General features: G+C 44.6%; 68 protein-coding genes, 1 rRNA gene and 2 other annotated features. All 69 genes read left to right on the forward strand.

Annotated elements, in window-relative coordinates; genetic code table 11:
- Positions 1-6: 6 nt before the first annotated feature.
- A 5S ribosomal RNA gene (gene rrf / locus BHE18_RS02440) occupies positions 7-123 on the forward strand.
- A gap of 575 nt (positions 124-698) precedes the next feature.
- Positions 699-1,160: a CtsR family transcriptional regulator gene (locus BHE18_RS02450; protein ID WP_071617092.1), complete on the forward strand. Its 462-nt coding sequence runs from the start codon at positions 699-701 to the stop codon at positions 1,158-1,160.
- Between the two features lie 18 nt (positions 1,161-1,178).
- Complete coding sequence (locus BHE18_RS02455) at positions 1,179-1,727, forward strand: UvrB/UvrC motif-containing protein (protein WP_071617093.1); 549 nt, start codon at positions 1,179-1,181, stop codon at positions 1,725-1,727.
- The gene (locus BHE18_RS02460) at positions 1,724-2,806 is read left to right on the forward strand and encodes a protein arginine kinase (RefSeq protein ID WP_071617094.1); all 1,083 of its coding nucleotides are present in this window, start codon (positions 1,724-1,726) and stop codon (positions 2,804-2,806) included. The genes BHE18_RS02455 and BHE18_RS02460 overlap by 4 nt, the downstream gene beginning before the upstream one ends.
- Position 2,807: 1 nt before the next feature.
- The gene (gene clpC / locus BHE18_RS02465) at positions 2,808-5,249 is read left to right on the forward strand and encodes an ATP-dependent protease ATP-binding subunit ClpC (protein ID WP_071617095.1); all 2,442 of its coding nucleotides are present in this window, start codon (positions 2,808-2,810) and stop codon (positions 5,247-5,249) included.
- A gap of 247 nt (positions 5,250-5,496) precedes the next feature.
- A complete protein-coding gene (gene radA, locus BHE18_RS02470; RefSeq protein WP_071617096.1) occupies positions 5,497-6,873 on the forward strand; it encodes a DNA repair protein RadA in 1,377 nt (458 codons plus the stop codon).
- 6 nt (positions 6,874-6,879) lie between these two features.
- On the forward strand, positions 6,880-7,950 hold the full coding sequence (gene disA / locus BHE18_RS02475) for a DNA integrity scanning diadenylate cyclase DisA (protein ID WP_071617097.1): 1,071 nt from the start codon (positions 6,880-6,882) through the stop codon (positions 7,948-7,950).
- Positions 7,951-8,164: 214 nt separating this feature from the next.
- Positions 8,165-9,256, forward strand: coding sequence for a PIN/TRAM domain-containing protein (locus BHE18_RS02480; RefSeq protein ID WP_071617098.1), 1,092 nt, complete (start codon positions 8,165-8,167; stop codon positions 9,254-9,256).
- A 432-nt stretch (positions 9,257-9,688) separates the two neighbouring features.
- The gene (gene ispD / locus BHE18_RS02485; RefSeq protein WP_071617099.1) at positions 9,689-10,393 is read left to right on the forward strand and encodes a 2-C-methyl-D-erythritol 4-phosphate cytidylyltransferase; all 705 of its coding nucleotides are present in this window, start codon (positions 9,689-9,691) and stop codon (positions 10,391-10,393) included.
- Positions 10,386-10,868: a 2-C-methyl-D-erythritol 2,4-cyclodiphosphate synthase gene (gene ispF / locus BHE18_RS02490; protein ID WP_071617100.1), complete on the forward strand. Its 483-nt coding sequence runs from the start codon at positions 10,386-10,388 to the stop codon at positions 10,866-10,868. Before ispD ends, ispF begins: the two co-directional genes overlap by 8 nt.
- 326 nt (positions 10,869-11,194) lie before the next feature.
- On the forward strand, positions 11,195-12,652 hold the full coding sequence (gene gltX / locus BHE18_RS02495) for a glutamate--tRNA ligase (protein WP_071617101.1): 1,458 nt from the start codon (positions 11,195-11,197) through the stop codon (positions 12,650-12,652).
- A gap of 45 nt (positions 12,653-12,697) precedes the next feature.
- Positions 12,698-12,914: a binding site (T-box leader), on the forward strand.
- 191 nt (positions 12,915-13,105) lie between these two features.
- Complete coding sequence (gene cysE, locus BHE18_RS02500; RefSeq protein ID WP_032085252.1) at positions 13,106-13,756, forward strand: serine O-acetyltransferase; 651 nt, start codon at positions 13,106-13,108, stop codon at positions 13,754-13,756.
- Complete coding sequence (gene cysS, locus BHE18_RS02505) at positions 13,753-15,156, forward strand: cysteine--tRNA ligase (protein ID WP_071617102.1); 1,404 nt, start codon at positions 13,753-13,755, stop codon at positions 15,154-15,156. Before cysE ends, cysS begins: the two co-directional genes overlap by 4 nt.
- Positions 15,156-15,569: a Mini-ribonuclease 3 gene (locus BHE18_RS02510; RefSeq protein ID WP_071617103.1), complete on the forward strand. Its 414-nt coding sequence runs from the start codon at positions 15,156-15,158 to the stop codon at positions 15,567-15,569. Before cysS ends, BHE18_RS02510 begins: the two co-directional genes overlap by 1 nt.
- Positions 15,570-15,572: 3 nt before the next feature.
- Positions 15,573-16,316, forward strand: a complete 744-nt coding sequence (gene rlmB, locus BHE18_RS02515; RefSeq protein ID WP_071617104.1) for a 23S rRNA (guanosine(2251)-2'-O)-methyltransferase RlmB — start codon at positions 15,573-15,575, stop codon at positions 16,314-16,316.
- A gap of 6 nt (positions 16,317-16,322) precedes the next feature.
- Positions 16,323-16,832 (forward strand): NYN domain-containing protein, encoded by a 510-nt coding sequence (locus BHE18_RS02520; RefSeq protein ID WP_071617105.1) that lies wholly within the window; start codon positions 16,323-16,325, stop codon positions 16,830-16,832.
- A gap of 62 nt (positions 16,833-16,894) precedes the next feature.
- Positions 16,895-17,554, forward strand: a complete 660-nt coding sequence (gene sigH / locus BHE18_RS02525; RefSeq protein WP_071617106.1) for an RNA polymerase sporulation sigma factor SigH — start codon at positions 16,895-16,897, stop codon at positions 17,552-17,554.
- A 73-nt stretch (positions 17,555-17,627) separates the two neighbouring features.
- Positions 17,628-17,774 carry a 50S ribosomal protein L33 gene (gene rpmG / locus BHE18_RS02530; protein ID WP_071617107.1) on the forward strand — a complete coding sequence of 49 codons (147 nt, stop codon included), beginning with the start codon at positions 17,628-17,630 and terminating at the stop codon, positions 17,772-17,774.
- A gap of 48 nt (positions 17,775-17,822) precedes the next feature.
- Positions 17,823-18,002, forward strand: a complete 180-nt coding sequence (gene secE, locus BHE18_RS02535; RefSeq protein ID WP_032085256.1) for a preprotein translocase subunit SecE — start codon at positions 17,823-17,825, stop codon at positions 18,000-18,002.
- A 329-nt stretch (positions 18,003-18,331) separates the two neighbouring features.
- Positions 18,332-18,865 carry a transcription termination/antitermination protein NusG gene (gene nusG, locus BHE18_RS02540; RefSeq protein WP_071617108.1) on the forward strand — a complete coding sequence of 178 codons (534 nt, stop codon included), beginning with the start codon at positions 18,332-18,334 and terminating at the stop codon, positions 18,863-18,865.
- Positions 18,866-19,041: 176 nt separating this feature from the next.
- Positions 19,042-19,467 (forward strand): 50S ribosomal protein L11, encoded by a 426-nt coding sequence (gene rplK / locus BHE18_RS02545; protein ID WP_032085258.1) that lies wholly within the window; start codon positions 19,042-19,044, stop codon positions 19,465-19,467.
- Between the two features lie 129 nt (positions 19,468-19,596).
- On the forward strand, positions 19,597-20,298 hold the full coding sequence (gene rplA / locus BHE18_RS02550) for a 50S ribosomal protein L1 (RefSeq protein ID WP_071617109.1): 702 nt from the start codon (positions 19,597-19,599) through the stop codon (positions 20,296-20,298).
- A gap of 51 nt (positions 20,299-20,349) precedes the next feature.
- Positions 20,350-20,493 (forward strand) — a sequence feature (ribosomal protein L10 leader region).
- Between the two features lie 42 nt (positions 20,494-20,535).
- On the forward strand, positions 20,536-21,036 hold the full coding sequence (gene rplJ, locus BHE18_RS02555) for a 50S ribosomal protein L10 (RefSeq protein WP_032085260.1): 501 nt from the start codon (positions 20,536-20,538) through the stop codon (positions 21,034-21,036).
- Positions 21,037-21,094: 58 nt separating this feature from the next.
- Positions 21,095-21,454 carry a 50S ribosomal protein L7/L12 gene (rplL, locus tag BHE18_RS02560; protein WP_071617110.1) on the forward strand — a complete coding sequence of 120 codons (360 nt, stop codon included), beginning with the start codon at positions 21,095-21,097 and terminating at the stop codon, positions 21,452-21,454.
- Positions 21,455-21,547: 93 nt separating this feature from the next.
- Complete coding sequence (locus BHE18_RS02565; protein WP_071617111.1) at positions 21,548-22,156, forward strand: class I SAM-dependent methyltransferase; 609 nt, start codon at positions 21,548-21,550, stop codon at positions 22,154-22,156.
- A gap of 229 nt (positions 22,157-22,385) precedes the next feature.
- Complete coding sequence (rpoB, locus tag BHE18_RS02570; RefSeq protein WP_071617112.1) at positions 22,386-25,943, forward strand: DNA-directed RNA polymerase subunit beta; 3,558 nt, start codon at positions 22,386-22,388, stop codon at positions 25,941-25,943.
- Positions 25,944-25,994: 51 nt separating this feature from the next.
- Positions 25,995-29,594: a DNA-directed RNA polymerase subunit beta' gene (gene rpoC / locus BHE18_RS02575; RefSeq protein WP_071617113.1), complete on the forward strand. Its 3,600-nt coding sequence runs from the start codon at positions 25,995-25,997 to the stop codon at positions 29,592-29,594.
- A gap of 149 nt (positions 29,595-29,743) precedes the next feature.
- Positions 29,744-29,992: a 50S ribosomal protein L7ae-like protein gene (locus BHE18_RS02580; protein ID WP_071617114.1), complete on the forward strand. Its 249-nt coding sequence runs from the start codon at positions 29,744-29,746 to the stop codon at positions 29,990-29,992.
- Between the two features lie 98 nt (positions 29,993-30,090).
- Entirely contained in the window at positions 30,091-30,513 is a 423-nt protein-coding gene (gene rpsL, locus BHE18_RS02585; protein ID WP_032085266.1) for a 30S ribosomal protein S12, read from the forward strand.
- 44 nt (positions 30,514-30,557) lie between these two features.
- Entirely contained in the window at positions 30,558-31,028 is a 471-nt protein-coding gene (gene rpsG, locus BHE18_RS02590) for a 30S ribosomal protein S7 (protein WP_071617115.1), read from the forward strand.
- A 54-nt stretch (positions 31,029-31,082) separates the two neighbouring features.
- Complete coding sequence (fusA, locus tag BHE18_RS02595) at positions 31,083-33,161, forward strand: elongation factor G (protein WP_071617116.1); 2,079 nt, start codon at positions 31,083-31,085, stop codon at positions 33,159-33,161.
- Between the two features lie 129 nt (positions 33,162-33,290).
- Positions 33,291-34,481 carry an elongation factor Tu gene (gene tuf, locus BHE18_RS02600; protein WP_071617117.1) on the forward strand — a complete coding sequence of 397 codons (1,191 nt, stop codon included), beginning with the start codon at positions 33,291-33,293 and terminating at the stop codon, positions 34,479-34,481.
- A gap of 739 nt (positions 34,482-35,220) precedes the next feature.
- Complete coding sequence (rpsJ, locus tag BHE18_RS02605) at positions 35,221-35,529, forward strand: 30S ribosomal protein S10 (protein ID WP_034676072.1); 309 nt, start codon at positions 35,221-35,223, stop codon at positions 35,527-35,529.
- A 35-nt stretch (positions 35,530-35,564) separates the two neighbouring features.
- Positions 35,565-36,197, forward strand: coding sequence for a 50S ribosomal protein L3 (rplC, locus tag BHE18_RS02610; protein ID WP_071617118.1), 633 nt, complete (start codon positions 35,565-35,567; stop codon positions 36,195-36,197).
- A gap of 30 nt (positions 36,198-36,227) precedes the next feature.
- Positions 36,228-36,851, forward strand: coding sequence for a 50S ribosomal protein L4 (gene rplD / locus BHE18_RS02615; protein ID WP_071617119.1), 624 nt, complete (start codon positions 36,228-36,230; stop codon positions 36,849-36,851).
- The gene (rplW, locus tag BHE18_RS02620) at positions 36,851-37,135 is read left to right on the forward strand and encodes a 50S ribosomal protein L23 (protein ID WP_058300085.1); all 285 of its coding nucleotides are present in this window, start codon (positions 36,851-36,853) and stop codon (positions 37,133-37,135) included. Before rplD ends, rplW begins: the two co-directional genes overlap by 1 nt.
- Before the next feature lie 30 nt (positions 37,136-37,165).
- The gene (rplB, locus tag BHE18_RS02625) at positions 37,166-37,996 is read left to right on the forward strand and encodes a 50S ribosomal protein L2 (protein ID WP_071617120.1); all 831 of its coding nucleotides are present in this window, start codon (positions 37,166-37,168) and stop codon (positions 37,994-37,996) included.
- 60 nt (positions 37,997-38,056) lie between these two features.
- On the forward strand, positions 38,057-38,335 hold the full coding sequence (gene rpsS, locus BHE18_RS02630) for a 30S ribosomal protein S19 (RefSeq protein WP_032085274.1): 279 nt from the start codon (positions 38,057-38,059) through the stop codon (positions 38,333-38,335).
- Positions 38,336-38,354: 19 nt separating this feature from the next.
- Positions 38,355-38,696 (forward strand): 50S ribosomal protein L22, encoded by a 342-nt coding sequence (gene rplV, locus BHE18_RS02635; RefSeq protein WP_032085275.1) that lies wholly within the window; start codon positions 38,355-38,357, stop codon positions 38,694-38,696.
- A gap of 3 nt (positions 38,697-38,699) precedes the next feature.
- On the forward strand, positions 38,700-39,356 hold the full coding sequence (gene rpsC / locus BHE18_RS02640) for a 30S ribosomal protein S3 (protein ID WP_032085276.1): 657 nt from the start codon (positions 38,700-38,702) through the stop codon (positions 39,354-39,356).
- A gap of 2 nt (positions 39,357-39,358) precedes the next feature.
- Entirely contained in the window at positions 39,359-39,793 is a 435-nt protein-coding gene (gene rplP / locus BHE18_RS02645) for a 50S ribosomal protein L16 (protein ID WP_071617121.1), read from the forward strand.
- Positions 39,783-39,986 (forward strand): 50S ribosomal protein L29, encoded by a 204-nt coding sequence (gene rpmC, locus BHE18_RS02650; protein WP_032085278.1) that lies wholly within the window; start codon positions 39,783-39,785, stop codon positions 39,984-39,986. The genes rplP and rpmC overlap by 11 nt, the downstream gene beginning before the upstream one ends.
- Before the next feature lie 20 nt (positions 39,987-40,006).
- Positions 40,007-40,270: a 30S ribosomal protein S17 gene (rpsQ, locus tag BHE18_RS02655; RefSeq protein WP_032085279.1), complete on the forward strand. Its 264-nt coding sequence runs from the start codon at positions 40,007-40,009 to the stop codon at positions 40,268-40,270.
- A gap of 45 nt (positions 40,271-40,315) precedes the next feature.
- Entirely contained in the window at positions 40,316-40,684 is a 369-nt protein-coding gene (gene rplN / locus BHE18_RS02660) for a 50S ribosomal protein L14 (protein WP_032085280.1), read from the forward strand.
- A gap of 36 nt (positions 40,685-40,720) precedes the next feature.
- A complete protein-coding gene (gene rplX / locus BHE18_RS02665; protein ID WP_032085281.1) occupies positions 40,721-41,032 on the forward strand; it encodes a 50S ribosomal protein L24 in 312 nt (103 codons plus the stop codon).
- A 26-nt stretch (positions 41,033-41,058) separates the two neighbouring features.
- Positions 41,059-41,598 carry a 50S ribosomal protein L5 gene (gene rplE, locus BHE18_RS02670; RefSeq protein WP_071617122.1) on the forward strand — a complete coding sequence of 180 codons (540 nt, stop codon included), beginning with the start codon at positions 41,059-41,061 and terminating at the stop codon, positions 41,596-41,598.
- A gap of 24 nt (positions 41,599-41,622) precedes the next feature.
- Positions 41,623-41,808 carry a type Z 30S ribosomal protein S14 gene (locus BHE18_RS02675; RefSeq protein WP_010191505.1) on the forward strand — a complete coding sequence of 62 codons (186 nt, stop codon included), beginning with the start codon at positions 41,623-41,625 and terminating at the stop codon, positions 41,806-41,808.
- A gap of 30 nt (positions 41,809-41,838) precedes the next feature.
- On the forward strand, positions 41,839-42,237 hold the full coding sequence (gene rpsH, locus BHE18_RS02680; protein ID WP_071617123.1) for a 30S ribosomal protein S8: 399 nt from the start codon (positions 41,839-41,841) through the stop codon (positions 42,235-42,237).
- 30 nt (positions 42,238-42,267) lie between these two features.
- Positions 42,268-42,807: a 50S ribosomal protein L6 gene (gene rplF / locus BHE18_RS02685; protein ID WP_071617124.1), complete on the forward strand. Its 540-nt coding sequence runs from the start codon at positions 42,268-42,270 to the stop codon at positions 42,805-42,807.
- Positions 42,808-42,840: 33 nt separating this feature from the next.
- Positions 42,841-43,203: a 50S ribosomal protein L18 gene (gene rplR / locus BHE18_RS02690; RefSeq protein WP_071617125.1), complete on the forward strand. Its 363-nt coding sequence runs from the start codon at positions 42,841-42,843 to the stop codon at positions 43,201-43,203.
- Positions 43,204-43,225: 22 nt separating this feature from the next.
- A complete protein-coding gene (gene rpsE, locus BHE18_RS02695) occupies positions 43,226-43,726 on the forward strand; it encodes a 30S ribosomal protein S5 (RefSeq protein WP_071617126.1) in 501 nt (166 codons plus the stop codon).
- A 13-nt stretch (positions 43,727-43,739) separates the two neighbouring features.
- A complete protein-coding gene (rpmD, locus tag BHE18_RS02700) occupies positions 43,740-43,922 on the forward strand; it encodes a 50S ribosomal protein L30 (protein ID WP_032085287.1) in 183 nt (60 codons plus the stop codon).
- A 32-nt stretch (positions 43,923-43,954) separates the two neighbouring features.
- Complete coding sequence (gene rplO, locus BHE18_RS02705) at positions 43,955-44,395, forward strand: 50S ribosomal protein L15 (RefSeq protein WP_032085288.1); 441 nt, start codon at positions 43,955-43,957, stop codon at positions 44,393-44,395.
- Positions 44,395-45,687 carry a preprotein translocase subunit SecY gene (gene secY, locus BHE18_RS02710; protein ID WP_071617127.1) on the forward strand — a complete coding sequence of 431 codons (1,293 nt, stop codon included), beginning with the start codon at positions 44,395-44,397 and terminating at the stop codon, positions 45,685-45,687. Before rplO ends, secY begins: the two co-directional genes overlap by 1 nt.
- A gap of 61 nt (positions 45,688-45,748) precedes the next feature.
- On the forward strand, positions 45,749-46,402 hold the full coding sequence (locus BHE18_RS02715) for an adenylate kinase (protein ID WP_071617128.1): 654 nt from the start codon (positions 45,749-45,751) through the stop codon (positions 46,400-46,402).
- Complete coding sequence (gene map / locus BHE18_RS02720) at positions 46,399-47,145, forward strand: type I methionyl aminopeptidase (protein WP_032085291.1); 747 nt, start codon at positions 46,399-46,401, stop codon at positions 47,143-47,145. The genes BHE18_RS02715 and map overlap by 4 nt, the downstream gene beginning before the upstream one ends.
- A 15-nt stretch (positions 47,146-47,160) precedes the next feature.
- Entirely contained in the window at positions 47,161-47,484 is a 324-nt protein-coding gene (locus BHE18_RS02725) for a KOW domain-containing RNA-binding protein (RefSeq protein ID WP_071617129.1), read from the forward strand.
- Complete coding sequence (gene infA / locus BHE18_RS02730; protein WP_003217190.1) at positions 47,477-47,695, forward strand: translation initiation factor IF-1; 219 nt, start codon at positions 47,477-47,479, stop codon at positions 47,693-47,695. Before BHE18_RS02725 ends, infA begins: the two co-directional genes overlap by 8 nt.
- Positions 47,696-47,733: 38 nt before the next feature.
- Positions 47,734-47,847, forward strand: a complete 114-nt coding sequence (gene rpmJ / locus BHE18_RS02735; RefSeq protein ID WP_003156543.1) for a 50S ribosomal protein L36 — start codon at positions 47,734-47,736, stop codon at positions 47,845-47,847.
- A 24-nt stretch (positions 47,848-47,871) separates the two neighbouring features.
- Complete coding sequence (gene rpsM / locus BHE18_RS02740; protein WP_032085293.1) at positions 47,872-48,237, forward strand: 30S ribosomal protein S13; 366 nt, start codon at positions 47,872-47,874, stop codon at positions 48,235-48,237.
- A gap of 25 nt (positions 48,238-48,262) precedes the next feature.
- Positions 48,263-48,652 carry a 30S ribosomal protein S11 gene (gene rpsK, locus BHE18_RS02745; protein ID WP_032085294.1) on the forward strand — a complete coding sequence of 130 codons (390 nt, stop codon included), beginning with the start codon at positions 48,263-48,265 and terminating at the stop codon, positions 48,650-48,652.
- Positions 48,653-48,824: 172 nt separating this feature from the next.
- The gene (locus BHE18_RS02750) at positions 48,825-49,769 is read left to right on the forward strand and encodes a DNA-directed RNA polymerase subunit alpha (RefSeq protein ID WP_048007631.1); all 945 of its coding nucleotides are present in this window, start codon (positions 48,825-48,827) and stop codon (positions 49,767-49,769) included.
- 45 nt (positions 49,770-49,814) lie between these two features.
- Positions 49,815-50,177: a 50S ribosomal protein L17 gene (rplQ, locus tag BHE18_RS02755; protein WP_071617130.1), complete on the forward strand. Its 363-nt coding sequence runs from the start codon at positions 49,815-49,817 to the stop codon at positions 50,175-50,177.
- 536 nt (positions 50,178-50,713) lie between these two features.
- On the forward strand, positions 50,714-51,550 hold the full coding sequence (locus tag BHE18_RS02765) for an energy-coupling factor ABC transporter ATP-binding protein (protein WP_071617132.1): 837 nt from the start codon (positions 50,714-50,716) through the stop codon (positions 51,548-51,550).
- Positions 51,526-52,395: an energy-coupling factor ABC transporter ATP-binding protein gene (locus BHE18_RS02770; protein WP_071617133.1), complete on the forward strand. Its 870-nt coding sequence runs from the start codon at positions 51,526-51,528 to the stop codon at positions 52,393-52,395. Before BHE18_RS02765 ends, BHE18_RS02770 begins: the two co-directional genes overlap by 25 nt.
- Positions 52,392-53,189 carry an energy-coupling factor transporter transmembrane component T family protein gene (locus BHE18_RS02775; protein ID WP_071617134.1) on the forward strand — a complete coding sequence of 266 codons (798 nt, stop codon included), beginning with the start codon at positions 52,392-52,394 and terminating at the stop codon, positions 53,187-53,189. Before BHE18_RS02770 ends, BHE18_RS02775 begins: the two co-directional genes overlap by 4 nt.
- 12 nt (positions 53,190-53,201) lie before the next feature.
- Positions 53,202-53,945: a tRNA pseudouridine(38-40) synthase TruA gene (gene truA / locus BHE18_RS02780; RefSeq protein WP_071617135.1), complete on the forward strand. Its 744-nt coding sequence runs from the start codon at positions 53,202-53,204 to the stop codon at positions 53,943-53,945.
- Positions 53,946-54,411: 466 nt separating this feature from the next.
- Entirely contained in the window at positions 54,412-54,849 is a 438-nt protein-coding gene (rplM, locus tag BHE18_RS02785) for a 50S ribosomal protein L13 (protein WP_032085300.1), read from the forward strand.
- 22 nt (positions 54,850-54,871) lie between these two features.
- Positions 54,872-55,264 (forward strand): 30S ribosomal protein S9, encoded by a 393-nt coding sequence (rpsI, locus tag BHE18_RS02790; RefSeq protein WP_032085301.1) that lies wholly within the window; start codon positions 54,872-54,874, stop codon positions 55,262-55,264.
- Positions 55,265-55,760: the final 496 nt, after the last annotated feature.

Here is a 55,760-nt window from a genome sequence, read left to right on the forward strand (position 1 = left end):
TATTCGTCTGGTGATTATGGCGAAGAGGTCACACCCGTTCCCATGCCGAACACGGAAGTTAAGCTCTTCAGCGCCGATGGTAGTTGGGGGCTCTCCCCCTGTGAGAGTAGGACATCGCCAGGCAAATGTGAAAAAGCAGCTCAGAAATGGGCTGTTTTTTTGCGGTTTTAAAGGTTTATATATAATTTTTGGTGGAAAAGTGGGTGGAGGACGTTCGTTATGGGCTGAAATCGTCGTGATTTTTAGGGTGGGAGCGTATATATTATCAAAAACGATGGGTTTATTATCAAAAATCCCGATATATTATCAAAAACGTCCCTTTTATTACCAAAAATCCAATTATATTATCAAAACCGTTACTAAGTCCGGCCCACACCAATTCCACACACCAACCGCCGAATATCCCGTAGATAACATCAACCCGCAATCAGCCGAGTAACACCCTCAACCTCCAACCCCTAACCAACTCCCAACCCGGCCATCAAAAATCCCCCATTAACCCAACACGCCCCCAAAACATACACTATCCAAGGCATCTTCACACACCCATCACAATCTCAAACAACATCCATTTTATACGTTTAAAAGTTTTCCAAAACAGGAAAACTTCTAAGAGTGAGTTCTTAATTGCAAAGTTCGGGGCTCGATTGTATAATTATAGTCAAATATAGTCAAAGTCAAAATGAGGAGGAGGTCTGATGAGGAACATTTCCGACATCATTGAAAGTTATTTAAAGAATGTTTTGGATCTCAGTGAAAGTGAAATAGTCGAAATAAAAAGAAGCGAAATTGCGGATAAGTTTCAATGTGTTCCTTCTCAAATCAATTATGTGATCAATACCCGTTTCACGATCGAGAGAGGGTATGTGGTTGAGAGTAAAAGGGGCGGAGGGGGCTATATCCGGATTATGAAGGTGAAGGCCCATGATCAGGTCCATCTTATAGATCAGCTTGTATCACTTGTGACGAAAGCGGTCAGTCAAAGTACGGCAGCAGATATTGTTTTCAGGCTGGTTGAGGAAGATATCATTTCTGAGCGTGAAGCCAAGATCATGCTGAGCGTAATGGATCGTTCCGTGATAATGGTTGAATTGCCTGAAAGGGATATACTGCGCGGCAGAATGTTAAAGGCTATGCTGGATAGCTTGAAGTATGAGTAAGGTTGAGAGGTGAGTTGGATGATATGTCAAGAATGCAATGAGAGACCGGCCACTCTTCATTTTACAAAAGTGGTGAACGGGGAAAAGACGGAAGTGCATTTGTGTGAACACTGCGCCCAGGACAAGGGAGATCAGTTTATGTTTGATTCTTCACCTGGATTTTCAGTTAACAACTTATTGGCCGGACTCCTTAATATATCACCTGCCTTCAAGCAGGCGAAAACTTCAGAGGTTCCTCAGCAAGAGGTTTTACAATGTGAAAAATGCAAGATGACGTTTCAGCAGTTTGTCAAAGTGGGAAGGTTTGGATGTTCTCACTGTTACGAGACCTTCAAATCGCAGCTTGATCCCATTTTAAAAAGAGTGCACAGCGGCAATGTCGAACATCACGGGAAAGTTCCCGAACGAATGGGCGGAGCCATCCATATAAAGAAAAAGATACTGGAATTGAGGACAGATTTACAGAACTCGATCGAAAATGAGGAGTTTGAGAAAGCGGCCGAAATCAGAGATGAAATCCGCTCCCTGGAAAAAGAGGTTAAAAAAGAGGGAGGAGATGAGCAATGAGTCTTGAGAGATTCTTAAGTAATGCCGTCAGCTCATGGATGAATGATGAAGGTCCGAATTCCGATATCGTACTCAGCTCCCGGGTCCGCCTGGCCCGCAATTTCACCGATTTCCGTTTCTCGACTCTGTATTCAGCGGAAGAAGCAAAAGAAATTGTAGGCACGGTGAGGGATAAAGTCCCTCATTACCCAAAAACTTTAGGCCAATTGGAATTTCTGGCCACGAATGAGATTCAACCTCTTCAAAAAAGGGTATTGATGGAGAAACACCTCATTAGTCCGAATTTAGCGGAGAATGAGAATGAAGGTGCAGTTCTATTATCAAATGAAGAAGATGTAAGCATTATGATAAACGAAGAAGACCATATTCGAATACAGTGTCTATATCCGGGACTGCAGCTGAAAGAAGCGCTGAACCGGGCCAATGAGATCGACGATTGGTTTGAAAGTGAATTCGATTATGCGTTTGATGAAAAACGCGGATACTTAACGACGTGCCCGACGAATGTTGGCACGGGCCTCAGGGCCTCTGTCATGATGCACCTTCCCGGGCTTGTACTGACCCAGCAGCTGAACCGCATCATTCCTGCCATTAACCAGCTCGGGCTGGTGGTGAGGGGTATTTACGGTGAAGGAAGTGAAGCCCTAGGAAATATCTTTCAAATTTCGAATCAGATCACGTTAGGAAAATCCGAAGAGGATATTGTGGAAGATTTATTAAGCGTCGTAAGGCAGATCATCGAAAAAGAAGAGTCCGCAAGGGAAGCATTAGTCAAGACATCAAACATACAATTAGAAGACAGAGTGTTCCGTTCGCTCGGGGTGCTTGAACACAGCCGCATTATCGAGTCCAAGGAAGCAGCGAAATGTTTATCCGATGTAAGACTTGGAATCGATTTAGGATACATCAAAAACATATCCAAGAATATATTGAATGAACTAATGATTTTGACTCAGCCGGGATTCCTTCAGCAATACTCGGGAGGGCCCCTCAGACCGAATGAACGAGATATAAGAAGGTCTTCTTTGATACGAGAGCGAATTAAATTAGATAAAGACGCATGTGAGGAGGAAGAATAATATGATGTTTGGTCGATTTACAGAAAGAGCACAAAAGGTATTGGCACTGGCGCAGGAAGAAGCAATCCGCTTGGCACACAGTAATATTGGCACTGAACATATTTTATTGGGACTTGTCCGTGAAGGCGAAGGTATTGCAGCAAAAGCATTGACTGCACTTGGACTCAGCCCGGAAAAAATCCAGAAGGAAGTAGAAGGCCTCATCGGGAAAGGCACCGAGAAGTCCCAAACGATCCATTATACACCGAGAGCGAAGAAGGTCATCGAACTGTCGATGGATGAAGCGCGCAAGCTTGGCCACTCATATGTAGGTACGGAACATATTTTACTGGGTTTGATCCGTGAAGGTGAAGGCGTGGCAGCGAGAGTACTTGGAAACCTCGGCGTCAGCTTGAATAAGGCAAGGCAGCAGGTGCTGCAGCTCCTTGGCAGTAATGATTCGAACAATCACCAGGGAGGCGGCAGCACAAACGCGAACACCCCGACGCTAGACAGCCTGGCGCGTGATTTGACTGCGATTGCCCGCGAAGGAAGCCTTGATCCGGTAATCGGGCGAAGCAAAGAAATCCAGCGTGTCATCGAGGTATTGAGCCGGCGCACGAAAAACAATCCGGTGCTGATCGGTGAGCCCGGCGTAGGTAAAACCGCCATTGCAGAAGGGCTTGCCCAGCAGATCATCGCCAATGAAGTGCCGGAGATCCTCCGTGACAAGCGCGTTATGACACTCGATATGGGAACGGTTGTCGCAGGTACGAAATACCGCGGTGAATTCGAGGACCGCCTGAAGAAGGTGATGGATGAAATCCGTCAGGCAGGAAACATCATCCTGTTCATCGATGAGCTTCATACCTTGATCGGTGCCGGCGGGGCGGAGGGAGCGATCGATGCTTCCAATATCCTGAAACCTTCCCTTGCACGCGGTGAACTGCAATGTATCGGTGCGACTACCCTGGATGAGTACCGCAAGTATATTGAAAAGGATGCAGCACTCGAACGCCGCTTCCAGCCTATCCAGGTGAATGAACCGACAGCGGAAGAGTCCATCCAGATTCTAAAAGGGCTTCGTGACCGCTATGAAGCTCACCACCGTGTATCAATCACGGATAATGCCATCGAAGCAGCGGTTAAATTATCAGACCGTTATATTTCAGACCGGTTCCTGCCGGATAAAGCGATCGATTTAATTGATGAAGCTGGCTCGAAAGTCCGTCTTCGCTCTTATACAACTCCTCCGAATCTGAAGGAGCTTGAATCAAAGCTTGAAGAAATTCGCAAAGAAAAGGATGCGGCGGTTCAAAGCCAGGAGTTTGAAAAAGCTGCGTCACTTCGCGATACAGAACAGAAACTTCGCGAAGAGCTGGAAGAAACGAAGAATACGTGGAAAGAAAAGCAGGGACAGGAAAATACAGAAGTGACCGTCGAAGATATCGCGACAGTCGTATCAAACTGGACGGGAGTGCCTGTATCAAAACTGGCGCAGACTGAAACGGACCGCCTGTTGAAGCTTGAAGAAATCCTTCATTCAAGGGTGATCGGCCAGTCTGAAGCGGTGGTGGCCGTTTCAAAAGCTGTACGCCGTGCCCGTGCAGGACTGAAGGACCCTAAGCGTCCGATCGGTTCCTTCATATTCCTCGGTCCTACTGGTGTAGGGAAAACAGAACTTGCCCGTGCGCTGGCAGAGTCCATGTTCGGTGACGAGGAAGCGATGATCCGGATTGACATGTCCGAGTACATGGAAAAGCATTCGACTTCAAGACTCGTCGGGTCTCCTCCGGGCTACGTGGGGTACGATGAAGGCGGACAGCTGACGGAAAAAGTGCGCCGCAAGCCTTACTCCGTCATCCTGCTGGATGAGATAGAAAAGGCTCACCCGGATGTCTTCAATATCCTGCTTCAAGTACTTGAAGACGGGCGATTGACCGACTCCAAGGGAAGAACGGTCGACTTCAGGAATACTGTGTTAATTATGACATCGAATGTCGGTGCACAGTCGCTTAAGAGCAATAAGTATGTCGGCTTCAATATCCAGGATGGAAAAGCAGATTACAAAGATATGAAAGGGAAGGTCATGGAAGAGCTTAAGAGAGCATTCCGTCCTGAGTTCCTGAACCGTATCGACGAAATCATCGTCTTCCATTCATTAGAGAAGGAACATCTGAAAGAAATCGTCACCTTGATGTCCGATCAGCTTACGAAACGCCTGAAGGAGCAGGATATCCATATCGAACTCACTTCCGCTGCGAAAGAAAAGATTGCGGATGAAGGATTCGATCCTGAGTATGGGGCCAGACCGCTGCGCCGTGCAATTCAAAAGCACGTCGAAGATAAGCTGTCAGAAGAACTCCTGAGAGGGAAGGTTCTTACAGGTCAAAATATCTTGATTGATGTCGAAGATAAGGAATTCGTTGTAAAAGTACAAGAAGAAGCAAATACCACTACCTGATCACCTGGTGAAAAGAGGTACACGTAAAAGAAAGGCGTGTACCTCTTTTTTAATAATTTTTACTTTTAGATATGTTGGTTTTTCAATTTGCTCCAGCGTTTGAATGGAATGCAATACTGGAGTTCTTTCATACATACTCACGAAGGGCTTTTCATTGAAAGGATTACACAAAATCGTTACAATCAATCCAACAGGATTGGTATGAATTAACGTTCGTTAAAATAGAGTAGAAGAGGAGAAGACTGATTTGGCAAAGAAAAAGACGAAGTTTGTATGTTCATCGTGCGGATACGAATCTCCTAAATGGATGGGGAAATGCCCCGGCTGTGGTGAGTGGAACACGATGGTAGAAGAGGTGGCCATCACTGGGAAGCAGCCCAGGGCTGCTTTTATGCACAGCGAAAAAACGGGACCTTCAAAGGCTGAGAAACTATCATCCATCGAAACCCGTCAGGAACCGCGGGTACTAACCGAATCAAGGGAATTGAACCGTGTCCTTGGCGGCGGGGTGGTACCGGGCTCGCTGGTTTTAATAGGGGGAGATCCGGGTATAGGGAAATCTACTTTACTGCTCCAGGTTTCCTCGCAGCTTGCACGGCAAAATCAGAAAGTCTTGTATATTTCAGGTGAAGAATCGATCAAGCAGACAAAGATGCGTGCGGATCGGTTGAATATAAAAGGTGATGAACTATATATCTATGCAGAAACCAATTTAGAGTCCATCCATCAGACGATCGAGCATCTGGCGCCTGACTTCGTGATCATCGACTCCATACAGACGATCTATCATCCTGAGGTGACGTCTGCACCTGGCAGTGTTTCACAGGTTCGTGAATGTACGGCGGATCTGATGAGAATCGGAAAAACGAAAGGCATTGCCATCTTCATTGTGGGGCATGTTACTAAAGAAGGATCTATTGCAGGACCCAGACTGCTCGAACATATGGTTGATACGGTTCTTTATTTTGAAGGGGAGCGCCATCATTCCTATCGTATTTTAAGAGCGGTGAAAAACCGTTTTGGCTCTACGAATGAGATGGGTATTTTTGAAATGAAAGAGTTGGGTCTTGAAGAGGTGTCCAATCCTTCGGAAATTTTCCTTGAGGAGCGCTCTGAAGGAGCGACAGGGTCCACTGTCGTCGCTTCAATGGAAGGGACGCGGCCCGTACTTGTTGAGATTCAGGCGCTGGTCACTCCGACAAGTTTCAATAATCCTCGCCGTATGGCGACAGGAATCGATCACAGCAGGGTATCCCTGATCATGGCTGTATTGGAGAAGCGTGTGGGAATGCTCTTACAGCAGCAGGATGCCTATCTTAAAGTGGCCGGGGGGGTAAAGCTTGATGAACCGGCAATCGACTTGGCGGTTGCTGCGAGCATAGCCTCCAGTTTCCGTGATAAAGCATCTAATCCCCATGACTGCATCATCGGGGAAGTAGGACTTACTGGTGAAATCAGGAGGGTTTCGAGGATTGAACAACGGGTTCAGGAAGCAGCCAAATTAGGGTTCAAGCGTGTAATCGTGCCTCAGAATAATTTGAGCGGATGGCACCCGCCTTCTGATATCAATGTTGTGGGAGTAGCCACCATAAACGAGGCACTGGCCCTTATTTTAGGAGGATAATAAGGTATGGAAGAGAGAAAAACCGAGAAATCGATATCGGATATTTTGCAATTTGTCGCACCCGGTGCCCCGATCAGAGAGGGTATAGATAATGTGCTCAGGGCCAAAACGGGAGGTCTGATCGTTGTCGGCTATAATGACAAAGTCAGATCCGTGGTCGATGGCGGGTTTCATATTAACAGCCCGTTTTCCGCGAGCTACTTGTATGAACTTGCGAAGATGGACGGAGCGATCATTTTGAATGATGCCGGTACGAAGATCCTTTATGCCAATGCCCAGCTGGCTCCTGACGTGTACGTACCTTCCACCGAAACCGGGATGAGGCACCGGACGGCTGAAAGGGTTGCGAGGCAGACAAAGGCCCTCGTGATCGCCATTTCCCAAAGGCGCAATGTCATCACGCTTTATCAAGGTGATTTTCGATACGCGCTCAAGGATATATCGGTTATTTTAACGAAGGCAAACCAGGCCATACAGACTTTGGAAAAGTACAAAGTCGTACTTGATCAGAGCATTTCAAATCTGTCCGTCCTTGAATTTGAGGAGCTTGTCACACACGGCGACCTTCTTCAAGTACTTCACCGCTTTGAAATGGTTCTCCGCATCAAGAATGAACTGTTGACCTATCTGAGTGAGCTTGGAACGGAAGGAAGGCTGATCCGCCTCCAGATGAATGAGCTGCTTGCGGATATAGAAGAGGAAGCGATGCTGATCATCAGGGATTACGCGCATAACCGGGATATCAAGCCATTCGAAGTATTATACAAATTCCAGGAGCTTGTCCACTCTGAGGTGCTCGATGATAATGTCCTGCTTAAACTTCTCGGCCACCTCGGCTACGTGCACCACGATGATGCCATCTGTCCGCGGGGATACCGAGTTCTGAATAAAATTCCACGTCTTCCGATTGTCATCATTGAAAATCTGATCACGGAATTTGAGTCACTGCCGAAAGTGTGCAGTGCTTCAGTGGATGACCTGGATGAAGTGGAGGGCATCGGGGAAGTAAGGGCCCGAAAAATAAAAGAGGGACTCAAGCTCATAAAAGAACAGACGTTTGCAGACCGTCAATTGTAGAGGCTAGTCAAAAAGACCCTGTTATGATACAATGGTATCTTTTTCAAAAAATTGACAGTCAGACCCGGACGTGTTAGCCTTTTTTTAAGACCCTCATTAAACTGGGGTTCACTGTATCAAAAATATTTCTTTTGGGTTAAATTCACGAAGTTTTCCTATTTCGCACGTTTTAAAAATAGCAAATTGTTTATAATGAGTAGGAGGAGGTGAGGGAATGTTAAAGAATATCGTAAAAGCATGCTTCCTTATCGTAGGCGGGACTCTTGGGATCTTTCTTCTTCCCGAATTGTTGACCGTACTAAATCTATCTGACATTCCTTTGTTAAATAACCCTTATATGACTGCCATATTTGGTGCCATTATCTTTTATATTCTTACGTTTTGGGCGGTCGAGTACGTGGTCAATTTCGTTAAGTGGTTTGAAGATAGTCTCGTAAAAGCGCCAGTCACTGATTTATTATTCGGCAGCCTCGGCCTGATTATCGGACTTTTTGTAGCTTATTTATTTGGTATTCCTTTTAATCAGATGGAAATTCCGATCGTGAATACAGTTGTTCCGATTCTATTAACTTTGATTCTTGGTTATCTGGGATTCCAGGTTGGCTTTAAAAAGAGAGACGAACTGACGAACCTGTTTCCGGCAGCCGGCAAAGGCAGGAAAAAAGGGTCTGAGGAAGACCTTGAGGAGAACGGGGTTAAAACACTTAAGATTTTGGATACAAGCGTAATCATCGACGGACGTATCGCGGATATCTGTCAGACCGGATTCCTTGAAGGGATCGTCGTCATCCCTCAATTCGTCCTGGAGGAGCTGCAGCACATTGCCGATTCATCGGATGTGTTGAAGCGAAACCGCGGACGGAGGGGTCTTGATATTTTAAACCGCATCCAGAAAGAACTGCCGGTCGAGGTTCAGATTTACGAAGGAGACTTTGAAGAAATCCAGGAAGTTGATTCGAAGCTTGTTAAACTGGCAAAGCTTACGAACGGCATCGTCGTTACGAATGACTTCAACCTTAATAAAGTCTGTGATCTTCAAAGTGTACAAGTTTTGAACATCAATGATCTGGCAAATGCCGTGAAGCCTGTTGTCCTCCCTGGAGAGGAAATGAAAGTTCAGGTGATCAAGGATGGTAAGGAACATAATCAAGGTATCGCATACTTGGACGACGGAACGATGATCGTCGTCGAAGAAGGCCGCAACTACATCGGCAAATACATCGACGTCCTTGTAACAAGCGTCCTGCAAACATCCGCAGGCCGAATGATCTTCGCCAAGCCCAAACAACTAGAAAAAGCACTATAAAAAGAAAAGAGATAGCGGTTATTACAGTCGCTGCATCATACGTAAGTCAGTCTGAAAGGTGAACCAATCTTTCAGGCTGGCTTATTTTATACTCAGTAGTCAGCAAAGGTTTGTAACAAGCATTTTAGTTCTAAATAAAGGATATTGTTTAAGAATAAGGACAATCCAGCTTTTGATTGGGGTGCAAGACGCAGACTCCTGCGGGAAAAGCGTGTTAGGTGAGACCCCGCAGGCGAAGCCGAGGTTCACCAACCGCCCGCGGAAAGCGAAGTCTTGCACGGAAATCAAAAGCGGTGATTTAAGGCGTATCTTTATATTACAACCCTACAAAAGAACCTAATCATTATAACATCCACCAACTTTGCCCTGACTCCCCCAATACGGTAAGCTATAATAAAGACTGACCAACGAAAGAGACAAAGGAGTTAAGGTATGGAGTATAGAGTTGTCATCCCTGCTGCCGGACAAGGAAAACGAATGAAAGCAGGTAAAAATAAATTGCTGCTTGAGCTGAATAACTGCCCCGTCATCATCCATACACTGAGGGTGTTTGACCGTGACCCGGCCTGCAGAGGCATCTATTTAGCCATCCACCCCGGCGACCGTAAAACGCTTCAGGATTTGATTCGGCGCTTCAACATCCAAAAGGTTGTGAAACTGGTCGACGGCGGAGAAGAAAGGCAGCACTCTGTCTATAATGCCCTGCTTGAAATCGATGAGGGAATCGTCCTTGTTCATGACGGAGCAAGACCATTCATCAAACAGGCGACGATCCATCATCTCACTGAAGAAGCGGAATCTTCCGGAGCGGCGATTGCGGCTGTCCCGGTAAAAGATACGATCAAGAAAGTAAAGGGCGGTACGGTCGAGGAAACGATTGAACGCTCGAGCCTGTGGATGGTACAGACTCCGCAGGCATTTCGACTGCCATTACTCAAGCGTGCCCACAGTGAGGCGGCCGAGAACGGATTCCTGGGGACGGATGATGCTTCCCTCGCAGAAAGGATCGGCATCGATGTTTCTGTCGTGGAAAGTGACTACGATAATATAAAACTGACAACACCTGAAGATCTGTATTTTGCAGAAGCGATTGTGAAGAAGCAAGAGGAAATGAGTGGAGGAAATAAATATGTTTAGAATCGGACAAGGTTTTGATGTACATCAATTAACAGAAGGCAGACCATTGATCATGGGCGGGATCACCATCCCGTATGAAAAAGGATTATTGGGTCACTCTGATGCCGACGTACTGCTTCATGCGGTGGCGGATGCATGCCTTGGAGCGGTTGCGGCAGGGGATATCGGAAAGCACTTCCCCGATACGGACCCTGAATTCAAGGATGCTGACTCTGCCAAACTCCTGCAGCACGTCTGGATGCTTGTGAAGGAAGAAGGATATGAGCTGGGCAACATCGACTGCACCATCATAGCCCAAAAGCCCAAAATGGCACCTTATATCGACCAGATGAGGGAGCGTATCGCAGAACTCCTTGAAGCTGATATCACCCAGGTCAACGTCAAAGCTACAACTTCAGAAAAACTCGGCTTCACCGGCCGTGGAGAAGGAATCGCCGCCCAGACAACGGTACTTATCCAAAAGAAAAGCGTTTAACTCAGGTGGTAATGTAATGCTTTTTTAGAAGTACTGTTTCTTGATAGAGGGTTTAGAAAAGGGATCAATGATTCCACAACTAAGTTGATTGGAGCGGAAGGTACTCGACTCCTGCGGGAAAAGCGAGTCGAGGGAGACCCCGCAGGCGCAGAGCGCCGAGGAGGCTTCCGGACCGCCCGCGGAAAGCGAGTGCCTTCAGCGGAAATCAACGGACCCATTTAGAAGGTTCCCAAAGAAACAATCAAACAAAATCCGCTTTATTCCCTTTCTCAACGGTGTTAAAATAAGCAGAGGATTCAAGCACGTATCTAAAGGAGGAAACACCCATGACAAATGAAGTTCGTGTACGTTATGCCCCGAGTCCAACGGGACATTTACATATTGGTAATGCAAGAACAGCCCTGTTCAACTACCTGTTTGCACGCAGCGTAAACGGTAAATTCATCATCCGTATTGAAGATACAGATAAAAAGAGAAACATTGAAGGCGGCGAGGAAAGTCAGCTGAAATACCTTCAATGGCTCGGGATCGACTGGGACGAAAGCGTCGATAAACCAGGTGAATACGGACCGTACCGCCAATCAGAGCGTAACCATATCTATGAGCAGTATTTGAACGAGCTGTTAGAAAGCGGTCAGGCTTATAAGTGCTACTGCACCGAGGAAGAACTTGAAGCGCAGCGTGAAGCGCAGACGGAAGCAGGCCAGATGCCTCGTTATTCCGGCAAATGCCGTAATTTAACGCAGGAAGACCAGGAGCGCCTTGCAGCTGAAGGCCGCCAGCCGAGCATTCGTTTCAGAGTGCCTGCAGGCAAAGTGTATACGTTCAATGACATCGTGAAAGAAGACGTTTCCTTCGAATCCGATGGTATCGGTGACTTCGTCATTGCGAAGAAGGACGGGACGCCTACGTATAACTTTGCGGTGGCAGTGGATGATTATTTGATGAAGATCTCTCACGTCCTTCGCGGTGAAGACCATATCTCGAATACACCTAAACAGCTGATGATCTTTGAAGCACTTGGGTGGGAAGCACCTGTATATGGTCATATGACATTGATCGTAAATGAAAGCCGCAAGAAGCTGAGTAAGCGTGATGAAAGCATCATTCAATTCATCGAACAGTATGAAGCCCTCGGCTATCTGCCGGAAGCGTTATTCAACTTCATTGCGCTATTGGGCTGGTCGCCTAAAGGGGAAGAGGAATTATTCTCGAGAGAAGAGTTCATTGAAATTTTCGATCCGGAACGTCTATCAACTTCTTCTGCACTGTTTGACAACCAGAAGCTGACTTGGATGAACAATCAATACATGAAGAATCTTGAGCTCGATCAAGTGGTGGAACTTTCACTTCCTCATCTTGTAAAGGCGGGCAAGCTTGAAGAGCCGATGACAGATGAAAAACGCGAATGGGCAAAAGGCGTCATTTCCCTTTATCAGGAGCAGATGAGTTTTGGTGCGGAGATTGTGGAATTGTCCGAGATGTTCTTCAAAACAGATCTTGACTATGATGCAGATGCTAAGGCTGTCCTGGATGAAGAACAGGTGTCGGAAGTCCTGCAGGCATTCCTTGAAGAGATCGACGCCCTTGAAAACTACGAAGCGGCTGAAATCAAAAAATCGATCAAGGCCGTTCAAAAATCGACCGGCCATAAAGGTAAAAAGCTGTTCATGCCGATCCGCGCTGCCGTTACCGGTCAGACACACGGACCGGAATTGCCGAATGCCATCGAGCTTTTAGGGAAAGATAAAGTAAAGCATCGCCTTCAGAGTCTTTTAGGTTAACATTTCTGGATAAATGTAATATAGTAAGAGTACCAATTAATTAATGAAATCGCGTTGATGAGGAGAAGTAAGAAATGGACGCTTAGTAGAGAGAACCATCACCGGCTGAAAATGGTTCAGGCCTCTCCCTTTCTGAAATGCACCTCAGAGCCCGTTGCTGAAATAAGTAGGCAGCGGCGGTTCCCTGCCGTTAACAGGTCGAGGTGGAGAAGGTTTATTCTTCTCAATCAGAGTGGAACCGCGCTGCCGATGCGTCTCTGTCATGATGACAGAGGCGTTTTTTTATTTTCAATAAAAAATAATTTAAATCTAAGAAATGGCCAGCTCCAGTGCTCAGCAAATCGAGACGTTTCGGACCGTCAGTGAAGTCAAAGAACGACTTCATTGGTCGGACCAAGAGCTTGGTCGGGCCTTAACAAAGCGTTTGCGCTTTTCCAGATAGGAGGGAAGACGATGTTTAAGACATTCAAGGAAGATATCGATGTGGTGTTCGATCAGGACCCAGCCGCCAGGAGCTATATCGAAGTGATCCTGACATATTCGGGCCTTCATGCCATCTGGTCCCACCGGATCGCGCATGCGTTTTTTAAACGGAAGTTTTTCTTCCTGGCCCGGGTGATTTCCCAGATCAGCCGGTTCTTCACCGGGATCGAGATACATCCTGGGGCGAAGATAGGCCGCCGATTCTTCATTGACCACGGTATGGGTGTGGTGATCGGGGAAACGTGTGAGATAGGCGATAACGTGACAATTTTCCAGGGGGTGACCCTGGGGGGGACCGGCAAGGAAAAAGGGAAGCGGCATCCGACGATCCATGACAATGCACTGGTTGCAACCGGTGCGAAGGTGCTTGGATCGATTATAGTAGGAGAGAATTCCAAAGTCGGCGCCGGATCTGTTGTCTTGAAGGATGTGCCCCCGAATTCCACTGTTGTCGGCATACCCGGACGCATTGTGATAAGGGATGGGGTAAAGGTGCAGAAGGATTTGAATCACAGCAATCTGCCCGATCCTGTTTACGACCGGATGAAACAGATGCAGGAAGAAATCGATGAACTGAAAACACTACTTAAGGATCATGAGGGAAGGAGTCGATCATTGTGACGATTCGTTTATATAATACGTTAACCAGAAAGAAAGAGGAATTTCAGCCGCTTGAAGAGGGTAAAGTGAAAATGTATGTGTGCGGCCCGACCGTATACAACTATATTCATATTGGAAATGCCCGTCCTGCCATCGTATTTGATACAGTCAGACGCTATTTGGAATACAGAGGATATGATGTTCAATTCGTATCCAATTTCACAGATGTCGACGACAAGCTGATCAAAGCAGCTAATGAACTGGGTGAAGAGGTTCCGGTGATTGCCAAGCGTTTCATAGAGGCATACTTCGAGGACACGGGAGCTCTCGGATGCAAAAAGGCGGATATCCATCCTACCGTTATGGAAAACATCGACACGATCATCGACTTTATTTCAGCGCTGGTCGAAAAAGGATACGCCTATGAGTCCCAAGGCGATGTGTATTACCGTACTAGAAAATTCGAAGGATACGGCAAGCTTTCCCATCAGCCGATCGATGAACTGAAAGCTGGCGCACGCATCGATGTAGGCGACAAAAAGGAAGATGCCCTTGATTTCGTGCTGTGGAAAGCGGCAAAACAAGGCGAGATTTCATGGGAGAGCCCGTGGGGCAAAGGACGTCCGGGATGGCACATTGAATGCTCTGCTATGGCGAAACGGTATCTTGGCGACACAATCGATATCCACGCCGGGGGTCAGGATCTTACTTTCCCTCACCATGAAAATGAGATTGCGCAGTCTGAAGCGCTGACAGGGAAGCCGTTCGCGAAGTACTGGATGCACAACGGCTATATCAATATCGATAATGAAAAAATGTCGAAGTCACTGGGGAATTTCGTCCTGGTTCACGACATCATCAAAGAACAGGATCCCGAGGTCCTACGCTTCTTCATGCTGTCGGTTCATTACCGCCATCCGATCAATTATAATCTGGAGCTTCTGCAAAATGCGGAAACGGCCCTCGACAGGATCAAGACTGCATACGAGAACCTGAAGCACCGCAAGGAATCGAGCACGGACCTGGCGGATAACAATCAGGAGTGGCTTGATAAGATTGCAGAACTGAAAGAACAATTCATCTCCGAAATGGATGATGATTTCAATACAGCGAATGGCATTTCCGTCCTGTTTGAACTTTCACGCCAGGCAAACTACTATCTGATGGAGAAGAACACAGCTGTACAGGTCATCGATTCTTTCCTTCACCAATTCGAAGATTTCTTCGAGGTGCTGGGTCTCAGCCTGCAAGCGGAAACGGAACTCCTGGATCAAGAAGTCGAGGAATTGATCGAAAAGCGTATCCAGGCCCGTAAAGACCGGAACTTCCAGCTTGCTGATGAAATCCGTGATACGCTGAAGGAAATGAATATCATTTTAGAAGACACACCGCAGGGTACACGCTGGAAAAGGGGATCCTGATGATATACGAAACAAACGAAAAGATCGACGCTAAACAAATAAATGCACTTGCCCTTGCCTATATGGGAGATGCCGTCTATGAAACATATGTACGGCAGCTCCTGTTGACGAAAGGAAAAATAAAGCCGAACCACCTTCACCGTGCTGCAACCAATTATGTTTCGGCGAAAGCACAGGCTGCGTCATTAAAGAAACTGTTTGATGAAGAGCGGCTGAGTGAGGAAGAAATCAATATCGTCAAGCGCGGACGCAATGCGAAATCGGGAAGCGTCCCAAAGAATACCGATGTACAGACGTATAACCACAGCACCGCTTTTGAAGCACTGATCGGGTATTTATTTTTACTGAACAGGACTGAGCGGCTGGAAGAGCTGATCACGATCATATTCGAACAGAAAGGAAAGGAGGAGTAAGCGATGAGCAAAGATTTTATCGGTGGAAGAAACCCCGTCATCGAAGCACTGAAGTCGGGGAGGGAAATTAATAAAATCTGGATTGCCGAAGGTTCACAGAAGGGGTCGATCCAGCAGGTCCTCGGCCTTGCCAAAGAAGCAGGCGTGATGGTCCAATATGTACCGAAGAAGAAGATCGAACAGATGGTCGCAGAGAATCATCAAGGCGTCGTGGCGTCTGTCGCTGCTTATGAATACGCCGAGATCGATGATATTTTCGATAAAGCGGCAAAGAAAGAGGAGGACCCGTTCATCCTCATCCTGGACGAGCTTGAGGATCCCCATAATCTCGGCTCAATCATGAGGACCGCGGATGCAGCCGGGGCTCACGGGATCATCATCCCTAAACGACGGGCGGTAGGATTGACCTCGACCGTGGCAAAAGCTTCGACAGGGGCAATCGAACATATACCTGTTGCGCGTGTCACCAACCTCTCAAGAGCAGTGGACGAGCTTAAAGACCGCGGTGTATGGGTTGCCGGGACGGACGCGAAAGGAAAGCAGGATTACCGCCAGCTTGACTGTACATTGCCGATCGGTCTCATCATAGGCAGTGAAGGAAAAGGGATGAGCAGGATTCTCCGTGATAAATGTGACTTCCTTGTCCAGCTTCCGATGGTCGGCCGCGTCACGTCCCTGAATGCCTCGGTGGCAGCCAGTATCTTGATGTATGAGGTTTACCGGAATCGGCATCCGCTGGGGGAATAGGGAAAAATGGATATTCTCCTTGTGGATGGATATAACATCATAGGCGCCTGGCCGGAACTGAATGAATTAAAGAATAAAGATCTGGCCGCCGCCCGTGACCGTCTGGTGGAACAAATGGCGGAGTATCAGGGGTATACGGGTTACCGGGTCATCGTTGTCTTTGATGCCTACTATGTACAGGGAATCGCGCGAAAGTACAAGAATTACAAGGTGGAAGTGTTATTCACAAGAGAAAATGAAACGGCGGATGAACGGATCGAGAAGCTCGCTATCGAACTTGGCAACATTAAAACCCAGATCCATGTGGCAACCTCCGACTTCACAGAGCAGTGGGCCATCTTCGGACAGGGGGCCCTCCGCAAGTCGGCGAGGGAACTTTTAACAGAAATAAAAGTGATTGAAAAAAAAATTGAGAGAAAAGTCCGTAAATCCACTGATGATAAGCCATCTTCCAAGATTCAATTATCGGATGAAGTTGCTGAAATTTTCGAAAAATGGCGCCGCGGGGAACGATGAGCGGTTGACGATTGAATTTTCTGTAATGTATAATATTTCTATCTATTGTTTTGCTCGGGGGGATGTGTGTGAGCAATATCACCAAGAAGGATGCGATTTCCAGTCAGTTTGAGAAGATGGATGATGAAGAGATAATAGAAGCGGTCCATCAGGGGAATAGTGAAGCACTGGATTTCCTGATCAAAAAATATCGGAATTTTGTTAGAGCGAAAGCCCGCTCCTATTTTTTGATCGGGGCAGATAAAGAAGACATCGTCCAGGAAGGCATGATTGGTCTTTATAAAGCAATCCGTGACTACAAAGAGGACAAGCTTACCTCTTTCAAGGCATTTGCCGAACTTTGCATCACGAGGCAGATCATCACGGCAATCAAGACAGCGACCAGACAAAAGCATATACCGCTCAATTCCTATGTATCACTGGACAAGCCCATTTATGATGATGAATCCGACAGGACCTTGCTCGATGTCATTTCAGGTACGAAGGTGATGGATCCCGAAGAGTTGATCATCAACCGGGAAGAGTTCGATAACATGGAAGATAAGATGGCGCAGCTGCTCTCAGACCTTGAGAGGAAAGTCCTGGCACTTTATCTCGATGGACAATCCTATCAGGAAATTTCGGAAGAATTGAACCGTCATGTCAAGTCGATTGATAATGCTTTACAGCGTGTGAAGCGGAAACTCGAAAGGTATCTTGAAGTGCGGGAAATCACAATGTAAATGTGTTATTGACACAATTTGGTGACCGTGTTATTTTTGATAGGACTTACTATGTGAAGTTTAGGTGAATGATATGACTGCTAAACTAGTCCTTGCCTGTTCGGTGTGCGGTTCCAGAAATTACAGTGTTCCAAGTAACGGCAATCAGTCAGTGAGGCTTGAATTGAAGAAGTTCTGCAATACATGCAATGCTCACACCCTGCACAGAGAAACGAAATAGGCGGGTGGGAAGTCCTGCGTATTGATATAAGTTGGAGGTTACAAAAGGATGGTTAATTTCTTTCGCAATGTTGCATCAGAGATGAGAAAGGTCAGCTGGCCGAAACGTAAAGAATTAACGCGCTACACGATCACTGTTATCACGACGGTTGTATTCGTTGCTTTATTCTTTGCCGTCATCGATTTAGGTATTTCCGAATTGATGCGTCTGATCATCGGTTCTAAATAGAAGGCTGTTTTCTAAAAGGCTGTTGCTTTTCGTAAGTTGGCTTGCAACCTGGATGTAGCTTGTGGACGTGCTCTTTTCGAACTCAACGGACAAGCGGAAAATACCCAAGTTCAGGTATTTACTTGTATGCAAAGCAACAAAGTATTCGAAAAGAGCCCAATAGAAAGATAGAATTAGTTGTATATAACATGCCAAAGCATGGTATAATGAACATTAATAGAGTACATGACCTTTAAGCCCGTTCACTTTTACGGGTTTTTTCATTTGGAGAAAAAAGTCAGAGAGTATTCTTTAAATAGCGAGGAGGGACGGACGCTAAGTCCTATCAGATGGAGAAGAATTGGTATGTAGTCCATACTTATTCAGGATATGAGAACAAGGTCAAAGCGAACCTTGAGAAGCGTGTTGAATCAATGGGGATGCAGGATAAGATCTTCCGCGTGCTCGTACCTGAAGAAGAAGAGACGGATATTAAGAACGGCAAGAAAAAAGTAGTGAAAAAGAAAGTATTCCCAGGCTATGTCATCGTTGAGATCGTCATGACAGATGATTCATGGTACGTAGTCCGCAACACCCCGGGCGTGACGGGTTTCGTAGGTTCAACAGGCTCAGGATCGAAGCCTACACCGCTGCTTCCTGAAGAAGCGACATATCTCTTGAAACAAATGGGTATGGCCGACAAGAAGATCGAAGTAGACTTTGAACTGGGTGAAACGGTCAAAGTGAACGAAGGGCCGTTTGCCAACTTCACAGGAACAATCGAAGAGATTGATTCTGCTAAATCAAAAGTAAAAGTCCATGTAAATATGTTCGGACGGGATACCCCGGTAGAACTTGATTTCTCTCAAATTGATAAATTATAATGGAAAAGAACTTGAAATCACTCAAAAAAAGTGATAATATTTCATAAGTCAGTGCGTCTCGACAAGAGATACTGAAACTAATAAACGTTCTTTATGTTGATAAAGACATTTTTTACATTTGAGTGGGAGGGTGAAAAGCCCAATAACCACATCACGGACTTAAGGAGGTGTGTCTCGTGGCTAAAAAAGTTATCAAAATGGTTAAATTGCAGATTCCTGCTGGTAAAGCTAACCCAGCTCCACCGGTTGGTCCTGCATTAGGTCAAGCAGGTGTTAACATCATGGGATTCTGTAAGGAATTCAATGCTCGTACAGCAGATCAAGCTGGCTTAATCATTCCTGTTGAAATCACGGTTTTTGAAGACCGTTCATTTACATTCATCACAAAAACTCCACCTGCTGCTGTTCTTCTTAAGAAAGCTGCTGGTATCGAGTCTGGTTCAGGCGAACCTAACAGCAAAAAAGTGGCAACACTTAAACGCGATAAAGTACGTGAAATTGCTGAAACAAAAATGCCTGACTTAAATGCAGCTAGCGTTGAATCAGCTATGCGCATGGTAGAAGGAACTGCGCGCAGCATGGGTATCGTCATCGAAGACTAATCCAGCTTCGCTCAATTGAATGTTCCTGTTGAACGAGGTTGCGATGATGAAATGTACTGTTTCACTCTCGCAACCTTATTTCGTGGGAGGTTATTCCGCTAAAACCACATCGAGGAGGAAATTTTAAAAATGGCTAAAAAAGGTAAAAAGTTTCTTGAAGCTCAAAAGCTTGTAGATCGTACTACAGCTTATTCAGTTGAAGAAGCAATCGAACTAGTAAAGAAAACAAACATCGCTAAGTTTGACGCAACTGTAGAAGTGGCGTTCCGCTTAGGTGTAGATACTCGTAAGAATGACCAGCAAATCCGTGGAGCAGTTGTGCTTCCGCACGGTACTGGTAAAACTCAAAAGGTTCTTGTATTCGCTAAAGGCGAAAAAGCAAAAGAAGCAGAAGCTGCTGGCGCTGACTACGTTGGCGATGCGGACATGATCAACAAAATCCAACAAGGATGGTTCGAGTTCGACGTAATCGTTGCAACTCCGGACATGATGGGTGAAGTTGGAAAACTTGGACGCGTATTGGGACCTAAAGGCTTAATGCCAAACCCTAAAACTGGAACAGTTACTTTCGACGTCGAAAAAGCTGTTAACGAAATCAAAGCTGGTAAAGTAGAATACCGTGCTGACAAAGCTGGTAACGTACACGTTCCTGTTGGAAAAATCTCTTTCGACAACGAAAAATTAGTTGAGAACTTCACAACTATGTACGAAACAATGCTTAAAGCTAAACCATCTGCAGCTAAAGGAACTTACATGAAGAACGTCGCTGTTACTTCAACTATGGGTCCTGGTGTTAAAGTTGATCCTTCAACTTTCGCAGTTAAGGCATAATTTGGTATTGACTTAACATGAACTAATCATTATAATTAGTTCTGTTGTTAAAAAACGAATACATTTGTACCGTAGACAGCTGGTGCTCCCAGGAGCTTAATTTCCCGCCGAGGTAATTGCGATAAAAAATGCGCCCTGTGCGTGTTAGCGATGCCCTTATGTCTACCTTGATATAAGGGCATTTTTTATTGGATGACGGTATAAATGTTCATCAGTCAATCTACAGGAGGTGTAATGATGAGCAGCATTCTAGAACAAAAGCAACATATCGTTGGAGAAATCTCTGACAAGCTAAAGAACAGTGTATCTACAATCATTGTAGATTACCGCGGCCTTGATGTTTCTGAAGTAACTGAGCTTCGTAAACAACTTCGTGACGCTGGCATCGACTTCAAAGTGTATAAAAACACAATGACTCGCCGTGCAGCAGCAGAAGCTGGTCTTGAAGGGTTGAACGAATTCCTAACTGGTCCAAACGCAATCGCGTTCAGTACGGAAGAAGTTGTAGCTCCTGCAAAGATCCTTAATAACTTCGCTAAAGATCACGAAGCGCTTGAAATCAAAGCTGGTGTTATCGAAGGAACAATCACATCTGTTGAAGATGTTAAAGCTATCGCTGAACTTCCAAGCCGCGAAGGACTTCTTTCTATGCTACTCAGCGTGCTTCAAGCTCCAATGCGCAACTTCGCATTGGCAACAAAAGCCGTTGCAGACCAAAAAGAAGAACAAGGCGCGTAAGTTAAACAGAGTCGCTTGAATAATAATACGAACCAACATACTAAGGAGGAAATTTAAAATGAGTAAAGAGCAAATCATTGATGCAATTAAAGAAATGTCCGTTCTTGAATTGAACGATCTAGTAAAAGCTATCGAAGAAGAATTCGGAGTAACTGCTGCTGCACCTGTAGCTGCAGCTGGTGGCGGAGCAGAAGCTGCTGCTGAAAAAACTGAATTTGACGTTGTTCTTGAGAGCGCTGGTTCTCAAAAGATCAAAGTTATCAAAGTTGTTCGTGAAATCACAGGTCTTGGACTTAAAGAAGCGAAAGAACTTGTTGACAACACTCCTAAAGCTCTTAAAGAAGGCATTTCTAAAGAAGAAGCTGAAGAGCTTAAAGCTAAACTTGAAGAAGTTGGCGCTGGCGTAGAAGTTAAGTAATAATTGCATAGAAGAAAAGCTCGCTTTATAAGCGGGCTTTTTTCTTCTTTTGGTTATATACTTGTAATCCGTTTAAAAGATGGAGGTGTAATAATGACTAATCACTACTATTCCAGTAAGCCGGAAGTGGGAAGTAATCCTCAAAGCATTCAATTTGAATTGCGAGGGCATTCCTTTCGGTTCAAGACGGATCAGGGAGTCTTTTCGAAAAAGGAAGTGGATTTCGGTTCAAGGACGCTGATCGAAAACTTCAAACTGCCGGAGACAGAGGGTGCATTGCTTGATGTCGGGTGCGGTTACGGACCGATCGGCCTTGCTTTGGCAAAAGATTTTGGCGACCGCATGGTTCATATGGTCGATGTAAACGAAAGAGCCCTTTCGCTTGCAGGCGAAAATGCGAAAGCTAACGGCGTGGAAAACGTGAGAATCTACCAAAGCGACCGCTATAAAAATGTTAAAGATAAGGGCTTTGCGGCAATCCTTACAAATCCCCCTATCAGGGCAGGGAAAGAAACCGTTCATTCCATCCTTTCAGAAAGCTATGACCATCTGGCGGATAAAGGTGAATTATGGGTCGTTATTCAGAAGAAGCAGGGTGCTCCATCCGCCATGGATAAAATGGAAGAATTGTTTTCAAATGTAGAAATCGCTGCAAGAAAAAAAGGTTACTACATTCTGAGATCAGTAAAAGAAATCCGTTGACGTAGCTAATCCGCTATGATAACATTATAAAATGCAAAAATATTATTTTCCGGTATTGTGTCCATATGTATACATATTGGATAAATTGGAAAAGATTATAAAATAATAGTTCGTCATTTGAAAATGAGGTTTTATCATTAAAACCCTTTTTCTTTTTGTCTTGGGCAGAGTGCATTCTGTCAAAGACATATAGACACAACCAAAACGCTTGATTTGAGGGGTGAATCAGTTGACAGGTCAACTAGTTCAGTATGGACGACACCGCCAACGCAGAAGTTTTGCGCGTATCAGTGAAGTTTTAGAATTGCCGAATTTAATCGAAATTCAAACTTCCTCGTATCAATGGTTTCTTGATGAGGGGTTAAGAGAAATGTTCCGTGACATTTCTCCGATTGAGGACTTCACTGGTAATCTCTCTTTAGAATTTATTGATTATAGTCTGGGAGAGCCAAAGTACTCGGTGGAAGAATCAAAGGAAAGAGATGTAACTTACTCTGCGCCGCTTAGGGTGAAAGTCCGTCTTGTGAATAAGGAAACTGGAGAAGTGAAAGATCAAGACGTATTTATGGGTGACTTCCCGCTTATGACAGATACAGGTACTTTTGTCATTAACGGAGCTGAACGTGTAATCGTTTCTCAGCTTGTACGTTCACCTAGTGTGTACTTCAGCGGAAAAGTAGATAAGAACGGAAAGAAAGGGTTCACTGCTACCGTTATACCAAACCGCGGAGCTTGGCTTGAGTATGAAACAGATGCAAAAGATGTTGTTTATGTGCGAATTGATCGAACTCGCAAACTGCCGGTAACGGTTCTTTTACGTGCCCTTGGGTTTGGCTCTGATCAAGAAATCATCGATTTGATTGGTGATAATGAGTACATTCGTAACACGCTCGAGAAAGACAATACGGAAGGTATCGACAAAGCATTGCTCGAAATCTACGAGCGTCTGCGTCCGGGAGAACCTCCTACAGTAGAAAATGCTAAAAGTTTACTCGTTTCACGTTTCTTTGATCCAAAGCGTTATGACTTGGCAAACGTTGGACGTTATAAGATGAATAAAAAGCTTCATATTAAGAACCGATTATTCGGTCAAACTCTTGCAGAAACTCTTGCAGATCCGGAAACGGGCGAGATTCTTGCAGAGAAGGGCACGGTTCTTGACCGTCGCACCCTGGACAAAGTCATTCCTTATTTAGAAGAAGGAATCGGCTTCAAGACTTACCAGCAGTCCGGCGGGGTATTGGAGGATGATGTTACTCTCCAATCTATCAAAATTTACTCTCCTAATGAAGAAGGAGAACAAGAGATTAATGTAATCAGCAATGCGTATGTAGAAGAGGAAGTCAAATACATCACACCTGCTGACATCATTTCTTCCATCTCTTATTTCTTCAACTTATTGCATGGAGTAGGATTTACAGATGATATCGATCACCTGGGCAACCGTCGTTTACGTTCGGTTGGCGAATTGCTTCAGAACCAGTTCCGTATCGGCCTTTCCCGTATGGAGCGTGTCGTTCGTGAAAGAATGTCCATCCAGGATACGAATACGATCACTCCTCAGCAGTTGATCAACATTCGTCCGGTCATCGCATCGATGAAAGAATTCTTTGGAAGCTCACAGCTTTCCCAATTCATGGACCAGACGAACCCGCTTGCGGAATTGACGCATAAGCGCCGTCTGTCTGCACTCGGACCTGGTGGTCTGACGCGTGAACGTGCCGGCTTCGAAGTACGTGACGTTCACTATTCCCACTACGGCCGTATGTGTCCGATCGAAACACCTGAAGGTCCGAACATCGGACTGATCAACTCGCTTTCATCATTTGCGAAAGTGAACAAATTCGGCTTCATCGAAACACCTTACCGCCGTGTCGATCCTGATACAGGCAAAGTGACAGACCGTATCGATTACTTAACGGCAGACGAAGAAGATAACTATGTAGTGGCACAGGCGAACGCTCGTCTGGGTGACGACGGTTCATTCCTTGATGAGGAAGTAATCGCACGTTTCCGCGGTGAAAACACGGCTATGAGACGTGACCGCATCGACTACATGGATGTATCTCCGAAACAAGTAGTATCAGCTGCGACAGCATGTATTCCTTTCTTGGAAAACGATGACTCCAACCGTGCCCTGATGGGAGCGAACATGCAGCGTCAGGCAGTACCTCTTTTAAATCCAGAATCACCGCTTGTCGGAACCGGTATGGAACACGTATCGGCTAAAGATTCCGGAGCTGCAGTCATCTGTAAGCATGAAGGTATTGTCGAAAAAGTTGAGGCGAAACAAGTTTGGGTCCGCCGCGTGAAAGAAATTGACGGTCAGGAAGTAAAAGGTGACCTCGATAAGTATCGGATGCAAAAATATATCCGTTCCAACCAGGGAACCTGCTACAACCAGCGTCCGATCGTAAGTGAAGGCGACCGTGTAGTGAAAGGTGAAATCCTTGCTGACGGTCCTTCAATGGAGAAAGGCGAATTAGCCTTGGGACGCAACGTAATGGTTGGTTTCATGACATGGGACGGTTACAACTATGAAGATGCGATCATCATGAGTGAGCGCCTTGTGAAAGACGATGTCTATACTTCCATCCATATTGAAGAATATGAGTCTGAGTCGCGTGATACAAAGCTCGGACCGGAAGAAATCACACGTGATATCCCGAACGTCGGGGAAGATGCTTTGCGCAACCTTGACGAACGCGGGATCATCCGCATCGGTGCAGAGGTAAAAGATGGCGACTTGCTTGTTGGTAAAGTAACGCCTAAAGGTGTAACGGAGCTGACAGCTGAAGAACGCTTATTACATGCGATCTTTGGTGAGAAAGCCCGTGAAGTAAGGGATACTTCCCTGCGCGTGCCTCACGGCGGCGGCGGGATCATCCTTGATGTCAAAGTCTTCAACCGTGAAGACGGCGACGAACTGCCTCCTGGTGTAAACCAGCTGGTCCGTGTCTACATCGTTCAGAAACGTAAGATCTCTGAAGGTGACAAGATGGCCGGACGACATGGTAACAAGGGTGTTATCTCTAAAATCCTGCCTGAAGAAGATATGCCTTATCTTCCTGACGGCACACCGATCGATATCATGCTTAACCCGCTTGGGGTTCCATCACGTATGAACATCGGTCAGGTGCTTGAGCTTCACCTTGGTATGGCAGCAAGATATCTTGGCATCCATGTCGCTTCACCTGTATTTGATGGAGCGCGCGAGGAAGATGTCTGGGATACGATCGAAGAAGCAGGTATGGCACGGGATGCCAAAACCGTTCTTTACGATGGAAGAACAGGTGAACCGTTTGATAACCGTGTGTCGGTTGGAATCATGTATATGATCAAACTTGCCCACATGGTCGATGACAAGCTTCACGCTCGTTCTACCGGTCCTTACTCACTTGTTACGCAGCAGCCGCTGGGCGGTAAAGCTCAATTCGGCGGACAGCGTTTCGGTGAGATGGAAGTATGGGCACTTGAAGCATACGGTGCCGCTTATACACTGCAAGAAATCCTTACGGTTAAATCCGATGACGTTGTCGGCCGTGTGAAAACATACGAAGCAATCGTCAAAGGTGAAAACGTGCCTGAGCCTGGGGTTCCGGAATCGTTCAAGGTTCTGATCAAAGAGCTTCAAAGTTTAGGTATGGATGTTAAGATCCTCTCAAGCACGGAAGAAGAAATTGAAATGCGTGACTTAGAGGACGAAGAAGAAGTACAACAAGCTGACACGCTAAATATATCTGAGTCTAATGAGCAACAATCCGAGACAGTTGGGTCAAAAGAATAAATTTAGAGCAATTAGGGTTAGAGCCTGTAGATTAAAAGGGAGGTAGGCCCCTTGCTAGATGTAAATAACTTTGAGTATATGAAAATTGGTTTAGCTTCCCCCGATAAGATCCGTTCGTGGTCTTTCGGGGAAGTCAAAAAACCGGAAACCATTAACTATCGTACATTAAAGCCAGAAAAAGACGGCTTATTCTGTGAACGTATTTTCGGTCCTACAAAGGACTGGGAGTGCCACTGTGGTAAATACAAGCGCGTACGCTATAAAGGCGTCGTTTGTGACCGCTGTGGTGTCGAAGTAACAAAAGCGAAAGTCCGCCGTGAACGCATGGGTCACATCGAACTTGCCGCTCCCGTTTCACATATCTGGTACTTCAAAGGAATCCCAAGCCGTATGGGTCTTGTTTTGGACATGTCCCCTCGTGCATTGGAAGAAGTCATTTACTTCGCTTCCTATGTGGTAACAGAACCTGGTGATACGGCTCTTGAGAAAAAGCAGCTGCTTTCTGAAAAAGAGTACCGTGCTTACCGTGAGAAATATGGAGTGAAGTTCCAGGCGGCAATGGGTGCAGAAGCGATCAAAAAACTCCTTCAGGATATCGATCTTGACAAAGAAGCCGATTTCTTGAAAGAAGAGCTGAAAACAGCGCAAGGTCAGCGACGCACACGTGCCATCAAACGTCTTGAAGTGGTCGAGTCATTCAGGAATTCAGGAAATGATCCTGATTGGATGATCCTTGACGTACTGCCTGTCATCCCTCCTGAGCTTCGTCCTATGGTTCAGCTGGATGGGGGACGTTTTGCAACATCTGACTTGAACGACTTGTATCGTCGTGTCATCAACCGTAACAACCGTTTGAAACGTTTATTAGATCTTGGTGCCCCAAGCATCATCGTGCAGAATGAGAAGCGTATGCTTCAAGAAGCAGTAGACGCTCTGATTGATAACGGCCGCCGCGGACGTCCGGTAACAGGACCAGGTAACCGTCCATTGAAATCTCTTTCTCACATGCTTAAAGGGAAGCAGGGCCGTTTCCGTCAAAACCTTCTTGGTAAGCGTGTTGACTATTCCGGCCGTTCTGTAATCGTTGTTGGACCTAATCTGAAAATGTATCAATGTGGACTTCCGAAAGAAATGGCACTTGAATTATTCAAGCCGTTTGTTATGAAAGAACTCGTTGAAAAGGGATTGGCTCACAACATCAAGAGTGCAAAACGCAAGATTGAACGCGTACAGCCGGAAGTATGGGATGTATTGGAAGAGGTAATCAAAGAACATCCTGTTCTTTTAAACCGTGCACCTACTCTTCACAGACTTGGTATTCAAGCCTTTGAACCAACTCTTGTCGAAGGCCGTGCGATCCGTCTTCACCCGCTCGTATGTACTGCATACAACGCAGACTTTGACGGTGACCAAATGGCGGTCCACGTACCGCTGTCTTCTGAAGCACAGGCTGAAGCGCGCATGCTCATGCTTGCCGCTCAGAACATCCTGAACCCTAAAGACGGTAAACCTGTTGTTACACCATCACAGGATATGGTATTGGGTAACTATTACCTGACTTTGGAACGCGAAGATGCTGTCGGTGAAGGAATGATCTTCACCAACGCAAATGAAGTACTGCTTGCTTATCAAAATGGTTATGTACATTTGCATACACGTATTGGAATCAATGCAGGAACACTTCATAATAAAACGTTCACTGAAAAGCAAAACAGCCAAATGCTATTAACGACGGTTGGTAAAGTAATCTTCAACGAAATCTTGCCGGATTCCTTCCCGTTCATTAATGAACCGACAAAGACGAACCTGGAAGAAGCAACTCCAGAACATTACTTTGTAGAGCCTGGTACAGACATCAAAGAAGAATTTAAAAACCGTGAGTTGATCAATCCATTCAAAAAAGGTTTCTTAGGAAACATTATTGCCGAGGTATTCAAGAAGTTTGCGATCACAGAAACTTCAAGGATGCTCGATAAAATGAAAGACTTAGGATTTAAGTATTCTTCTAAAGCAGGTATTACGGTCGGTATCGCCGATATCGTGGTATTGGCTGAAAAAGAACAGATCCTCGTTGAAGCACAAAGTAAAGTAGACAACGTATTGAAGCAATTCAAACGTGGTCTGATTACAGAAGATGAGAGATACGACCGCGTCATCTCGATTTGGAGTGCTGCGAAAGATACAATCCAAGGTAAGCTGATGGCTACCCTTGATAAGCGCAACCCGATCTTCATGATGAGTGACTCAGGTGCCCGTGGTAACGCATCTAACTTCACTCAGCTTGCCGGTATGCGTGGCCTGATGGCCAACCCGGCTGGACGTATCATTGAATTACCGATCAAATCAAGTTTCCGTGAAGGTCTGACGGTACTTGAATACTTCATCTCTACTCACGGTGCACGTAAAGGTCTTGCCGATACAGCACTGAAAACAGCCGACTCAGGTTACCTGACACGCCGTCTTGTAGATGTTGCCCAGGATGTCATCGTACGTGAAGAAGACTGTGGAACTGACAGAGGATTACTCGTCGGCTCCATCAAGGAAGGCACCGAGATCATCGAGCCTCTTGAAGAGCGTCTTCTCGGCCGATACTCACGCAAGACATTGCGTCATCCTGAAACAGACGAGATTCTTGTCGATGAGAATCAGCTGATCACAGAAGACCTGGCGAAAGCGATTGTCGATGCAGGTATCGAGCACGTATCGATCCGTTCTGCATTCACATGTAACACCCGCCACGGTGTATGTGAGAAATGTTATGGAACAAACCTTGCTACTGGTCAAAAAGTAGAAGTGGGAGAAGCAGTCGGTATCATCGCTGCACAATCCATCGGGGAACCAGGTACACAGCTTACAATGCGTACATTCCATACCGGTGGTGTTGCAGGGGACGATATCACCCAAGGTTTACCGCGTATCCAGGAGATCTTCGAAGCGCGTAACCCGAAAGGTCAGGCTGTCATCTCTGAAATGGACGGTGTCATCACTTCCATCGGTGAAGGAAAAGACCGTCAATATGAAATCACTGTCCAAGGTGATGTTGAAACAAGGAACTATACAGCTCCTTATACAGCCCGCCTCAAGTTCGGTGTCAACGATAAAGTTGCCCGCGGACAAGAGCTTACTGAAGGTTCGATCGATCCGAAAGAATTGCTTAAAGTACGTGACGTATCCGCCGTTCAAGAATACTTGCTGCGCGAAGTACAAAAAGTATATCGTATGCAAGGGGTTGAAATCGGCGATAAACACGTAGAAGTAATGGTTCGTCAAATGCTTCGCAAAGTTCGTGTCATCGATGCTGGTGAAACGGAAGTACTTCCGGGTACCCTTATGGATATCCACCAGTTCAGGGATGCGAATGAAAATGCATTGCTCAAAGGGGATATCCCCGCAACAGGCCGTCCTGTATTGCTTGGAATCACGAAAGCTTCCCTTGAGACGGATTCCTTCTTATCTGCGGCTTCATTCCAGGAAACAACACGCGTGTTGACGGATGCTGCAATCAAAGGAAAACGTGATGAACTTCTAGGATTGAAAGAAAATGTCATCATCGGTAAACTGGTACCTGCTGGTACAGGTATGCAGCGTTACCGCAAGGCAGAGCCTGTCCTCGCCGAAGAAAATACGGAAGAGACAGTGACTGTAGAGTAATAAAATAAGGCTAACTCCCAGGGGATGCTTCATCTTTCTGAGAGTTAGCTTTTATAAATCTTTTATTTCGATGTTGACATTGGAATTTTAAGATGATAATATATTCAAGGTTGCTCCTATTAATAACCTGCTACTTTGGAGGATATGAAATGTCTTATGAAAAAGTATCACAGGCGCAAGAAATTATTGTAGGGACAAAGCAAGCAGTGAAAGCTCTAAAGAATGGTCATGTACTGGAAGTTGTCGTCGCGGAAGATGCTGATCCGAGGGTGATAGCGAAAGTGGTGCAGGCCGCTGAAGATCTTGATGTACCGGTTAACAAAGTGGATTCTATGAAGAAGCTTGGGAAATCGTGCGGAATAGATGTTGGAGCAGCAGCTGTTGCGATTATACAGTAAAATAGTTTTTGTAGACGACTCTGCAAAAACTTTACTTTTACCCAAAAATGATCCACCTGGATGTGTGGGCTTACCAAGTAAGAAGGGAGGAAAACATAATGCCAACTATTAACCAATTAGTTCGCAAGCCTCGTCAGTCAAAATCTACAAAGTCTAAGTCACCAGCACTTAACAAAGGTTACAACAGCTTTAAGAAAGTGCACACGAACTTGTCTTCTCCACAAAAACGTGGTGTTTGTACTCGTGTAGGTACTATGACTCCAAAGAAACCGAACTCCGCGCTTCGTAAATACGCACGTGTTCGTTTGACTAATGGAATCGAGGTTACTGCTTACATTCCTGGTATCGGACACAACCTTCAAGAGCACAGTGTCGTGCTTATCCGTGGAGGACGTGTGAAGGATTTACCGGGGGTACGTTATCATATCGTACGTGGTGCGCTTGATACAGCTGGAGTTGAAGGCCGTATGCAAGGACGTTCTAAATACGGAACTAAGCGCCCTAAAGCAGCTAAAAAATAATCGACAAATCATAAATTCATTTCTCGTTGAAAGGAGGAAATCACATGCCACGTAAAGGTCCTGTAGCAAAAAGAGACGTTTTACCTGATCCAATGTACAATTCTAAATTAGTAACCCGTTTAATCAACAAAATCATGGTTGACGGTAAAAGAGGTAAAGCTCAAAAGAAATTATACGCTGCGTTTGATATCATCAGCGAGCGTTCTGGGAAAGATGCAATGGAAGTATTCGATGCAGCTTTGAAAAATATCATGCCGGTATTGGAAGTAAAAGCTCGTCGTGTTGGTGGTTCAAACTACCAAGTACCAGTTGAGGTCCGCCCTGAGCGCCGTACTACACTAGGTCTTCGTTGGTTAGTAAACTACTCTCGTCTTCGCGGTGAGAAGACAATGGAAGAGCGTTTAGCTAACGAAATCCTTGATGCAGCTAACAACACTGGTGCTTCTGTTAAGAAGCGTGAAGATACACACAAGATGGCTGAAGCGAACAAAGCGTTTGCTCACTATCGCTGGTAATCTTCTTTTATCCAACAAACTAACCATTCTGATATAAGGAAGGAGAAAGACCACATGCCAAGAGAGTTCTCCTTAGAAAACACTCGTAATATCGGTATCATGGCCCACATCGATGCCGGTAAAACAACTGCAACTGAGCGTATCCTATTCTATACTGGTCGTATCCATAAGATTGGAGAAACTCACGAAGGTGCTTCTCAAATGGACTGGATGGAGCAGGAGCAAGAGCGTGGAATCACGATCACATCTGCTGCGACAACAGCTCAATGGAAAGGCCATCGTATCAACATCATCGATACACCGGGACACGTAGACTTCACTGTTGAAGTTGAACGTTCACTTCGTGTACTTGATGGTGCAGTAGCAGTTCTTGATGCTCAATCTGGTGTTGAGCCTCAAACTGAAACAGTTTGGCGCCAGGCAACAACTTACGGGGTTCCCCGCGTTGTGTTCGTAAACAAAATGGACAAAATCGGTGCTGACTTCCTATACTCTGTAGGTACTCTTCATGAGCGTTTACAAGCGAATGCACACCCAATTCAGCTTCCGATCGGTGCTGAAGATGATTTCGAAGGGATCATCGACCTAGTGGAAATGAAAGCTTACTTCTACGAAGATGACCTTGGAACTCGTGCAGAAGCGCGTGAAATTCCTGATGAGTATAAAGATCAAGCTGAAGAATACCGCGGAAAATTAATTGAAGCAGTTTCTGAACTTGATGAAGAGCTAATGATGAAATACCTGGAAGGCGAAGAGCTTACAAATGATGAGCTTAAAGCTGCTATCCGTACAGCAACTCTAACTGTTGACTTCTATCCGGTAGTATGTGGATCTGCTTTCAAAAACAAAGGGGTTCAATTACTAATTGACTCAGTTATCGATTATCTTCCAGCACCAACTGATGTTGAAGATATCAAAGGTTTTGTTCCAGAAACAGAAGAAGAAGTAACTCGTCCATCTTCAGACGATGCTCCATTCTCTGCTTTGGCGTTCAAAGTTGCTACTGACCCTTATGTTGGTAAATTAACATTCTTCCGTGTGTACTCTGGTATCTTAGAGTCAGGTTCATACGTAAGAAACTCTTCAAAAGGCAAGCGTGAACGTGTAGGACGTATCCTTCAAATGCACGCTAACTCCCGTGAAGAGATCTCAAGCGTTTACGCTGGGGATATCGCAGCAGCAGTTGGTCTTAAAGATACAAGCACTGGAGATACACTATGTGATGAAAAGAATCTTGTCATTCTTGAATCCATGGTATTCCCAGAACCTGTTATCTCACTATCTGTTGAGCCTAAATCCAAGGCTGACCAAGATAAGATGACTACTGCCCTGCAAAAACTTCAAGAGGAAGATCCTACATTCCGCGCTCACACTGACCAGGAAACTGGACAGGTTATCATCGCAGGTATGGGTGAGCTTCACTTAGATATCATCGTTGACCGTATGAAACGTGAATTCAAAGTAGAAGCAAACGTTGGTGCTCCTCAAGTGTCTTACCGTGAGACTTTCCGTGACACGGCTAAAGTTGAAGGTAAGTTCGCACGTCAATCTGGTGGACGTGGACAATTCGGACACGTTTGGATTGAATTCGCGCCTAACGAAGAAGGTAAAGGATTCGAATTCGAGAACGGTATCGTCGGTGGTGTAGTTCCACGTGAATACATCCCTGCAGTACAAGCCGGTCTTCAAGATGCACTAGAAAATGGTGTTCTTGCCGGGTTCCCGCTTGTTGATGTTAAAGCAAGATTATTCGATGGTTCATACCATGATGTTGACTCCTCTGAAATGGCGTTTAAGATCGCTGCTTCAATGGCACTTAAGAATGCCGCTTCTAAATGTAAGCCGGTAATCCTTGAGCCAATGATGAAGGTAGAGGTTGTTATCCCTGAGGAATACCTTGGAGATATCATGGGTGACGTCACTTCCCGTCGTGGACGTGTAGAAGGTATGGAAGCACGCGGTAACGCACAAGTTGTTAAAGCGTTCGTACCTCTATCAGAAATGTTTGGTTATGCTACGTCACTTCGTTCTAACACACAAGGACGCGGAACGTACTCCATGCACTTCGATCACTACGAAGAAGTACCTAAATCGATTTCTGAAGAAATCATCAAAAAAAATAAAGGTGAATAATTGATTTATTCATTTTTATAAAGTATAACTACTATTGTAAGCTAGTACATTTTCAGGGGTGGAGCAATCCACTTCTGAAAACACCTAACAATATACTTATTTCTTTTAAAATTAAAGGAGGATTTTCAAATGGGTAAGGAAAAATTTGATCGTTCCAAGCAACATGCGAATATCGGTACAATCGGTCACGTTGACCATGGTAAAACAACTCTAACAGCTGCAATCACAACTACTCTTCACAAGAAGTATGGTCGTGGAACTGCAATGGCTTATGACCAAATCGATGGTGCACCAGAAGAAAGAGAACGTGGAATCACAATCTCTACTGCACACGTTGAGTACGAAACTGACACTCGTCACTATGCACACGTTGACTGCCCAGGACACGCTGACTATGTTAAAAACATGATTACTGGTGCTGCGCAAATGGACGGCGGAATCCTAGTAGTATCTGCTGCTGATGGTCCAATGCCACAAACTCGTGAGCACATCCTTCTTTCTCGTCAAGTAGGTGTACCTTACCTAGTTGTATTCATGAATAAATGTGACATGGTAGACGACGAAGAGCTACTTGAACTAGTAGAAATGGAAGTACGTGACCTTCTTTCTGAGTACGATTTCCCTGGCGATGACGTACCAGTAATCAAAGGTTCTGCTCTTAAAGCTCTTGAAGGAGATCCTGCGTGGGAAGAAAAAATCTACGAACTTATGGAAGCTGTAGACAGCTACATCCCAACTCCTGAGCGTGACACTGAAAAGCCATTCATGATGCCAGTTGAGGACGTATTCTCAATCACTGGTCGTGGAACAGTTGCTACTGGACGTGTTGAGCGTGGACAAGTTAAAGTTGGAGACACAATCGACATCATCGGTCTTTCTGAAGAGCCTAAATCTACTACTGTTACAGGTGTAGAAATGTTCCGTAAGCTTCTTGACTATGCAGAAGCTGGAGACAACATTGGTGCTTTACTTCGTGGGGTAGCTCGTGAAGATATCCAACGTGGACAAGTACTTGCTAAGCCAGGTACAATCACTCCACACACAAAGTTCAAAGCTGAAGTTTATGTTCTTTCTAAAGAAGAAGGTGGACGTCACACTCCATTCTTCTCTAACTACCGCCCACAGTTCTACTTCCGTACAACTGACGTAACTGGTATCTGTAACCTTCCTGAAGGTGTAGAAATGGTTATGCCTGGCGATAACATCGAAATGACTGTTGAGCTTATCGCTCCAATCGCGATTGAAGAAGGAACTAAGTTCTCTATCCGTGAGGGTGGACGTACTGTAGGTGCTGGAGTAGTAGCATCTATCCAAGAATAATATCGATTATTTAAAAGCAGGTGGACATCGTGTCCGCCTGCTTTTTTATATTGTGGTAAATGTTTTTATGTTTTGAGGTGAATATGTAAGGAATATTAATTGAAATTTAAAGTCGAGGATGAAATTGAATTGCTTTTACTAAATGCAGCTGAAAATATGGGTTGGGATGAGATAAGATTCAATGTTTGTAATAATTCGTTAACCAATTTGATGGTTTTGCGATCCTGTATAAGGTAGTTACGATCTAATTCGCTATTTTACGATCCTGATTTTAAAAATACGATCCCGATTCAGGATTTATGACCTTCTAAGAATGATTCTAAATACGCCGAAACAGAGCTGGACCTTAGCCTTATCAAAAATTGATCCACTCCCCGCAGCAACCACCCAAACATCAATATAACTTCCCCCAAAAACGACTTTCTTCTATATAAATAACCAACCAAAATTCAAAAACGAATTCCCAATCCATCAACCATTATTAAATATTATGAAAACTCCACATCCCCTTGATATTCAACCGTACGCTTTGTATAATAGAGAAAGTGTGCGAAACATGTAGGTTCTGCAAGAAACCCTTGCATCTTCTAGGTGTTTTAGTTATAATAGACAATGTTGGTCTTTGACTGCGATGAAATGGAAGGTTGCTGACACACCCGGCCGCTTTGCCATGGCGAGTGTGTGGGAAATTTCCATGGAGAATGTCTATTCAAAAATAGGCGAAAAAGGAGGGAAAATAATGGCAAAACAAAAGATTCGTATCCGTTTAAAGGCTTATGATCACAGAATTCTGGATCAGTCAGCTGAGAAAATTGTTGAAACAGCAAAACGTTCAGGTGCGGCGGTTTCAGGACCGATCCCACTACCGACTGAAAAGTCTATTTACACAATATTGCGTGCTGTGCACAAATACAAAGATTCTCGTGAGCAATTCGAAATGCGTACACACAAACGCTTAATCGACATTGTGAACCCAACACCACAAACAGTTGATGCGCTTATGCGTTTAGACTTACCATCTGGTGTAGATATCGAAATCAAACTTTAATCTTATAAAAACAACATTAACAGGAGGTGTGACTTATGACCAAAGGAATCTTAGGAAGAAAGATCGGTATGACTCAAGTTTTTGCTGAAAACGGTGATCTTATCCCGGTGACTGTTATCGAAGCTGCTCAAAACGTTGTTCTTCAAAAGAAAACTACTGAAGTTGATGGCTATGAAGCGATCCAAGTAGGTTTCGAAGACAAACGCGACAAGCTTTCTAACAAACCGGCGAAAGGCCATATTGCTAAAGCTGAAACTGCTCCTAAGCGCTTCATCCGTGAAATCCGCGGTGTAAACGTAGAAGAGTACGAAGTTGGTCAAGAAGTCAAAGTAGATATTTTCGCTGCAGGCGATGTAGTAGATGTAACAGGAGTATCAAAAGGGAAAGGTTTCCAAGGTGCTATCAAGCGTCATAACCAATCTCGCGGACCAATGTCCCACGGTTCTCGTTATCACCGTCGTCCTGGTTCAATGGGTCCTGTCGATCCGAACCGCGTATTCAAAGGTAAATTACTACCTGGACGCATGGGTGGAGAACAAATTACGATTCAAAACCTTGAAATCGTAAAAGTGGATGCTGAACGCAACCTAATCTTGGTTAAGGGTAATGTACCTGGACCTAAGAAACAACTTATCAAAGTAAAAACGGCTGTTAAAGCAGCTAAATAATAGAACTTCTCAGGAAAGGAGGAAATAAGAATGCCGAAAGTAGCATTATTTAACCAAACAGGTTCTAAAGTTGGTGATATCGAACTTAATGATTCTGTATTTGGTATCGAACCAAACAAGCATGTACTGTTCGAAGCAGTATTAATGCAAAGAGCTTCTTTACGTCAAGGAAATCATAAAGTAAAAAATCGTTCTGAAGTACGTGGCGGTGGGCGCAAGCCTTGGCGTCAGAAGGGAACAGGTCGTGCTCGTCAAGGGTCAATCCGTTCTCCACAATGGCGCGGCGGTGGTGCTGTATTTGGACCAGTTCCACGCAGCTACAGCTACAAATTACCTAAGAAGGTTCGTCGCTTAGCGATCAAATCTGCTCTTTCTTCTAAAGTAGTGGAAGAGAACATCTTAGTATTAGAAGCATTATCATTTGATGCTCCAAAAACAAAGGAATTTGCTAACGTTCTTAAAGGTCTGTCAATTAACGCTAAAACATTAGTAGTAACTGACGGTCTTGACGAAAACGTAGCACTTTCAGCTCGTAACATCCCTGGTGTGACTGTTGTTCCTGCAGATGGAATCAGCGTTCTTGATGTATTAGGACACGACAAACTAGTGATGACTAAAACAGCTGTTGAAAAAGTAGAGGAGGTGCTTGCATAATGGATGTACGTGAAATCATTAAGCGCCCCGTAATCACAGAAGCTTCTACAGATCTTATGTCTGAGAAAAAGTACACGTTCGAAGTTGATACTAGAGCGAACAAAACTCAAGTTAAAGATGCTGTCGAAGAAATCTTTGACGTTAAAGTAGATAAAGTTAACATCATGAACTACAAAGGTAAGTTCAAGCGTATGGGTAAACACGCTGGTTACACTAACAAGCGTCGTAAAGCAATCGTTAAACTTACTGCTGATAGTAAAGAAATCGAATTCTTTGAAGTATAATTCACTTAATTAAGAAGAGGAGGGAAAAACATGGCGATTAAAAAGTACAAACCTACCTCTAATGGTCGTCGCGGCATGACTTCATCTGATTTCGCTGAAATCACTACGGATTCTCCGGAAAAGTCACTTTTAGCACCCCTGCATAAAAAGGGTGGCCGTAACAACCAAGGTAAGTTAACAGTTCGTCATCAAGGCGGCGGTCATAAGCGTCAATACCGTATCATCGACTTCAAGCGTGATAAAGATGGTATACCTGGACGCGTTGCTACGGTCGAATACGATCCAAACCGCTCTGCAAACATTGCACTAATCAACTACGCTGATGGAGAAAAGCGTTACATCCTTGCACCTAAGTCAATCGAAGTAGGCATGGAAGTAATGTCTGGACCAGAAGCAGATATCAAAGTAGGTAATGCGTTACCACTTATCAACATCCCTGTTGGTACAGTAGTACACAATATCGAACTTAAACCAGGAAAAGGCGGTCAGCTTGTACGTTCTGCTGGTACATCTGCCCAAGTACTTGGTAAAGAAGGTAAGTACGTTCTTGTACGCCTTAACTCTGGTGAGACTCGTATGATCCTTTCTGCTTGCCGCGCTACTGTAGGTCAAGTTGGAAATGAGCAGCACGAACTTATCAATATCGGTAAAGCCGGTCGTTCTCGCTGGTTAGGCAAGCGCCCGACAGTTCGTGGTTCTGTAATGAACCCTAACGATCACCCACACGGTGGTGGTGAAGGACGTGCGCCAATCGGACGTAAGTCACCAATGTCTCCATGGGGCAAACCTACTCTTGGATTCAAGACACGTAAGAAGAACAACAAATCAGATAAATTTATTGTGCGTCGTCGCAAAAAATAACGGGGTTGAACTACGGTTCGATTCCAGAGCCGTAGCACAATCACGAAGGGAGGTTCAAACATGGGTCGTAGCTTAAAAAAGGGACCTTTTGTTGATGATCATTTAATGACAAAGATCGAAAAATTGAACGAAACTGAAGGCAAACAAGTTGTTAAGACTTGGTCTCGCCGTTCAACGATCTTCCCAGCATTCATCGGTCACACTATCGCAGTTTACGATGGTCGTAAACATGTACCTGTATACGTCACTGAAGACATGGTAGGGCACAAGCTTGGTGAATTCGCACCATCTCGTACTTACAAAGGTCATGGCAGTGATGATAAGAAAACAAGACGCTAATTGAGAGGAGGGTATCCTAATGCAAGCAAAAGCTGTTGCTAGAACAGTACGTATTGCTCCTCGTAAAGTACGTTTAGTCATCGATCTAATCCGAGGTAAGCAAGTTGGAGAAGCAGTTGCGATTCTTAAGCACACGCCTAAGGCAGCTTCACCAGTCGTTGAAAAAGTACTTAAATCTGCTATCGCAAATGCAGAGCATAACTATGACATGGATATTAACAGCCTGATCGTTACTGAGGCTTATGTAAATGAAGGACCAACACTTAAACGTTTCCGTCCGCGTGCGATGGGCCGTGCAAGTCAAATCAACAAACGTACAAGTCACATTACACTTGTAGTATCAGAAAAGAAGGAGGGATAATCCGTGGGTCAAAAAGTACATCCGGTAGGACTTCGTGTCGGTATAATTCGTGATTGGGAATCTAAATGGTACGCAGATAAAGATTACGCAACACTTTTACACGAAGACTTAAAAGTACGTGAATATATTGCAAAACGCTTAGTAGACGCATCTGTTTCTAAAGTAGAAATCGAACGCGCTGCAAACCGTATCAACATTACTGTTCATACAGCTAAACCTGGTATGGTTATCGGTAAAGGTGGTACTGAAGTTGAAGCTCTTCGTAAAGCACTTAACGAACTTACTTCAAAACGTGTACACATCAATATCGTTGAAATCAAAAGAGCTGACGTTGATGCTAAATTAGTAGCAGAAAACATTGCTCGCCAACTGGAAAATCGTGTTTCATTCCGTCGTGCTCAAAAGCAAGCGATCCAACGTGCGATGCGTGCTGGTGCAAAAGGAATCAAAACACAAGTATCCGGTCGTCTTGGCGGAGCTGACATCGCTCGTGCTGAACATTACAGTGAAGGTACTGTTCCACTTCATACTCTACGCGCTGACATTGATTATGCTCACGCAGAAGCTGACACAACTTACGGTAAGCTTGGTGTTAAAGTATGGATCTACCGTGGAGAAGTTCTTCCTACAAGAAAGAAATCTGAGGAAGGAGGCAAATAATTATGTTATTACCTAAACGCGTTAAACATCGTCGCGAACACCGTGGTAAAATGCGTGGTCGTGCTAAAGGCGGTCAGGAAGTTGCGTTCGGTGAATACGGTCTTCAAGCTACTGATGCTTCTTGGATCACAAACCGTCAAATCGAATCAGCTCGTATCGCTATGACTCGTTACATGAAACGTGGCGGTAAAGTATGGATTAAAATCTTCCCTCATAAACCTTACACTGCTAAACCTCTAGAAGTACGGATGGGTTCTGGTAAAGGGGCTCCTGAAGGTTGGGTAGCAGTAGTTAAGCCTGGAAAAATTATGTTTGAAGTAGCTGGTGTTTCTGAAGAGGTCGCTCGTGAAGCTCTTCGTCTTGCAGCACACAAACTTCCAGTGAAGTGCAAGTTTGTAAAACGAGAGGAAATTGGTGGTGAATCAAATGAAAACTAATGAAATTCGTGACCTAACCACTGCCGAAATTGAACAAAAAGTAAAAACTCTGAAAGAAGAGTTATTTAACCTTCGCTTCCAACTTGCGACTGGCCAACTTGAAAACACAGCCCGCATCCGTGAAGTCCGCAAAGGGATCGCTCGTATGAAAACTGTAATCCGTGAAAGAGAGATCGGGGTTAACAATCGATAAATGAGAGGAGGTTTGCTTAAATGAGTGACCGCAACCAACGTAAGGTTTACACTGGCCGTGTTGTTTCCGACAAAATGGATAAAACAGTAACGGTTATGGTAGAAACTTATAAAAAGCATTCTCTATACGGCAAGCGCGTAAAGTACTCTAAGAAGTTTAAAACTCATGATGAGAACAACGAAGCAAAAGTAGGCGATATCGTACGTATCATGGAGACTCGTCCACTATCTGCTACGAAACGTTTCCGTTTAGTAGAAGTTGTTGAAAAAGCAGTTATTATCTAATATATATGCTCGGATAATTTGTAATTCCGAAGGGAGGTAACCTACATGATTCAACAAGAATCACGTTTAAAAGTTGCTGACAACTCTGGTGCTCGTGAAGTATTAACGATTAAAGTTCTTGGTGGTTCTGGACGCAAGACTGCCAACATCGGTGATGTAATCGTGTGTACAGTAAAACAAGCAACACCAGGTGGCGTTGTTAAAAAAGGTGACGTAGTAAAGGCAGTTGTCGTTCGTACGAAGTCTGGTGTTCGCCGTCAAGACGGTACTTACATTAAGTTCGACGAGAACGCATGTGTAATCATCCGTGACGATAAAGGACCACGTGGAACTCGTATCTTCGGACCTGTTGCTCGTGAATTGCGTGACAGCAACTTTATGAAAATTGTATCTTTAGCTCCAGAAGTTCTTTAATAGATTAGCATTGGCCAATCAAGGAGGTGCGATGAAATGCATGTGAAAAAAGGCGATAAAGTAGTGGTCATCACCGGGAAAGACAAAGGCAAAACAGGAACTGTTCTTGCTGCGTTCCCTAAGAACGACCGAGTGCTTGTTGAAGGAATCAACGTTGTGAAAAAACACGCTAAGCCTTCACAGATGAACCCGCAAGGCGGAATCATCAGCCAGGAAGCATCTATCCACGTATCAAACGTTATGCTTCTAGATCCGAAATCTAACGAGGCAACTCGTGTAGGTTATAAAACGGAAAACGGTAAAAAAGTACGTGTAGCAAAAAAATCAGGTGAAGTTCTAGATAAATAGTACGATTAAGAAGGGAGGTATTCTGAATGAACCGCCTAAAAGAAAAATTTCAAAGTGAAATCAGCCCAGCTCTAGTGAGCAAATTCAATTACAAATCAGTAATGGAAGTACCTAAAGTTGAAAAGATCGTTGTCAACATGGGTATCGGTGATGCAGTTCAAAACTCAAAGGCTCTTGATGTAGCAGTTGATGAATTGACTCAAATCACTGGACAAAAACCAGTTGTAACAAAAGCTAAAAAATCTATCGCAGGCTTCCGTCTTCGTGAAGGTATGCCGATCGGTGCAAAAGTTACTCTTCGCGGAGAACGCATGTACCAATTCTTGGATAAATTGATCTCTGTATCACTTCCACGTGTACGTGACTTCCGCGGTGTTTCTAAAAAAGCATTCGACGGACGCGGTAACTACACTCTTGGTGTGAAAGAGCAATTGATTTTCCCTGAGATTGATTATGATAAAGTGTCTAAAGTACGCGGTATGGATATCGTTATCGTTACTACTGCTAACTCAGACGAAGAAGCTCGTGAGCTATTGACTCAAATCGGAATGCCATTCCAAAAGTAATCGCTATATAAGGGAGGCGAAAATGTGGCTAAAAAATCAATGATTGCGAAACAAAAACGCACGCCAAAGCATAATGTTCAAGCGTACACACGTTGCGAACGTTGCGGACGTCCTCATTCAGTAATCCGTAAATTTAAGCTTTGCCGTATTTGTTTCCGTGAACTTGCATACAAGGGTCAGATTCCTGGCGTTAAAAAAGCTAGTTGGTAATACCCTATATTGGGAAGGAGGTAAATTATTATGACAATGACAGATCCAATTGCAGATTTGCTAACTCGCATCCGTAATGCGAACATGGTTCGTCACGAAAGACTGGAAGTTCCTGCTTCTAACATCAAGAAAGAAATTGCCGAAATCCTCAAGCGTGAAGGTTTCGTACGTGACGTAGAATATGTTGAAGATAACAAACAAGGTGTTATCCGCATTTTCTTAAAATATGGAGCAAACAACGAGCGCGTAATCACTGGATTAAAGCGTATCTCTAAACCAGGTTTACGTGTATATGCAAAATCTACAGAAGTACCTAGAGTATTAAACGGTTTAGGTATCGCACTTGTTTCCACTTCTCAAGGTGTTTTAACTGATAAAGAAGCTCGTGCACAACAAGTGGGCGGAGAAGTATTAGCTTACGTTTGGTAATAGTTTTTAAATGAATGGAGGTGCAACAGGATGTCACGTGTAGGAAAATTGCCTATCGAAATGCCATCTGACGTTACTCTTACAGTAGGTGAAGATAACCTAGTAACTGTAAAAGGACCTAAAGGTGAACTTTCTCGTACATTCAGTTCTGATATTAAAGTTGAATTAGAAGGTAACACAGTAACAGTTACCCGTCCTTCTGATGCAAAAGAACACCGCGCGTTACACGGTACAACTCGTGCCCTTATCGCGAACATGGTTGAAGGTGTATCTAAAGGATTCCAAAGAAATCTTGAGCTTGTCGGTGTAGGTTACCGTGCTCAAAAACAAGGTACAAAGCTTGTGCTTAACGTTGGGTACTCTCACCCGGTTGAAATCGAGCCTGAAGCAGGTATCGAAATCGAAGTACCAGCAAATACAAAGATCTCCATCAAAGGGATCGACAAAGAACGTGTTGGTGCATTAGCAGCTAACATTCGTGCAGTACGCTCTCCTGAGCCTTACAAAGGAAAAGGTATTCGCTACGAAGGTGAATATGTTCGTCGTAAAGAAGGTAAAACAGGTAAATAATGCCGCGTAGGCAAAAGAAAGGAGTGACCGTAGGTGATTACTAAGCCAGATAAGAACAAAACACGTAAGAAAAGACATGCCCGTGTACGTTCAAAAATTACTGGAACTGAAACTCGTCCTCGTCTGAACGTTTTCCGTTCTAACAAAAACATCTATGCTCAAATTATCGATGATATGAACGGTGTTACTCTTGCAAGTGCATCTTCAAAAGATAAAGATTTCGGATTAGAATCCACAGCAACTGTTGATGCAGCTGCTAAAGTTGGAGAACTAGTTGCGAAGCGTGCGGCTGAAAAAGGTGTTAAATCTGTAGTATTTGACCGTGGTGGATATCTATATCATGGCCGTATCAAAGCTCTAGCTGAATCAGCTCGTGAAAACGGCTTAGAATTTTAATTAAAAAGGAGGGACAATCCAGATGCGTAATATTGATCCAAGCAAACTAGAATTTGAAGAACGCGTAGTTACAGTCAATCGTGTTGCGAAAGTTGTTAAAGGTGGACGTCGTTTCCGTTTCGCTGCTCTTGTAGTAGTAGGCGACAAAAACGGTCACGTTGGTTTTGGAACGGGTAAAGCTCAAGAAGTACCTGAGGCAATCCGCAAAGCGATTGAAGATGCGAAGAAGAATCTAATTGAAGTTCCTATGGTAGGAGGTACAACTCCTCACGTAGTAACTGGACGATTTGGTGCTGGTCAAATTCTTATCAAGCCTGCTTCTGCGGGTACAGGAATTATTGCTGGTGGACCTGTTCGTGCGGTACTAGAATTGGCAGGGGTACAAGATATCCTTTCTAAATCACTAGGATCCAACACTCCGATCAACATGGTTCGTGCAACAATCGAAGGTTTAAAACAATTAAAGCGTGCTGAAGACGTAGCTAAGCTGCGCGGTAAATCAGTAGAAGAACTACTAGGATAAGGGAGGGATAACGATGGCTAACAAACTAGAAATTACCCTCACTCGCAGTGTAATCGGACGTCCACAAGACCAACGTAAGACTGTTGAAGCCTTAGGACTTCGTAAAATGCATCAAACAGTTGAGCAACAAGACAACGCTGCTATCCGCGGAATGATCAACAAGGTTGCTCACCTTGTAACGGTAACAGAAAAATAATCGATTTCTTTCGATAACAAGGAGGTGCCGACATGAAATTACATGAGTTACAACCTGCAGAAGGTTCACGTAAAGTCCGCAATCGTGTAGGACGCGGAATTGGTTCTGGTAATGGTAAAACTGCCGGTAAAGGTCATAAAGGACAAAACGCCCGTTCAGGCGGTGGAACTCGCCCAGGATTCGAGGGTGGTCAAACTCCTTTATTCCAACGTTTGCCTAAACGCGGTTTCACGAACATCAACCGTAAAGAATATGCAATCGTCAATCTTGACGCATTGAATCGCTTCGAAGATGGTACAGAAGTTACTCCGACTCTACTAGTTGAAACTGGTCTAGTAAGTAACGAAAAAGCAGGAATCAAGATTCTTGGTAAAGGTTCAATCGAGAAAAAGCTTACAGTAAAAGCACACAAATTCTCAACCACTGCTAAAGAAGCTATCGAAGCTGCTGGCGGTACATCTGAGGTGATCTAATGTTCCAAACTATCTCCAATTTTATGCGCGTGGGTGATATAAGAAATAAAATTATCTTCACCCTTTTAATGTTAGTCGTCTTCCGTCTTGGTACCTTCATTCCGGTGCCAAACGTTGACGCAAATGTACTGAAGATGCAAGACCAGGCAGGAATTCTCGGATTCCTGAATACATTTGGCGGTGGTGCGCTGCAGAACTTCTCCATCTTCGCGATGGGAATCATGCCTTACATCACGGCTTCGATCATTGTTCAGCTGCTTCAAATGGACGTTGTTCCTAAGTTCACTGAATGGTCGAAGCAAGGTGAAGTAGGCCGCCGTAAATTAGCTCAGTTCACTCGTTATTTCACAATCATACTCGGTTTCATCCAAGCTTTAGGTATGTCCTATGGCTTTAACCGGATCTATGGTGGAATGCTTATCCAAAGCCCTGGAGTAAGCACGTACCTGTTAATCGCTTTGGTATTGACAGCCGGTACGGCTTTTCTTATGTGGCTTGGTGAACAAATCACGGCTAAAGGTGTTGGAAATGGTATCTCGATCCTGATCTTTGCAGGTATCGTTGCTGCGATTCCTAACATTGTAAACCAAATTTATGCTCAACAAATCGAAGGGGCAGGCGAACAGCTTTTCCTTCGCATTGTGGTTCTTGCACTTATACTTTTGGCAGTCATTGCAATCGTGGTTGGTACAGTGTTTATTCAACAAGCACTTCGTAAAATCCCGATTCAATATGCAAAACGTTTAGTGGGGCGCAGTCCGGTTGGCGGACAATCAACACATCTTCCATTGAAAGTGAATGCTGCAGGTGTTATTCCGGTAATCTTCGCGATTTCCTTTATCATTACACCGCAGACGATCTCTACATTCTTTGGGGATAATGATGTGACAAGCACGATCCAGTACATCTTTGATTACACGAAGCCGGTCGGCATGATCATCTATGTTGCATTGATCGTCGCCTTTACTTACTTCTACGCTTTCATTCAAGTGAATCCGGAGCAAATGGCGGAGAACTTGAAGAAGCAGGGTGGGTATATCCCTGGTATCCGTCCAGGTAAAACCACTCAGGAGTATCTCACTCGCGTTCTGTATCGCCTGACATTTGTAGGGGCTATATTCTTATCAGTGATCTCCATTCTTCCGATGCTTTTCATTAACTTCGCCGGTCTGCCGCCTGCGGCACAAATTGGCGGAACAAGCCTGCTCATCGTAGTCGGTGTGGCACTTGAGACAATGAAGCAATTGGAAGCACAGCTGGTGAAGCGCCACTACAAAGGATTCATTAAATAAGAGGGTTTTCGGGAACGTTCAGTTCCTGAAGCCATTTTATAGACATTGAGGGGGAGTTCGAGTGAATATTGTTCTTATGGGCTTACCAGGCGCAGGAAAAGGCACTCAAGCTGAGAAAATCGTTGAAAAATATGGTATCCCTCATATTTCGACTGGTGACATGTTCCGTGCTGCTATCAAAGATGGCACTGAGCTTGGCTTGAAGGCTAAATCATTCATGGATAACGGTGATCTTGTCCCTGATGAAGTGACAATCGGAATCGTTCGTGAACGATTAAGCAAAGAGGACTGTGAAAAAGGCTTCTTACTTGACGGGTTTCCAAGAACGGTTGCTCAGGCAGAAGCACTTGAAAACATTCTCGCTGATCTTGGTAAAAAGATGAATTATGTCATTAATATAAATGTAGATAAGGACATCCTGATGGGGCGCTTGACAGGTCGCAGAATCTGTAAAGAGTGCGGCGCTACTTATCATCTTGTCTTTAACCCGCCAAAAGAAGAGGGCGTTTGCGACCGCTGCGGAGGAGAGCTGTATCAGCGTGCTGATGATAACGAAGAAACAGTTCAAAACCGTCTGGATGTAAACATCAAACAAACCCAGCCGCTTTTGGCATACTACGAAGATAAAGGCTATCTCAAAAACATTGACGGTCAACAAGACATCGATAAAGTGTTTGCTGACATTGATGTACTACTTGGAGGCCTTTCAGTATGATCATTTGTAAAACTCCGAGAGAGATTGAGATCATGCGCCATGCTGGTAAAATCGTGGCACTGACTCATGCGGAATTGCAAAAGCATATTCTTCCGGGAATATCGACGAAAGAATTGGATGCAATTGCTGAAAAATTCATTCGTAAACATGATGCAATTCCATCTTTTAAAGGGTATAATGGGTTTCGTGGCAGCATCTGTGCTTCAGTCAACAACGAGCTGGTACATGGAATTCCGGGAGATCGGGTGCTGAAAGATGGCGATATAATCAGCATCGATATCGGTGCGAAATATAACGGCTATCACGGTGATTCCGCCTGGACATATCCAGTTGGTAAGATTGATGATGAAACCCGTAAGCTTCTGGATGTAACAGAGGAATCTTTATATCTGGGGCTTAAGGAAGCTAAACCAGGCGAACGTCTGTCGAATATCTCTCATAGTATTCAAACTTTTGTTGAGGCAAATGGCTTTTCTATCGTTCGAGAGTATGTAGGACACGGAGTTGGTCAAGACTTACATGAGGACCCTCAGATTCCTCATTATGGACCGCCGAACAAAGGTCCTCGCTTGAAGCCTGGCATGGTACTGGCGATTGAACCAATGGTTAATGCAGGAAGTCGATATGTTAGAACGTTATCAGATAACTGGACAGTCGTGACAGTTGATGATAAAATGTGTGCGCACTTTGAACACACCATTGCAATTACTGAAGACGGCTATGAGATATTGACGAAAGCCTAAGTGAAGGTGATTGGATTGATCGAGTCAGATTCGACGATTCCGAGTATAGGCCAGATCGTACTGCCGCTTAAAGGCAGGGAAGCTGGGACATATTCAATCGTTGTTCAGCAATTGGATGAACGTTTTGTACTCATAGCAGACGGAGATAGACGGAAATTCGACCGCGCCAAGCGAAAGAATATCGGACATCTTCAACTGTTTGACTATGTTTCTCCAGAAGTTCAAAACAGTATTATCGAAACAGGTAAAGTGACGAACGGTAAACTGCGCTATGCTGTTACAAAGTTTGTAAATGAAGTCTTAAATGATGAGAAGAAGGGAGACATGTTCGATGGCTAAAGATGATGTAATTGAAGTGGAAGGCACGGTCGCCGAGACTTTGCCTAACGCGATGTTTAAGGTAGAATTAGAAAATGGTCATACAGTTCTGGCACATGTTTCAGGAAAGATTCGTATGCACTTCATCCGTATCTTACCTGGTGACAAGGTGACAGTTGAATTATCACCGTATGACTTAACTCGTGGTAGAATCACTTATCGTTATAAATAATTCATTGCACTCCGTACTATTAAGGAGGTTAGAATAAGATGAAAGTTAGACCATCTGTTAAGCCGATCTGCGAAAAGTGTAAAGTCATCCGCAGAAAAGGTAAAGTCATGGTTATCTGTGAAAACCCTAAACACAAACAAAAACAAGGCTAAACTTAAAGGAGGTGCGCTATCACTATGGCACGTATTGCTGGTGTAGACATTCCACGTGACAAACGTGTTGTCATTTCATTAACATACATCTACGGTATTGGTAAAAATACTGCACAACAAATTCTTTCAGAAGCTGGTGTCTCTGCAGATACTCGCGTTCGTGATCTAACTGAAGACGAACTAGGAAAGATTCGTGATATCGTTGATAAATTAAAGGTTGAAGGTGATCTTCGTCGTGAGATCTCTCTAAACATCAAACGTCTTATGGAAATCGGTTCATACCGCGGTCTTCGTCACCGTCGTGGACTACCTGTTCGTGGTCAACATACGAAGAACAACGCTCGTACACGTAAAGGTCCTCGTAAGACTGTAGCAAACAAGAAAAAATAATAGGTAAAGGAGGTTACTTCTTAACATGGCACGTAAAACAAACACTCGTAAACGTCGTGTGAAAAAGAATATCGAAGCTGGTATTGCACACATTCGTTCTACATTCAATAACACAATCGTAACTATTACTGATGTTCACGGAAACGCTGTTGCATGGTCAAGTGCAGGTTCACTAGGATTCAGAGGTTCTCGTAAATCTACTCCTTTCGCAGCACAAATGGCTGCTGAAACTGCTGCAAAAGCTTCCCAGGAACACGGTTTGAAAACTCTTGAAGTAACAGTTAAAGGCCCTGGAGCTGGACGTGAAGCTGCTATCCGTGCTCTTCAAGCTGCCGGTCTTGAGGTTACTGCAATCAGAGACGTTACTCCAGTTCCTCATAATGGATGCCGTCCGCCAAAACGTCGCCGCGTTTAATTTTTCTGTATAAATTTTGTATCGTTGTCTATAATGGGATATGATACAAAATACGTTCGTTCAGAAAAATGTAACCAGTTGTTGGTGCACAATAGGGAACGTAAACATGGGGAATTTCGGACTTCATTTATATAGCCCGGAGTTTCGACGTTTTGAAGGAGGGTAAATATTAATGATCGAAATTGAAAAACCAAAAATTGAAACGGTTGAGATCAGCGATGATGCCACATATGGAAAGTTCGTCGTAGAACCACTTGAGCGTGGATATGGTACAACTTTGGGTAACTCCTTACGTCGTATCCTACTATCGTCACTCCCAGGTGCCGCTGTCACATCTATTCAAATAGATGGAGTACTGCATGAGTTTTCAACAATTGAAGGCGTCGTAGAGGATGTCACATCCATCATTTTGAATATCAAAAAGCTAGCGTTGAAGATTTACTCTGATGAAGAGAAGACGCTTGAAATTGATGTACAGGGTGAAGGGGTCGTAACAGCTGCTGATATTACTCATGATAGTGATGTGGAAGTGTTGAATCCTGATTTGCACATCGCCACATTATCTAAAAGTGGTCACTTCCGTGTGCGTTTAAGCGCAGCCCGCGGACGTGGATACAGACCTGCTGACCAAAACAAACGTGAGGATCTTCCAATCGGTGTGATCCCAATCGATTCTATTTACACTCCAGTTTCACGCGTTAACTATCAAGTAGAAAACACTCGTGTTGGTCAAATGACTAACTATGACAAACTTTCTCTTGATGTATGGACTGATGGAAGTATCGGCCCGAAAGAAGCTATTTCTCTAGGTGCCAAGATTCTGACAGAACACTTGAATATTTTCGTCGGCCTTACAGATGAAGCGCAGAATGCTGAAATCATGGTAGAAAAAGAAGAAGATCAAAAAGAAAAAGTTCTAGAGATGACGATCGAAGAATTGGATCTTTCTGTTCGTTCTTACAACTGCCTGAAGCGTGCTGGAATCAACACTGTTCAAGAGCTTGCCAACAAGACTGAAGAAGATATGATGAAAGTGCGTAACCTAGGACGTAAATCTCTTGAAGAGGTTAAAGTTAAACTTGAAGACCTCGGATTAGGGTTGCGTAAAGACGATTGATAATCATTTTTAGATAGATAGTTTCAACAAAGGAGGGAACCCTTAATGGCTTACAGAAAGTTAGGACGTACAAGTGCTCAACGTAAAGCTATGCTACGTGATTTAGCTACTGACCTAATCATCAATGAGCGTATTGAAACAACTGAAACTCGCGCGAAAGAGCTTCGTTCAGTTGTGGAAAAAATGATCACATTAGGTAAACGTGGTGATGTTCACGCACGTCGTCAAGCTGCTGCATTCATTCGTAAAGAAATTGCAAACGCTGAAAACAACCAAGATGCTCTTCAAAAGTTATTCTCTGACATCGCTCCTCGTTACAACGAGCGTCAAGGCGGATATACTCGCATTATGAAGGTTGGTCCTCGCCGTGGTGACGGTGCTCCAATGGCAATCATCGAATTAGTTTAATAATTCGTGACTACTAACATTAAGGGCGGGACAGTTAATCCTTAACTGCTTCTTTGCCCTTTTTGTATAAGTGCATGATTGATGATGAAAAGCAGAGCGTTACGATGAGCAGCACTGCTGACTCGTCTAGCTCGTGCGCCCCTTCCGACTTCTATATCGATAGAAGCTGTTCAGTGGATGAACAAGAAAAGGTTTCTTTTCTTTGGTCGGGGTGCAGGCTTTTTTTTATTTATATGGATTTTTGCTATTATTTATTTATTGGATTATATTACAGTTCTTTATACCGCTAATGATTTCCGTGCACGACTTCGCTTTCCGCAGGTAGCCCGTGAGCCTGCTCGGCTTCGCCTCCGGGGTCTCACCTGTCTCGCTTTTCCCGCAGGAGTCTTCGCCTTCCACTCCAATCAATAGCTGGAAAAAGTTTAATAAAGAGAATATGTTAGAAAATAAAATCAACCTGTTCTTACAAAATGAAAAAAAGCCGAGCAGAGTTATTTTTTAGTTGAGAATTGATGAGCATAGAGGAGGTATGTATCATGCGAGAGATGATTAACGTTAAGGATGTGTATTTTCGTTATCCCGATCAAAAAGATTATGCTCTTGAGGGAATCAGCCTTCATGTAGAGCAAGGTGAATGGCTTGCGATTGTCGGGCATAATGGTTCAGGTAAGTCTACACTTGCAAAGATGCTGAACGGCCTTCATTTTCCTGAGAAGGGAGATGTGACGGTCGATGGGGTTGCGCTTGAAGAAGAGACGATCTGGGATATCCGGTCCAAAATTGGAATGGTCTTTCAAAATCCAGATAATCAGTTTGTCGGTGCTACAGTCGAAGATGATGTGGCTTTTGGGTTAGAAAACCATGGAGTACCTTACGAAGCGATGGTAAAGCGAGTAAATGACGCCCTGAAGCGTGTCCATATGGAAGATTTTCTTGATCAAGAGCCCCACCATTTATCCGGCGGTCAGAAGCAGAGGGTGGCAATTGCAGGGGTGGTGGCATTGCAGCCTGATATCATCATTTTGGATGAATCCACCTCGATGCTTGACCCGAAAGGAAAGAAAGAAGTGCTTGAGACGGTCAGGGAGCTGAAGGAAAAAGAGAATCTGACGGTCATTTCCATCACCCACGACCTTGAGGAAGCAGCGAAGGCAGACCGGATCATTGTACTGAACAGGGGCAAGGTTTTTAAGGAAGGGACGCCTCGGGAGATATTCCTTCTTGAGGATGAATTGAAGAAATTGGGGCTGGATTCACCCTTCACGATCAAACTTTCAGGGGTACTCAAGAACACGGGGATATCATTATCTGACACATATTTTACAGAAGAAGAGCTGGTGAACGAGTTATGCAAATCTCATTTCAACAAGTAGAATATCGTTATTCCTATAAGACCCCGTTCGAGAAGCTGGCTCTTGAAGATATTAATCTCTCCATACCCTCCGGGCAGTTTCTGGCTGTCATCGGGCATACGGGTTCAGGAAAGTCGACACTCTTGCAGCACCTGAACGCATTGCTCAAGCCGACTTCCGGTGTGGTGAATGTAGGGGATTATGCCATCAGCCCCGATAAGAAGTCAAAAAGCCTGAAACCGATCCGGCAGAAGGTCGGGATTGTTTTTCAATTCCCGGAGCATCAATTATTTGAAGAGACAGTACTAAAAGATATTTGCTACGGCCCAATGAATTTCGGAGTTTCTGAAGAAGTGGCGAAAGAACGTGCGAAGGAACTGATCGTGAAAGTAGGTCTCTCAGAAGAGGTCCTGGAGAAGTCTCCTTTCGATCTTTCAGGCGGTCAGATGAGAAGGGTGGCCATTGCCGGCGTGCTTGCCATGAATCCGGATGTCATCGTACTGGACGAACCGACAGCAGGACTGGATCCGAGGGGGCAGCGCGAGATCATGGATATGTTCCATGACCTTCACAAGGAGAAGGGGCTTACCACCATCCTCGTCACGCACAGCATGGAAGACGCCGCTCATTATGCCGACGAGATCGTGATTATGCAAAAGGGCAGATTAAAAAGGAAAGGCACTCCGCAGGAGATTTTCTCGAATCCGGAGGAACTGTTCGGGATGGGTCTTGATGTTCCCGATGTGGTCCGGTTCCAATTTAAGCTGGAAGAACGAATCGGCAGAAAGCTCGGGGTCACCTGTTTGACGATTGAAGAACTTGCAGCTGCCATTCGTTCCCTTGAGGAAGGAGGCGGGCAGCCATGATGGAAAAGATGATTTTCGGCCGGTATGTACCGGCAAAATCCATTCTGCACAGCATGGACCCGAGAGCGAAGCTTCTTTTCATTTTCGGATTCATTTGCGTGGTGTTTTTAGCTAATAATGGAGCCACCTATGCCATTTTAGGGGCATTCACGCTTACTGCACTTATTTTTTCAAATCTCTCCATCCGTTTTATCATCGGGGGCTTGAAACCGATCCTGTGGCTGATCCTGTTTACATTTTTCCTTCACGTGTTCTTTACAAAAGAAGGGGCGGTCGTCCTTGATCTTGGTTTCCTGAAGGTTCATGAAGAAGGGCTGCGGCAGGGTATCTTCATTTCACTTCGGTTCTTTTACCTGATCCTGATCACGTCCCTGCTGACGCTGACAACATCGCCAATCACGATTACAGACGGGCTTGAAACCTTGTTGAATCCTTTACGTAAAGTAAAATTCCCTGTTCATGAACTTGCCCTGATGATGTCGATCTCATTGCGTTTCATCCCGACACTCATGGAAGAAACGGACAAGATCATGAAGGCCCAGATTGCGAGGGGAGCAGAGTTCTCTTCAGGTCCGATAAAAGACCGTATCAAAGCGATCATCCCACTCTTGATCCCGTTATTCGTCAGTGCGTTCAAGCGTGCCGAGGATCTTGCAACAGCGATGGAAGCAAGGGGGTATCAAGGCGGTGAAGGAAGGACGAAATACAGGCTTCTTTCATGGCATAAAAAAGATACGGGTGCACTGGTTGTACTGGGCATCCTCACAGCTTTATTGCTGGTCTTCAGAGGATAGGGGAGTGAATCTATGAAGCGTGTAAAATGTACAATTTCATACGATGGAACCCATTTCAGCGGCTATCAGATACAGCCGAATCGGCGGACAGTGCAGGGACTGCTGGAAGAAACACTCAGTGCCATCAACAAAGGGGAGCATATACGAGTCACCGCTTCGGGCAGGACGGACGCAGGGGTACACGCAAATGGCCAGGTGTTCCACTTTGATACCCCGCTGTCCATTCCTGAGGAAAAGTGGCCGGTGGTCCTGAACACGCGCCTTCCTGACGAAGTGGTCATCAAAGAGGCTCAATATGTACCGGAGGACTTTCATGCCAGGTTTTCAGTCAAGCGGAAGGAATATCGGTACAGAGTCTACACGGCTCAGTCACGCAGCCCCTTCCACCGCCATTATGCCCTTCACCACCCATATACTCTTTCGGTGGATGCCATGAAAAGGGCGGCAGAGCATTTAATAGGGGAGCACGACTTCACAAGCTTCTGCTCTGCAAAAACGGAAGTGGAAGACAAGGTCAGGAACCTGCAGCGCATCACCATTATCGAACAAGAAGGAGAAATCATTTTTTCCTTTACGGGGAATGGGTTTCTTTACAACATGGTCAGGATCCTGGTCGGGACACTGCTTGAGGTGGGCGCAGGAAACCTGCAAAGTGCTGACATGAAGGCCATCCTCCAGGCAAAGGACCGAAACCACGCAGGAAAGACAGCTCCGCCGCATGGATTGTATTTGTGGAAGGTGGAGTATTTTAATTGATAGGGAGAGATTTAAGAAGAGTTTATGTTGATACCGTGCAGGTCTAGCGGTTGTTTGGAGTGCAAGTCGTAGACTCCTGCCGGATATGCGAAAGGGCTTCGCTCAGAAGTGTGTGGCATAAGACGAATCGGCCTCGAGGGCCTTCGTTGCCTTTTTGGTCGATTAGGCTTATGACATGTGCTTCTAAGCCCTGTAGCTGGACAGTTACACTCCCTGGACGAGGAGGCTCGCGAGTTACCCGCGGAAAGCGAATTCTTGCACGGAAATCAAAAGCGGAGATTAAAAGACTTAACTGGAAAAATATTTTTTCACTAAAACAACTAATCCAGGTGTAACATCCCCTTGACAATCATCTGGGAACAAGATATTATAGCATATGGTATGTTATTAACCCCACGATAAGCCCCGGAAACTTATTGTGATTAGAAAATAAATACTACGGATTCATTTAATAGGAGGTAAACTCATGCGTACTACGTATATGGCAAAAGCCAACGAAATCGATCGTAAATGGTACGTTGTAGATGCTGAAGGCAAGACTCTTGGTCGTCTGGCTAGTGAAGTAGCTTCAGTTCTACGCGGTAAACACAAACCAACTTTCACACCACATGTTGACACTGGTGATCACGTAATTATTCTTAACGCTTCAAAAATCGAATTGACTGGTAAAAAGCTTACTGATAAGATCTACTACCGTCACAGTAACCACCCTGGTGGTTTGAAGCAGCGTACTGCATTAGAAATGCGTACAAACTACTCAGAAAAAATGCTAGAGCTTACAATCAAAGGTATGCTTCCTAAAGGTTCTCTAGGTCGTCAAATGATCAAGAAGCTACATGTATACTCTGGATCTGAGCATCCACACCAAGCACAACAACCAGAAGTTTACGAACTTCGTGGATAATTAAAAAGAGGAGGTTATTATCTTGGCTCAAGTTCAATATTACGGAACTGGTCGTCGTAAGAGCTCAGTAGCTCGCGTACGTTTAGTACCAGGTAACGGTAACATTGTTATCAATGATCGTGAAGTAGAAGTATATATCCCATTCGCAGCACTAAGAGAAGTAATCAAGCAACCACTAGTTGCAACTGAAACTCTTGGTAACTATGACGTTTTAGTAAACGTACACGGTGGAGGTTACGCTGGTCAAGCTGGTGCGATCCGTCACGGTATCGCTCGTGCTTTACTTCAAGCTGATCCTGAGTACCGCGGTTCTCTAAAACGCGCTGGATTGTTAACTCGTGACGCTCGTATGAAAGAACGTAAAAAATATGGTCTTAAAGGCGCTCGTCGTGCACCACAATTCTCTAAGCGTTAATTATTTCTTACAAAGACTCTCAACCTTTTGGTTGGGGGTCTTTTTTATTGTGGGTTTGGGTGCGGAGGGTGGAGGAATGGTATGGCAGTCGTTTGTCGAAAAATCGGCAGTCCGCACTTATATCTGGGATTTCGCACATATATTAGTTTTTCCGCACTTATATTGAAAATTTCGCACTTATATCGCCAGGACCTGCACGTATCTGTTTAGAGAAAAACATTGATTATGACAATAAGTCGTGATGTTTATTCCTTATTTTACCAAGTTACTGAATTATCCTGAAAATCGAAAGATAAATGAAGGAAATTAAAAGATTAATGATTAAAATTAAAAGATTATCGGGGGAAATTCGAAGATTATACAGGATAATAAAGTTAGTCTAAAAAGTGGACACACAAAGATGATAATAGGGCATAACTATAACTATTATTAATAAGGACGTGTATCCATGGGAAAGTACTATACAAACGAATATAAAGAATACGTAGCTAAAATA

Source organism: Rossellomorea aquimaris (assembly GCF_001877785.1).
GTDB classification, from domain to species: domain Bacteria; phylum Bacillota; class Bacilli; order Bacillales; family Bacillaceae_B; genus Rossellomorea; species Rossellomorea aquimaris_A.

Bases quoted from the DNA above. Each gene is read 5' to 3' on its own strand.
- BHE18_RS02450 (WP_071617092.1), top strand. From the start codon at position 699: ATGAGGAACATTTCCGACATCATTGAAAGTTATTTAAAGAATGTTTTG.
- BHE18_RS02455 (WP_071617093.1), top strand. From the start codon at position 1,179: ATGATATGTCAAGAATGCAATGAGAGACCGGCCACTCTTCATTTTACA.
- BHE18_RS02460 (WP_071617094.1), top strand. From the start codon at position 1,724: ATGAGTCTTGAGAGATTCTTAAGTAATGCCGTCAGCTCATGGATGAAT.
- clpC (WP_071617095.1), top strand. From the start codon at position 2,808: ATGATGTTTGGTCGATTTACAGAAAGAGCACAAAAGGTATTGGCACTG.
- disA (WP_071617097.1), top strand. From the start codon at position 6,880: ATGGAAGAGAGAAAAACCGAGAAATCGATATCGGATATTTTGCAATTT.
- BHE18_RS02480 (WP_071617098.1), top strand. From the start codon at position 8,165: ATGTTAAAGAATATCGTAAAAGCATGCTTCCTTATCGTAGGCGGGACT.
- ispD (WP_071617099.1), top strand. From the start codon at position 9,689: ATGGAGTATAGAGTTGTCATCCCTGCTGCCGGACAAGGAAAACGAATG.
- ispF (WP_071617100.1), top strand. From the start codon at position 10,386: ATGTTTAGAATCGGACAAGGTTTTGATGTACATCAATTAACAGAAGGC.
- gltX (WP_071617101.1), top strand. From the start codon at position 11,195: ATGACAAATGAAGTTCGTGTACGTTATGCCCCGAGTCCAACGGGACAT.
- cysE (WP_032085252.1), top strand. From the start codon at position 13,106: ATGTTTAAGACATTCAAGGAAGATATCGATGTGGTGTTCGATCAGGAC.
- BHE18_RS02510 (WP_071617103.1), top strand. From the start codon at position 15,156: ATGATATACGAAACAAACGAAAAGATCGACGCTAAACAAATAAATGCA.
- rlmB (WP_071617104.1), top strand. From the start codon at position 15,573: ATGAGCAAAGATTTTATCGGTGGAAGAAACCCCGTCATCGAAGCACTG.
- BHE18_RS02520 (WP_071617105.1), top strand. From the start codon at position 16,323: ATGGATATTCTCCTTGTGGATGGATATAACATCATAGGCGCCTGGCCG.
- sigH (WP_071617106.1), top strand. From the start codon at position 16,895: ATGTGTGTGAGCAATATCACCAAGAAGGATGCGATTTCCAGTCAGTTT.
- rpmG (WP_071617107.1), top strand. From the start codon at position 17,628: ATGACTGCTAAACTAGTCCTTGCCTGTTCGGTGTGCGGTTCCAGAAAT.
- secE (WP_032085256.1), top strand. From the start codon at position 17,823: ATGGTTAATTTCTTTCGCAATGTTGCATCAGAGATGAGAAAGGTCAGC.
- nusG (WP_071617108.1), top strand. From the start codon at position 18,332: ATGGAGAAGAATTGGTATGTAGTCCATACTTATTCAGGATATGAGAAC.
- rplA (WP_071617109.1), top strand. From the start codon at position 19,597: ATGGCTAAAAAAGGTAAAAAGTTTCTTGAAGCTCAAAAGCTTGTAGAT.
- rplJ (WP_032085260.1), top strand. From the start codon at position 20,536: ATGAGCAGCATTCTAGAACAAAAGCAACATATCGTTGGAGAAATCTCT.
- rplL (WP_071617110.1), top strand. From the start codon at position 21,095: ATGAGTAAAGAGCAAATCATTGATGCAATTAAAGAAATGTCCGTTCTT.
- BHE18_RS02565 (WP_071617111.1), top strand. From the start codon at position 21,548: ATGACTAATCACTACTATTCCAGTAAGCCGGAAGTGGGAAGTAATCCT.
- BHE18_RS02580 (WP_071617114.1), top strand. From the start codon at position 29,744: ATGTCTTATGAAAAAGTATCACAGGCGCAAGAAATTATTGTAGGGACA.
- rpsL (WP_032085266.1), top strand. From the start codon at position 30,091: ATGCCAACTATTAACCAATTAGTTCGCAAGCCTCGTCAGTCAAAATCT.
- rpsG (WP_071617115.1), top strand. From the start codon at position 30,558: ATGCCACGTAAAGGTCCTGTAGCAAAAAGAGACGTTTTACCTGATCCA.
- fusA (WP_071617116.1), top strand. From the start codon at position 31,083: ATGCCAAGAGAGTTCTCCTTAGAAAACACTCGTAATATCGGTATCATG.
- tuf (WP_071617117.1), top strand. From the start codon at position 33,291: ATGGGTAAGGAAAAATTTGATCGTTCCAAGCAACATGCGAATATCGGT.
- rpsJ (WP_034676072.1), top strand. From the start codon at position 35,221: ATGGCAAAACAAAAGATTCGTATCCGTTTAAAGGCTTATGATCACAGA.
- rplC (WP_071617118.1), top strand. From the start codon at position 35,565: ATGACCAAAGGAATCTTAGGAAGAAAGATCGGTATGACTCAAGTTTTT.
- rplD (WP_071617119.1), top strand. From the start codon at position 36,228: ATGCCGAAAGTAGCATTATTTAACCAAACAGGTTCTAAAGTTGGTGAT.
- rplW (WP_058300085.1), top strand. From the start codon at position 36,851: ATGGATGTACGTGAAATCATTAAGCGCCCCGTAATCACAGAAGCTTCT.
- rplB (WP_071617120.1), top strand. From the start codon at position 37,166: ATGGCGATTAAAAAGTACAAACCTACCTCTAATGGTCGTCGCGGCATG.
- rpsS (WP_032085274.1), top strand. From the start codon at position 38,057: ATGGGTCGTAGCTTAAAAAAGGGACCTTTTGTTGATGATCATTTAATG.
- rplV (WP_032085275.1), top strand. From the start codon at position 38,355: ATGCAAGCAAAAGCTGTTGCTAGAACAGTACGTATTGCTCCTCGTAAA.
- rplP (WP_071617121.1), top strand. From the start codon at position 39,359: ATGTTATTACCTAAACGCGTTAAACATCGTCGCGAACACCGTGGTAAA.
- rpmC (WP_032085278.1), top strand. From the start codon at position 39,783: ATGAAAACTAATGAAATTCGTGACCTAACCACTGCCGAAATTGAACAA.
- rpsQ (WP_032085279.1), top strand. From the start codon at position 40,007: ATGAGTGACCGCAACCAACGTAAGGTTTACACTGGCCGTGTTGTTTCC.
- rplN (WP_032085280.1), top strand. From the start codon at position 40,316: ATGATTCAACAAGAATCACGTTTAAAAGTTGCTGACAACTCTGGTGCT.
- rplX (WP_032085281.1), top strand. From the start codon at position 40,721: ATGCATGTGAAAAAAGGCGATAAAGTAGTGGTCATCACCGGGAAAGAC.
- rplE (WP_071617122.1), top strand. From the start codon at position 41,059: ATGAACCGCCTAAAAGAAAAATTTCAAAGTGAAATCAGCCCAGCTCTA.
- rpsH (WP_071617123.1), top strand. From the start codon at position 41,839: ATGACAATGACAGATCCAATTGCAGATTTGCTAACTCGCATCCGTAAT.
- rplF (WP_071617124.1), top strand. From the start codon at position 42,268: ATGTCACGTGTAGGAAAATTGCCTATCGAAATGCCATCTGACGTTACT.
- rpsE (WP_071617126.1), top strand. From the start codon at position 43,226: ATGCGTAATATTGATCCAAGCAAACTAGAATTTGAAGAACGCGTAGTT.
- rpmD (WP_032085287.1), top strand. From the start codon at position 43,740: ATGGCTAACAAACTAGAAATTACCCTCACTCGCAGTGTAATCGGACGT.
- rplO (WP_032085288.1), top strand. From the start codon at position 43,955: ATGAAATTACATGAGTTACAACCTGCAGAAGGTTCACGTAAAGTCCGC.
- secY (WP_071617127.1), top strand. From the start codon at position 44,395: ATGTTCCAAACTATCTCCAATTTTATGCGCGTGGGTGATATAAGAAAT.
- map (WP_032085291.1), top strand. From the start codon at position 46,399: ATGATCATTTGTAAAACTCCGAGAGAGATTGAGATCATGCGCCATGCT.
- infA (WP_003217190.1), top strand. From the start codon at position 47,477: ATGGCTAAAGATGATGTAATTGAAGTGGAAGGCACGGTCGCCGAGACT.
- rpmJ (WP_003156543.1), top strand. From the start codon at position 47,734: ATGAAAGTTAGACCATCTGTTAAGCCGATCTGCGAAAAGTGTAAAGTC.
- rpsM (WP_032085293.1), top strand. From the start codon at position 47,872: ATGGCACGTATTGCTGGTGTAGACATTCCACGTGACAAACGTGTTGTC.
- rpsK (WP_032085294.1), top strand. From the start codon at position 48,263: ATGGCACGTAAAACAAACACTCGTAAACGTCGTGTGAAAAAGAATATC.
- BHE18_RS02750 (WP_048007631.1), top strand. From the start codon at position 48,825: ATGATCGAAATTGAAAAACCAAAAATTGAAACGGTTGAGATCAGCGAT.
- rplQ (WP_071617130.1), top strand. From the start codon at position 49,815: ATGGCTTACAGAAAGTTAGGACGTACAAGTGCTCAACGTAAAGCTATG.
- BHE18_RS02765 (WP_071617132.1), top strand. From the start codon at position 50,714: ATGCGAGAGATGATTAACGTTAAGGATGTGTATTTTCGTTATCCCGAT.
- BHE18_RS02770 (WP_071617133.1), top strand. From the start codon at position 51,526: ATGCAAATCTCATTTCAACAAGTAGAATATCGTTATTCCTATAAGACC.
- BHE18_RS02775 (WP_071617134.1), top strand. From the start codon at position 52,392: ATGATGGAAAAGATGATTTTCGGCCGGTATGTACCGGCAAAATCCATT.
- truA (WP_071617135.1), top strand. From the start codon at position 53,202: ATGAAGCGTGTAAAATGTACAATTTCATACGATGGAACCCATTTCAGC.
- rplM (WP_032085300.1), top strand. From the start codon at position 54,412: ATGCGTACTACGTATATGGCAAAAGCCAACGAAATCGATCGTAAATGG.